43 protein-coding genes, 1 tRNA gene and 11 pseudogenes (2 of these 55 running past the window's edge) are annotated in these 57,671 nt (G+C 61.3%); 24 read left to right on the forward strand and 31 right to left on the reverse strand.

The window, feature by feature from the left end; translation table 11 throughout:
• Positions 1–244, reverse strand: the start of a protein-coding gene (locus tag ACFQH2_RS10710; RefSeq protein WP_377053463.1) for an NOP5/NOP56 family protein. 599 nt of this gene lie to the left of the window's left edge; only the first 244 of its 843 coding nucleotides appear in the window; it begins with the start codon at positions 242–244; its stop codon lies off the left edge, out of view.
• Between the two features lie 134 nt (positions 245–378).
• On the opposite strand from ACFQH2_RS10710, the pseudogene ACFQH2_RS10715 reads away from it, so the two are divergent.
• The 3 genes and pseudogenes from ACFQH2_RS10715 to gdhB all read left to right on the forward strand — a co-directional run bounded on the left by ACFQH2_RS10715 (position 379) and on the right by gdhB (position 4,937).
• Positions 379–3,214 (forward strand): annotated as a pseudogene (locus tag ACFQH2_RS10715) (bacterio-opsin activator domain-containing protein).
• A 276-nt stretch (positions 3,215–3,490) separates the two neighbouring features.
• Positions 3,491–3,634 carry a rubrerythrin-like domain-containing protein gene (locus ACFQH2_RS10720; protein ID WP_377053467.1) on the forward strand — a complete coding sequence of 48 codons (144 nt, stop codon included), beginning with the start codon at positions 3,491–3,493 and terminating at the stop codon, positions 3,632–3,634.
• Between the two features lie 2 nt (positions 3,635–3,636).
• Positions 3,637–4,937 (forward strand): annotated as a pseudogene (gene gdhB, locus ACFQH2_RS10725) (glutamate dehydrogenase GdhB).
• A gap of 11 nt (positions 4,938–4,948) precedes the next feature.
• On the opposite strand, the pseudogene ACFQH2_RS10730 reads toward gdhB, so the two are convergent.
• Positions 4,949–6,106, reverse strand: a pseudogene (locus ACFQH2_RS10730) (MFS transporter); the annotation flags it as partial.
• Positions 6,107–6,163: 57 nt separating this feature from the next.
• Here ACFQH2_RS10730 and ACFQH2_RS10735 point away from each other — a divergent pair.
• The 5 genes from ACFQH2_RS10735 (at position 6,164) to ACFQH2_RS10755 (ending at position 10,167) form a co-directional block, all read left to right on the forward strand.
• Positions 6,164–6,901: an ABC transporter ATP-binding protein gene (locus ACFQH2_RS10735; RefSeq protein ID WP_377053471.1), complete on the forward strand. Its 738-nt coding sequence runs from the start codon at positions 6,164–6,166 to the stop codon at positions 6,899–6,901.
• A gap of 43 nt (positions 6,902–6,944) precedes the next feature.
• Entirely contained in the window at positions 6,945–8,336 is a 1,392-nt protein-coding gene (locus ACFQH2_RS10740; protein WP_377076728.1) for a hypothetical protein, read from the forward strand.
• Positions 8,337–8,520: 184 nt separating this feature from the next.
• Positions 8,521–9,168: a GNAT family N-acetyltransferase gene (locus ACFQH2_RS10745; RefSeq protein ID WP_377053475.1), complete on the forward strand. Its 648-nt coding sequence runs from the start codon at positions 8,521–8,523 to the stop codon at positions 9,166–9,168.
• A 54-nt stretch (positions 9,169–9,222) separates the two neighbouring features.
• Complete coding sequence (locus ACFQH2_RS10750; protein ID WP_377053477.1) at positions 9,223–9,783, forward strand: DUF420 domain-containing protein; 561 nt, start codon at positions 9,223–9,225, stop codon at positions 9,781–9,783.
• Positions 9,784–9,825: 42 nt separating this feature from the next.
• On the forward strand, positions 9,826–10,167 hold the full coding sequence (locus ACFQH2_RS10755) for a DUF3006 domain-containing protein (protein ID WP_377053479.1): 342 nt from the start codon (positions 9,826–9,828) through the stop codon (positions 10,165–10,167).
• Here the strand turns inward: ACFQH2_RS10755 and purF are convergent.
• From purF to ACFQH2_RS10775, 4 genes are all read right to left on the reverse strand, one after another.
• The gene (gene purF / locus ACFQH2_RS10760) at positions 10,164–11,606 is read right to left on the reverse strand and encodes an amidophosphoribosyltransferase (protein WP_377057066.1); all 1,443 of its coding nucleotides are present in this window, start codon (positions 11,604–11,606) and stop codon (positions 10,164–10,166) included. The two genes, ACFQH2_RS10755 and purF, sit on opposite strands and share 4 nt — an antisense overlap.
• A gap of 195 nt (positions 11,607–11,801) precedes the next feature.
• Positions 11,802–11,978, reverse strand: coding sequence for a 50S ribosomal protein L37e (locus ACFQH2_RS10765; protein ID WP_377053481.1), 177 nt, complete (start codon positions 11,976–11,978; stop codon positions 11,802–11,804).
• Positions 11,975–12,211, reverse strand: coding sequence for an LSM domain-containing protein (locus ACFQH2_RS10770; RefSeq protein ID WP_377053483.1), 237 nt, complete (start codon positions 12,209–12,211; stop codon positions 11,975–11,977). Before ACFQH2_RS10770 ends, ACFQH2_RS10765 begins: the two co-directional genes overlap by 4 nt.
• A 103-nt stretch (positions 12,212–12,314) precedes the next feature.
• Positions 12,315–13,370, reverse strand: a complete 1,056-nt coding sequence (locus tag ACFQH2_RS10775; RefSeq protein ID WP_377053485.1) for a M20/M25/M40 family metallo-hydrolase — start codon at positions 13,368–13,370, stop codon at positions 12,315–12,317.
• 117 nt (positions 13,371–13,487) lie between these two features.
• Between ACFQH2_RS10775 and ACFQH2_RS10780 the strand changes: the two genes are divergently transcribed.
• Positions 13,488–13,790: a hypothetical protein gene (locus tag ACFQH2_RS10780; RefSeq protein WP_377053487.1), complete on the forward strand. Its 303-nt coding sequence runs from the start codon at positions 13,488–13,490 to the stop codon at positions 13,788–13,790.
• Here ACFQH2_RS10780 and ACFQH2_RS10785 read toward each other — a convergent pair.
• Together ACFQH2_RS10785 and ACFQH2_RS10790 are read right to left on the reverse strand one after the other, a co-directional pair.
• A pseudogene (locus ACFQH2_RS10785) lies at positions 13,791–16,147 on the reverse strand (heavy metal translocating P-type ATPase).
• A gap of 72 nt (positions 16,148–16,219) precedes the next feature.
• Positions 16,220–16,960, reverse strand: coding sequence for a helix-turn-helix domain-containing protein (locus ACFQH2_RS10790; protein WP_377053491.1), 741 nt, complete (start codon positions 16,958–16,960; stop codon positions 16,220–16,222).
• A gap of 92 nt (positions 16,961–17,052) precedes the next feature.
• On the opposite strand from ACFQH2_RS10790, the pseudogene ACFQH2_RS10795 reads away from it, so the two are divergent.
• Positions 17,053–18,002: pseudogene (locus ACFQH2_RS10795) on the forward strand (zinc-dependent metalloprotease).
• Between the two features lie 194 nt (positions 18,003–18,196).
• Here ACFQH2_RS10795 and ACFQH2_RS10800 read toward each other — a convergent pair.
• Positions 18,197–18,571, reverse strand: coding sequence for a nuclear transport factor 2 family protein (locus tag ACFQH2_RS10800; RefSeq protein ID WP_377053497.1), 375 nt, complete (start codon positions 18,569–18,571; stop codon positions 18,197–18,199).
• Between the two features lie 50 nt (positions 18,572–18,621).
• A complete protein-coding gene (locus tag ACFQH2_RS10805) occupies positions 18,622–19,173 on the reverse strand; it encodes a hypothetical protein (protein WP_377053499.1) in 552 nt (183 codons plus the stop codon).
• Between the two features lie 253 nt (positions 19,174–19,426).
• On the opposite strand from ACFQH2_RS10805, the gene ACFQH2_RS10810 reads away from it, so the two are divergent.
• Complete coding sequence (locus tag ACFQH2_RS10810) at positions 19,427–20,860, forward strand: molybdopterin-dependent oxidoreductase (RefSeq protein WP_377076729.1); 1,434 nt, start codon at positions 19,427–19,429, stop codon at positions 20,858–20,860.
• 60 nt (positions 20,861–20,920) lie between these two features.
• On the opposite strand, the gene purM is transcribed toward ACFQH2_RS10810, so the two are convergent.
• Complete coding sequence (purM, locus tag ACFQH2_RS10815; RefSeq protein WP_377053503.1) at positions 20,921–21,892, reverse strand: phosphoribosylformylglycinamidine cyclo-ligase; 972 nt, start codon at positions 21,890–21,892, stop codon at positions 20,921–20,923.
• 142 nt (positions 21,893–22,034) lie between these two features.
• On the opposite strand from purM, the gene ACFQH2_RS10820 reads away from it, so the two are divergent.
• The 5 genes and pseudogenes from ACFQH2_RS10820 to ACFQH2_RS10840 all read left to right on the forward strand — a co-directional run bounded on the left by ACFQH2_RS10820 (position 22,035) and on the right by ACFQH2_RS10840 (position 26,166).
• Positions 22,035–23,189 (forward strand): thiolase C-terminal domain-containing protein, encoded by a 1,155-nt coding sequence (locus ACFQH2_RS10820; protein WP_377053505.1) that lies wholly within the window; start codon positions 22,035–22,037, stop codon positions 23,187–23,189.
• A pseudogene (locus tag ACFQH2_RS10825) lies at positions 23,186–23,559 on the forward strand (Zn-ribbon domain-containing OB-fold protein). Before ACFQH2_RS10820 ends, ACFQH2_RS10825 begins: the two are co-directional and overlap by 4 nt.
• A gap of 108 nt (positions 23,560–23,667) precedes the next feature.
• A tRNA-Glu gene (locus ACFQH2_RS10830) sits at positions 23,668–23,743 on the forward strand.
• Positions 23,744–24,196: 453 nt separating this feature from the next.
• Positions 24,197–24,673, forward strand: coding sequence for a universal stress protein (locus ACFQH2_RS10835; protein WP_377053509.1), 477 nt, complete (start codon positions 24,197–24,199; stop codon positions 24,671–24,673).
• Between the two features lie 114 nt (positions 24,674–24,787).
• Positions 24,788–26,166, forward strand: a pseudogene (locus ACFQH2_RS10840) (sugar porter family MFS transporter).
• A 200-nt stretch (positions 26,167–26,366) separates the two neighbouring features.
• Here ACFQH2_RS10840 and ACFQH2_RS10845 read toward each other — a convergent pair.
• The 9 genes and pseudogenes from ACFQH2_RS10845 to ACFQH2_RS10885 form a co-directional block, all read right to left on the reverse strand.
• Positions 26,367–27,389 carry a 3-oxoacyl-ACP synthase gene (locus ACFQH2_RS10845; RefSeq protein ID WP_377053513.1) on the reverse strand — a complete coding sequence of 341 codons (1,023 nt, stop codon included), beginning with the start codon at positions 27,387–27,389 and terminating at the stop codon, positions 26,367–26,369.
• A gap of 123 nt (positions 27,390–27,512) precedes the next feature.
• Positions 27,513–28,781 carry a branched-chain amino acid ABC transporter permease gene (locus tag ACFQH2_RS10850; protein WP_377057068.1) on the reverse strand — a complete coding sequence of 423 codons (1,269 nt, stop codon included), beginning with the start codon at positions 28,779–28,781 and terminating at the stop codon, positions 27,513–27,515.
• A 115-nt stretch (positions 28,782–28,896) separates the two neighbouring features.
• The gene (locus tag ACFQH2_RS10855; RefSeq protein ID WP_377053515.1) at positions 28,897–29,913 is read right to left on the reverse strand and encodes a branched-chain amino acid ABC transporter permease; all 1,017 of its coding nucleotides are present in this window, start codon (positions 29,911–29,913) and stop codon (positions 28,897–28,899) included.
• Positions 29,910–30,607, reverse strand: a pseudogene (locus ACFQH2_RS10860) (ABC transporter ATP-binding protein). The gene ACFQH2_RS10855 and the pseudogene ACFQH2_RS10860 overlap by 4 nt, the downstream one beginning before the upstream one ends.
• A 109-nt stretch (positions 30,608–30,716) precedes the next feature.
• Positions 30,717–31,556, reverse strand: a complete 840-nt coding sequence (locus tag ACFQH2_RS10865) for an ABC transporter ATP-binding protein (protein ID WP_377053519.1) — start codon at positions 31,554–31,556, stop codon at positions 30,717–30,719.
• A gap of 2 nt (positions 31,557–31,558) precedes the next feature.
• A complete protein-coding gene (locus ACFQH2_RS10870; protein WP_377053521.1) occupies positions 31,559–32,995 on the reverse strand; it encodes an ABC transporter substrate-binding protein in 1,437 nt (478 codons plus the stop codon).
• Positions 32,996–33,154: 159 nt separating this feature from the next.
• Complete coding sequence (locus tag ACFQH2_RS10875) at positions 33,155–33,859, reverse strand: helix-turn-helix domain-containing protein (RefSeq protein WP_377053523.1); 705 nt, start codon at positions 33,857–33,859, stop codon at positions 33,155–33,157.
• 47 nt (positions 33,860–33,906) lie between these two features.
• Positions 33,907–35,547 carry an AMP-binding protein gene (locus ACFQH2_RS10880; RefSeq protein ID WP_377053525.1) on the reverse strand — a complete coding sequence of 547 codons (1,641 nt, stop codon included), beginning with the start codon at positions 35,545–35,547 and terminating at the stop codon, positions 33,907–33,909.
• Positions 35,544–36,374 carry an alpha/beta fold hydrolase gene (locus tag ACFQH2_RS10885; protein WP_377053527.1) on the reverse strand — a complete coding sequence of 277 codons (831 nt, stop codon included), beginning with the start codon at positions 36,372–36,374 and terminating at the stop codon, positions 35,544–35,546. Before ACFQH2_RS10885 ends, ACFQH2_RS10880 begins: the two co-directional genes overlap by 4 nt.
• Before the next feature lie 148 nt (positions 36,375–36,522).
• Between ACFQH2_RS10885 and ACFQH2_RS10890 the strand changes: the two genes are divergently transcribed.
• Entirely contained in the window at positions 36,523–36,648 is a 126-nt protein-coding gene (locus ACFQH2_RS10890; protein WP_377053529.1) for a hypothetical protein, read from the forward strand.
• On the opposite strand, the gene ACFQH2_RS10895 is transcribed toward ACFQH2_RS10890, so the two are convergent.
• The 4 genes from ACFQH2_RS10895 to ACFQH2_RS10910 all read right to left on the reverse strand — a co-directional run bounded on the left by ACFQH2_RS10895 (position 36,649) and on the right by ACFQH2_RS10910 (position 40,208).
• Positions 36,649–37,554, reverse strand: a complete 906-nt coding sequence (locus tag ACFQH2_RS10895) for an NAD-dependent epimerase/dehydratase family protein (protein ID WP_377076730.1) — start codon at positions 37,552–37,554, stop codon at positions 36,649–36,651. It lies immediately after the preceding gene.
• Between the two features lie 89 nt (positions 37,555–37,643).
• Positions 37,644–38,396, reverse strand: a complete 753-nt coding sequence (locus ACFQH2_RS10900) for a pirin family protein (protein WP_377053533.1) — start codon at positions 38,394–38,396, stop codon at positions 37,644–37,646.
• 547 nt (positions 38,397–38,943) lie between these two features.
• The gene (locus ACFQH2_RS10905) at positions 38,944–39,606 is read right to left on the reverse strand and encodes a queuosine precursor transporter (RefSeq protein ID WP_377053535.1); all 663 of its coding nucleotides are present in this window, start codon (positions 39,604–39,606) and stop codon (positions 38,944–38,946) included.
• 263 nt (positions 39,607–39,869) lie between these two features.
• Positions 39,870–40,208 carry a hypothetical protein gene (locus ACFQH2_RS10910; RefSeq protein ID WP_377076731.1) on the reverse strand — a complete coding sequence of 113 codons (339 nt, stop codon included), beginning with the start codon at positions 40,206–40,208 and terminating at the stop codon, positions 39,870–39,872.
• A 606-nt stretch (positions 40,209–40,814) separates the two neighbouring features.
• Between ACFQH2_RS10910 and ACFQH2_RS10915 the strand changes: the two are divergent.
• A pseudogene (locus ACFQH2_RS10915) lies at positions 40,815–41,593 on the forward strand (sulfite exporter TauE/SafE family protein).
• 452 nt (positions 41,594–42,045) lie between these two features.
• Complete coding sequence (locus ACFQH2_RS10920) at positions 42,046–43,305, forward strand: digeranylgeranylglycerophospholipid reductase (protein ID WP_377053541.1); 1,260 nt, start codon at positions 42,046–42,048, stop codon at positions 43,303–43,305.
• 572 nt (positions 43,306–43,877) lie between these two features.
• On the opposite strand, the pseudogene ACFQH2_RS10925 reads toward ACFQH2_RS10920, so the two are convergent.
• From ACFQH2_RS10925 to ACFQH2_RS10940, 4 genes and pseudogenes are all read right to left on the reverse strand, one after another.
• Positions 43,878–44,747 (reverse strand): annotated as a pseudogene (locus tag ACFQH2_RS10925) (MFS transporter); the annotation flags it as partial.
• Positions 44,748–44,903: 156 nt separating this feature from the next.
• A pseudogene (locus ACFQH2_RS10930) lies at positions 44,904–46,854 on the reverse strand (archaea-specific SMC-related protein).
• A gap of 142 nt (positions 46,855–46,996) precedes the next feature.
• The gene (gene rdfA, locus ACFQH2_RS10935) at positions 46,997–47,647 is read right to left on the reverse strand and encodes a rod-determining factor RdfA (protein WP_377053546.1); all 651 of its coding nucleotides are present in this window, start codon (positions 47,645–47,647) and stop codon (positions 46,997–46,999) included.
• A gap of 1,129 nt (positions 47,648–48,776) precedes the next feature.
• Positions 48,777–49,055, reverse strand: a complete 279-nt coding sequence (locus tag ACFQH2_RS10940; RefSeq protein WP_377053548.1) for an ArsR family transcriptional regulator — start codon at positions 49,053–49,055, stop codon at positions 48,777–48,779.
• A gap of 724 nt (positions 49,056–49,779) precedes the next feature.
• Here ACFQH2_RS10940 and ACFQH2_RS10945 point away from each other — a divergent pair.
• Positions 49,780–50,739, forward strand: coding sequence for a DUF1616 domain-containing protein (locus ACFQH2_RS10945; RefSeq protein ID WP_377076732.1), 960 nt, complete (start codon positions 49,780–49,782; stop codon positions 50,737–50,739).
• Positions 50,740–50,884: 145 nt separating this feature from the next.
• Here the strand turns inward: ACFQH2_RS10945 and ACFQH2_RS10950 are convergent, their stop codons facing one another.
• Positions 50,885–51,394: a DUF7344 domain-containing protein gene (locus ACFQH2_RS10950; protein WP_377076733.1), complete on the reverse strand. Its 510-nt coding sequence runs from the start codon at positions 51,392–51,394 to the stop codon at positions 50,885–50,887.
• A 461-nt stretch (positions 51,395–51,855) separates the two neighbouring features.
• Here ACFQH2_RS10950 and ACFQH2_RS10955 point away from each other — a divergent pair, with 461 nt between their 5' ends.
• Genes ACFQH2_RS10955 through ACFQH2_RS10965 form a run of 3 tightly spaced genes read left to right on the forward strand, consistent with a single transcriptional unit; the run spans position 51,856 to position 55,335 of the window.
• Entirely contained in the window at positions 51,856–52,944 is a 1,089-nt protein-coding gene (locus ACFQH2_RS10955) for a DegT/DnrJ/EryC1/StrS family aminotransferase (RefSeq protein WP_377053554.1), read from the forward strand.
• 28 nt (positions 52,945–52,972) lie between these two features.
• On the forward strand, positions 52,973–53,938 hold the full coding sequence (locus ACFQH2_RS10960) for a Gfo/Idh/MocA family oxidoreductase (RefSeq protein WP_377053556.1): 966 nt from the start codon (positions 52,973–52,975) through the stop codon (positions 53,936–53,938).
• Positions 53,939–53,940: 2 nt separating this feature from the next.
• A complete protein-coding gene (locus ACFQH2_RS10965) occupies positions 53,941–55,335 on the forward strand; it encodes a nucleotide sugar dehydrogenase (RefSeq protein WP_377053558.1) in 1,395 nt (464 codons plus the stop codon).
• A 52-nt stretch (positions 55,336–55,387) separates the two neighbouring features.
• On the opposite strand, the gene ACFQH2_RS10970 is transcribed toward ACFQH2_RS10965, so the two are convergent.
• Positions 55,388–55,894: a CARDB domain-containing protein gene (locus ACFQH2_RS10970; protein WP_377076734.1), complete on the reverse strand. Its 507-nt coding sequence runs from the start codon at positions 55,892–55,894 to the stop codon at positions 55,388–55,390.
• Positions 55,831–56,631, reverse strand: coding sequence for a hypothetical protein (locus ACFQH2_RS10975; RefSeq protein ID WP_377076735.1), 801 nt, complete (start codon positions 56,629–56,631; stop codon positions 55,831–55,833). The genes ACFQH2_RS10970 and ACFQH2_RS10975 overlap by 64 nt, the downstream gene beginning before the upstream one ends.
• 271 nt (positions 56,632–56,902) lie before the next feature.
• Here ACFQH2_RS10975 and ACFQH2_RS10980 point away from each other — a divergent pair, with 271 nt between their 5' ends.
• Positions 56,903–57,671, forward strand: the 5' portion of a protein-coding gene (locus ACFQH2_RS10980; protein ID WP_377053562.1) for a glycosyltransferase family 2 protein. It continues 227 nt past the right edge of the window; 769 of the gene's 996 nt are visible here — the first part of the coding sequence; the start codon lies at positions 56,903–56,905; the stop codon falls past the right edge of the window.

The raw sequence follows: 57,671 nt of genomic DNA on the forward strand, positions 1-57,671 counted from the left end.
GGATCAACTGTCGGTCGTCGGCGCGCTCTCTCTCGTTGACGACGTCTCGAGCGGCGGTCAGTGTTGCTTCCCTGAGCGCGTCGTAGTAGGCGTCCTCGTCCGGGACGACACCCTCGTCGACTGCGAGAGTCGGCCATGCCTCCGGTGTCTCCGCCCGTCCCTCACGGATCTGCATCGCGGCGGCGTCCGGATCCGCCGGATCGACCCCGGCAAACCAGCCCGCATGAGCGTCTTCGTCGTTCATACCTACTCCTCTCGGCCCGTGCCCCATATCCCTCCCGATCCGGTACTGGGTCGGCATCGCAGGTGTGACAACCGTTCACAGGAGCATCGATCACGTCGATATCTTGAACAGGCCGTGTGGGCTACGATGAGGAAATGGCGCCCAAATCGAAGACACTGGATTCGACTCGCGTACTCCTCGCCGGGACGGCGGCGTGGGTCGACGAGTTCGAGGCGGTACTGAAGGCGCGGGCCGGCGACGTTCACAGGGTCTCGACGGCTGGAGCGGCGCTCGAAGCCGTCCGTGACGGGTCGGTAGAGTGCCTCGTGACGGCGTACGCGCTCGAGGACTCGACGGGCACGGAGCTACTGCGGGCGGTTCGGCAGGAGTCGGGAACGCTCCCGACCGTGCTCTGTACGACGATCGGCGACGAGTCGGTCGCGAGTAAAGCGGTCTCGGCCGACGTCTCCGAGTACGTACCGCTCGACGAATCCCATGGGGGTTCGACACCCTACTCGACCGGATCGACGAGAGCGTCCGGACGGCCCGACGGACGGCGACACAGCGCGACCGCGCGAGACAGTTCGACGCGATCTTTCAGGACCCGCGAACTGCGACGTGGGTACTGGACCCGGAAGGCGCGCTCCGGCGGGCGAACGAAACCGGCCGCGAACTGATCGAGGGCGATGTGGGGAGCGTGCTTGGCGAGCGGTTCTGGGCGCTCCCGTCGTGGTCAGGCGAGAGCGGCGTCCAGTCGGATGTTCGCCGGATCGTCGAGACGGCAATCGACGGGGAGTTCGGTAATGCGGTCGTGACGCGATCCGTCGCGCCGGACGCACAGGTCGTCGATCTCTCCGCCCGGCCGGTTCAGGACGAGCGCGGTCGGCTTCGATCCATCGTCGTCGAGGCGGTCGACATCTCCGATCGGGTGGCGCTCGAACGTGATCTCCGCCGCTCGGAGGAACTGCATCGCGTGACGCTGAACAACATGACGGACACGGTCCTGATGACCGACGAGGACGGCGAGTACACCTACGTCTGTCCGAACGTCAACTTCATCTTCGGCTACACGGCCGACGAGATCCAGGAACTTGGGACCATCGAAGACCTGCTCGGCGAGGATCTGTTCGACCGCGAGGAACTGGCAGAAAAAGGCGTGTTGAAAAACATCGAGGTCAGCGCGACCGACAAGGCGGGTCGTAAACACACCCTCCTGGTCAACGTCCGCGAGGTGTCGATACAGGACGGCACACTGCTGTACAGCTGTCGGGACGTGACAAAACGGAAACAGCGTGAAGAGGCGCTTGCGACACTGCAGGAGACCGCCCGGGAGTTTCTCTACGCCGAGACTCGCCAGGAGATCGGTGCGCAGGTCGTCGACGATACGGCGGGCGTCCTCGACCTCGACGCGAGCGCTGTCTACCTGTTCGACGCGGAGAACAACGAACTTCGACCGACTGCGAGTTCTCCAGCGATGGATCGGCTACACGGGCCGCTTCCGGACGTCCCTGCCAATGCCGAGAGCCTGCCCAGTCACAGTTTCGTCGACAACGAGGCACTGTTCGTCGACGACATCCACGACTCGCCGCGACTCGACGATCAGGCGACGGAACTTCGAAGTACGGCGTACATTCCGCTTGGCAACCACGGGGTGTTCGTGGCTGGCTCGTCGGCTATCGGGGAGTTCGACGAGGTGACCAGAGAGCTGCCGATCTGCTGGCAGCGACTGCAGAAGCGGCGCTGGACCGGGTGACAAGAGAGACACAACTTCGCAGACAGGACAGGGAGCTACAGCAGCAGAACGAACAACTCACGCGATTGAACCGCATCAACGAGACGATCCGGGAGATCGATCAGGCCGTCGTCCAGGCCGAAACTCGCGAGGAGATAGACCACACGGTCTGTGAACTACTGACAGCCGACGACAGATTCACGTTCGCGTGGATCGGTGACGCCGATCCGGCGACCGAAACAGTCGTGCCGCGGGCCTGGGCCGGCGCGGAAGGCGGATATCTGGATAGCATCGAGTTTTCCGTGGGGGAGGCTGAAGTCGAGCCAGCAGGGCGAACGGCCGCGACGCGAGAGGTGACGAAGATCTCGAACGTAGCGGGTCGCCTGCGCGAAGAGGAGTGGCGAACGAACGCGCTCTCGCGGGATTTCCTGTCAGTCATCAGCATTCCGCTGGAGTACAACGACCTCTCGTACGGCGTGTTGAACGTCTATGCCGAAACCCAGGACGCGTTCGACGAGACGGTGCAGGCGGTGTTATGCGAACTCGGGGAGACTATCGCCTCGGCGACGAGCGCCATCGAACGGAAGAACGCGTTGTTGACGCGATCGGTAACTCGCATCGAGTTCGACATCGACGATCCGAGCTTCGTTCTCTCCAAAGTCGCACGAGAGGCCGACTGTGAGCTGTCGTATCAGGGCGGCGTCCAGCAGACAGCAGAGGGAAGCTACGTGTTCGTCACCGTCGACGGAGCCCCAATCGAGCGCGTCGAACAGATCACCGCCGACCTCGTCGCAGTCGAGGAGGTTCGACAGATCAGTGGTGACGAGGACGGTGGCGTGCTGGGCATCCGGCTTGGACAGTCGTTCCTCGCGAACGAACTCGCCGATCACGGGGCCGTCTTCCGGAGCGCGTCGGCCGATCCCGAATCGACGACGCTCGTCGTCGAGGTGCCCGAAAGCGTCGCGTCCCGCCACATCAGCCAACTCGTCCGCGAACTGTTTACTGGGGTCGAACTGCGGTCGAAACAGCAGCTAGATCGCTCCGTCGCGGAGACGGTCCAGTCGCAGGCGCTGGATCGGCTCACCGACAGGCAACTGGAGGTGAGTCAGACTGCGTACTACAGTGGCTTCTTCGAGTCGCCGCGGGATCACACCGGTACGGAGGTAGCGGAGATGCTCGACATCTCACCGCCCGCGTTCTCGAACCACATCCGGGCGGCCGAGCGGAAGTTGTTCGATTCGGTGTTCGATGAAGCGTGAGCCTCATTGGTCCCGGAAATCGAAGATTTCCGATATTCGACGGGGCATAGGACTCGTCGAGCCAGCAGACACGAAGTGTTTGCGCTGTTCAACTGTGCGGTAGCGCGGAGTCCCCGTCCTCAACTGCCTGGGCTCTGAAACGCTTGCCGGGAGGCGTGGTTAACATATGAACCAAGTAATCGATAGTTAGGTTCATCAGTTAACAACCAGCCTTTCTTCTATACATCCGATAGCTCTCTATACGCCACTCAAGCGATCGATGTGGCCAAAATGCTCATGAAAGACGTAATCCAGGATTCGTCAGAAGACGTGACCTACGAGTGCTTCGAGTGTGGAACTATCGTCGTCGATCCGGATAGCCCGGGTCTCTGTCCGGAGTGTGGCGGCGAGTTACGAAACAGGGGAACACCAATCGAGTAACGATGGCATCCGAGCCGACGCACAGCGACGGTGAGGAGAGTGCGACCATCGAGCCGTCGGACGAGGAGTCCGCCCTCCAGACGGCGCGACGGGAACTACACCACGCGGCCGAGCGGCTGGATATCGATCCTGCAATCGTCGAACAACTGAACCATCCGGCATCTGTCCACGAGGTCACGGTGCCGATAGAACGTGACGATGGCACCGTCGAGGTGTACACCGGGTATCGGGCCCACCACGACAGCGTCAAAGGGCCGTTTAAAGGTGGGCTCCGGTATCATCCCGAGGTGACGCGGGACGAGTGCGTCGGCCTCAGCATGTGGATGACCTGGAAGTGTGCAGTCATGGATCTCCCCTTCGGCGGCGCGAAAGGCGGTGTCGCAGTCGACCCGAAATCGTTGAGCAGGGCTGAGAAGGAACGGCTGACGCGTCGGTTCACCCAGGAGATCCGCTCCGTGATCGGACCAACGAAGGACATTCCGGCCCCCGACATGGGGACCGATCCCCAGACAATGGCGTGGGTGATGGATGCCTACTCGATGCAGGAAGACGAGACGATTCCTGGCGTCGTGACCGGAAAGCCGCCGGTCGTCGGCGGCAGCGAGGGCGCGAACAAGCGCCCGGACGAAGCGTCGCCATCGTCACGCGCGAAGCGATCGAGTACTACGGGCGCGACATCGAAGAGACGGATGTCGCCGTACAGGGCTACGGTAGCGTGGGTGCGAACGCGGCCCGCCTCCTCGATCGGTGGGGCGCAAACATCGTCGCGGTCAGCGATGTCACGGGTGGGATCTACGATCCCGACGGGATCGACACAGGCTCGGTTCCATCTCACGACGAGGAGCCGGAAGCGGTACTCGAACAGGACGCCCCGCTGGCCGTCACGAACGATGAACTGCTCGAACTCGATGTCGACGTCCTGATTCCCGCAGCTATCGGGAACGTCCTGACGGAGGTGAACGCGGGCGATGTCCAGGCCGACCTGATCGTCGAGGGAGCGAACGGCCCGACGACGAGCACGGCACAGGAGCTTCTCGCGGAGCGTGGCGTAACCGTAATCCCCGATATCCTCGCGAACGCCGGCGGTGTCACGGTCAGTTACTTCGAGTGGTTGCAGGACATCAACAGACAGTCGTGGTCGCCAGAGCGCGTCCACGAGGAGCTAGAAACCGAGATGCTCTCGGCGTGGGATGCGGTCCGTGCCGAGAAGGAAAACGGCGCGTCGACGTGGCGCGATGCGGCCTACGCGGTAGCCCTCTCCCGGATCGCTGAAGCCCATGACGCGCGTGGACTCTGGCCCTGAACCGGATCCGATCAGTCTCCGACCTGCAGTGCCAGTGACGGATTCAGGCTGCCAGTCTCCGCACGGATTCCGACCAGCAAGACGACGCCCGCGACCAGGGGGATCACCGCGCAGGCGATGTAGATGGGTGCAAACCCGACTCGTTCGACGAGCGGGAGCGTGACGAGTGGTCCGAGACCGCCGCCGATGTCCCCGAGGACGTTGTTGGTCCCCATTGCGCGTCCCATCCGTTCGTCGGGAGTGAGGTCGGCCAACAGCGCCATCATCGGACCGCCGGTGCCGCCCTGTCCGCCGCCGATCAACAGACAGGCGACGATTAACCGGCCGATCGAACTGGCAGTCGCGAGCAACAGGAACCCAGCCCCCGAGACGACCAGTGAGACGAGGACGATGGGAACGCGATAGCCGTACAGGTCGCTCAGTTTCCCGCCGCCGAGCATGCACGCCGACCCAGCGAGTACGGTGACAGCCATGAGGAGGCCGGAGGTCCCCTGTGCATCGAAGCCGAGGACACCGATCTCTAGCTCGACGAGGAAGACGACGAGCGTCGCAAAGAGCGCGCCGATATACGCGAAGAAGACGCCGAAGTTGACGAGGCCGACGGTCAATGCGGGCAGCGAGGTGTCTATCTCCCAGGGCTTGACGCCGCCTTTTCGGCGCTCTATCGCGCCGGTGTGGGTCTCGGGGATGATGAAGTACGCGAGCACGCCAGCAAAGAGCGCGAACGACGCCGCGAGGACGAACGCGGCCTCAACGCCGTAGAGATCACTGACCAGGCCACCGAGCACCAGACCGGCGGGGAAGCCAAAGGTGATCCCCGCACGGACGATGCCCATGCTCGTCCCCCGCGAACTGGATTCGCTGACGTCTGCTGTAATCGTATAGGCCGTGGCAAACACGAGGGCGCTCCCGACGCCCCAGAGGATCCGGGCGAGCAGAGACCACACCTCTGGTGCGGGGGCGACGACGGCGACGACGTAGCCCAGCGTCGCGATGCCCTCGACGAACAGTCCGACGACGAAGGGCCTCCGGGTGCCAATGCGGTCGACGAGCGCGCCGGCGGGCGCGCCGGCGGGCGCGTTCGCGATCAGGCGGGCGAATCGGTTCGCGCTCAGGATAAGTCCGACGAGGAACGAGGAGATACCTAACACTGCGCCCGTGGAGGGAACGCTCTGCCGCGTCCGGGAGTTTATTGTCGGTTCGCCGGAACCTACCAGTAGTTGACTATGAGTGCAATCGAACTAACAGACGTGGGCAAGCGATACGGCGATTTTCAGGCGCTGGACGGCCTCTCTCTGTCCGTCGACCGCGGCGAACTGTTCGGATTACTCGGCCCCAACGGCGCGGGGAAGACGACGGCGATTCAGCTACTGACCGGGCAGTTAGCACCCGACGATGGGACGCTCTCCGTCCTGGACACAGATCCGGCGACGGAGCCGATAGAAACTCGCCGTCTCGTCGGTATCGTGCCCGAAAAGGAGTCCCCGCCTAGCTTTCTCACGCCCCGAGAGTACTTCGAGTTCGTCGGGCAGGTACGCGAGATGCCGGCAGATCTACTCGATGACCGGATAGAGGAGTGGGCAGATCGGCTCTCTTTCACCGAAAAACTCGACGCGATATCGACCGACCTCTCGCGGGGCCAACAACAGAAGGTGATGATCACGCAGGCGTTTCTCCACGACCCCGACGTGGTCTTCATCGACGAACCGCTCGCGAACCTCGATCCGATCATGCAAGAGCGGGTCAAAGAGTACTTCGAGCAGTACCGGAGCGAGGACAACGCGCTGTTCCTCTCGACACATCAGATCGAGGTCGCCGAGGAGATCTGTAGCCGCGTCGGCGTCGTCGGTGACGGCCGACTCGTCGCCGAGCAGCGGCCCGCAGAGATGAGCGAGGAGGAATCGCTACTAGACGCCTTCAAGCAGGGCGCAACAGCCGAACGCCCGGCAGCGGCACCGAGGTAACGATGCTGGTATCGACCGCATCGACCGCGTCGTCTTCACTCGGATGCTGGGAGAGGAGTGGCGACTCCACGCCTCCCTGTTCGGCGGCCGGCGGTTCGCACTGTTCCCGCTACTCGTTGCGGCGTTGACCGCCGCTGGCGTTGTCGCACTCGTCGAGACCGGGACCAGCCTCTCGTCCGTGATCGCCGGACTGCACGCACTCGTGTTCGCCTTTGGACTTCACACTGGCTCGATCGGTCTGGTCGGCCGGGACGCCATCGAGGACCTGCTTGGCGACGTAACGCTGCTGGTGTTTTCTGCACACACGTTGCCGATCTCTCGCCGGCGACTGCTCGGTCACTTCCTCGTGAAAGACGCCCTCTACTACTCCGGGCTCTTTCTGGTGCCGATCACGGCGGCGTTCGTCGTGGCCGTCGGACAGGGCGGGTTCGGCTTCCTCGACCTTGGTCGACTCTGGCTCTCGACGACTGCGACGTTCCTGCTCGGTCTCGTGGTGACGCTTGCGCTCGTCGGCATCGCCACTCGGGGCGTCTCTGGCTGGTTTTCGATCGGTGGACTCTCGCTCGTCGGCGGCGGCCTGTGGTACGCGAACGTAGACGTCCTCGCCGCGACGCCGTACGCGCTGTACGCCGAGCCGTCAGTGCTGGCGTTCTCCGGAACGCTCGCCCTGCTCGTCGGGACGGCCGTGCTCGGCATCTATGCCTACGAACCGGTCGACGCCGCCCCGACCCGTACCCGGGTTCCGGTGTTCACGAAATGGCGGCGACGCCTCGGCGACGACACCGGTCTGACGACAAAGACGCTCCTCGACGTCGCCAGAAGCAACGGTGGCCTCTGGAAACTCCTTTTCTCCGGAGGAATCCTCTTTGCCGTCTGCGTCGGACTGGTCGAACTCGCAGAGCGGATTACCGGTGTTGCGCCGTCCGTGGGAATCACGTTCGGCGCGTTGCTGGGACTCTCGGCGTTCACGTCGTACAACTGGATCACTCAGTACGACGACCCGACCTCGTACCTGCGCTATCCGCTCGGCGTCCCGGACCTATTCGCCGCCAAGCGGCGGGCCATGGTGTTGGTCGGGCTCCCCACTGCAGTCGGCTACTTTGCCCTCGCGGCACTCCTGTTCGGTGCGAGTGCCGTCGACGCCGTCGCGGGACTCCTCTTGCTCGTCGGCTACCATCAGTACCTGTTCGGCCTCACGGCCGCCCTCGCAGGTTTCGAGCCGAACGAGTTCCTCTTCGACTCGCTCAAATTTCTGCTCTTTACCGCGGCTGTCGCCGCCGTCCTCGTTCCGGTACTGGTCGTCGGCCTCGCGCTCGCACCGCTCGGAGGGACGACGCTCGCGCTCCTTGGCGGCGTTGGCCTCGGACTGCTCGTTCTCGGCGAACTCTGCTACCGATACGCAGTAGCCCGGTGGACGACACGTCTTGGCGACTGAGTCCTTACTTTTCGACAAACACCCAAGGGACGCCTCAGAGAGATACCGAAGTTCCAGAACGTCGCCAGTATGATTTAAGTATTGTGAATTGCTACCAAGGATCATGGCAGTTCGTCATGCTACGCTCGAAGATCGAGGAGGGATCAGGAAGATAGCCCGGCGGTCGATGCACTGTTCATACACGATGAGTCCAGATACGATCGACCGGGCCATCGAGGAGTGGTACGGCGACGAAACCCTCGAAGACGCTTTCGCGGACGACAGTCGATACCTCCTGGTCGCCGAGGAAGACGACATACTTACTGGATTTACCGACGCCGTCCTCCACGGGCAGGACCAGCCAGCCGATCTGCTCTGGTTACACGTTCACCCCGACCACCGCGGACAGGGTATCTCGCGGGAACTCCTCGAAGAGACCAGAACGCGACTTATAGAGGCTGGAGCGTCGCATCTCCGGGGCCTCGTGCTCGCGGACAACAGCGAGGGCAACTCCTTTTACAAACATTTCGGGTTCAGGAAGATCGGCGAACGTCACATCGATATCGACGGTAAGAGACACGTCGAGAACGTCTATCAGGACGTCGAACCGGCCGGACTGACCACGCTCACCGTCAACGACGAGATCGTGTACGTCGCCGACGACGACACCGAGCGGGGAACGATCGCACCGTTCAACACGGTCTACGCCGATCCGAACCGCGACGAGCGGTGGGCCTACTACTGTACGAACTGCGACAGCGTGGCCGCGGCGATGGACGCGATGGCCCGCATCGAGTGTTCGACCTGTGGCAACACGCGCAAGCCGACCCGCTGGGACGCCGCGTACCTGTGATGTAGAGCCATCGCGAAAGACGAATATAAGACGGCGCTGTTCTAACCGCAGAGTATGCAAGCGCAGGTCAGAGAGCACGTCCCCGCGGTCACGGCCGTGTTGACTGTCGTATCGCTGATACTCGTGTTCAGCGCGGCACTGCAGGCCATCCCACAGGACGCGATCCCGACTGCTCCCGAGTGGATACTCGACGCTATTCCGCACCTGAACGCTGCCCTGAGTGCGCTCGCTATCGTCACCATCCTCTCCGGTGTCCGAGCGATCCGCCGCGGCGAGATTACGCGCCATCGACGCCTGATGGTCACGTCGTTCGTCCTCTTTGCCGGCTTTCTCGTGATGTATCTCTACCGCGTCTCGCTGCTCGGCCCGTCGTCGTTCCCCGGTCCGGAGACCATCGAACTCTACGTCTACCTGCCGATCCTCGCTATCCACATCCTGCTCGCGATCAGTTCACTGCCGTTCGTCTACTACGCGCTCTTGCTCGCGCTGACGAGACCGATCCACGAACTTCCCCAGACGAACCACGCACGCGTCGGCCGGATCGCCGCGAGTCTCTGGACGATTTCCTTCGCCGGCGGGATCATCATCTACCTCATGCTCTACGTTCTGTTCTGAGCCTCCACAGGTTCATATACGAATCCGCGGCCAGAGCGGGGTATGTCGTTGTACCCACGACGCGACGTCCTGGAGACCCTGGCTGCACTGTTCGGAGCGACGCCCTTCGCCGGCATCCCGTTCGGCGAAGATACGGAAACCCTGACCGGCGTCGTCGACCGGGTCGTCGACGGCCTCGCAGTCGTCCTGCTCGAAGACCACGGCGACCTCGTCGATCAGACGACGATTCCGGTCGAGGAACTACCAGCGCCAGCCAGCGAGGAGGGCGCGGTACTGGATCTGGTGATGGACGGCGATGGCGTCGAGCGAATCCACTACGACAGGGAAGAGACGGAGCGGCGGCAAAAAGAGGCTAAAGATCGGATCGACGAACTGTCCGATTAATCGTCCGCGACTGTCGATTCCGTCGAAATCTCGGGACGGGTGACGTCCCGATCAGTCGCCTCGCCCTCGATATCGTAGGGATACTCGCCGGTGACACAGCCGAGACAGAGATCGGCACGGGAGGACTCCAGCGCGCTCGCGACGGCGTCGATAGAGAGATAGGAGAGACTGTCGGCGTCGATCTCCTCTCGGATCTCGTCGGTCGACTTGCCGGCGGCGATCAGTTCGTCGCGTGAGGCCATGTCGATGCCCATGTAACAGGGGGCGAGGATCGGCGGCGCGCCGATCCGGACGTGGACTTCCTCCGCACCGACGTCCTTGAGCAACTGGACCAGCTGGTTCGAGGTCGTCCCGCGGACGATGCTGTCGTCGATGATCGTCACGGACTTGCCCTCGACCGTGCTCTTGATCGGATTGAGTTTCAGGCGGACCGCGCGCTCGCGCTCGTCCTGTGTCGGCATGATGAACGTCCGGCCGACGTACCGGTTCTTCATCAGCCCCTCGGCGAACTCGACGTCCGCGCCGTCGTCGTTGGCCGCTTCGGCGTAGCCGCTTGCAAAGGAGCGTCCCGAGTCGGGCACCGGCATCACGACGTCACTGTCGACGCCGTTTTCCTCCCATAGCTGTCGGCCGAGTTCACGGCGCACCTCGTAGACGAGTTTCTCGTCGATGACGCTGTCGGGCCGGGCGAAGTAGACGTGCTCGAAGAAACAGTGGGCCGAATTTTCCCGATCGAACAGTTGGTACGAGTCATAGCCTTTCCCGTCGTCCTGGAGGACGACGAGTTCGCCGGGTTTGACGTCCCGGACGAGTTCGCCGTCGAGCGTGTCTATGGCCGCACTCTCGCTGGCGAGAATGTAGCCATCGTCGAGTTCGCCGATACAGAGCGGCCGGTTCCCCTCCGGATCCCGGACCCCGAGCACGGTGTCGTCGTGCATGATCGTCAGCGAGTAGGAGCCATGGATCCGCTCCATGGTGGTCTTGACCGCGCGAACGAGATCCTCTTCGAGCAGGTTTCGTGCGAGGTCGTGGGCGATGACTTCGGTGTCTCCGTCGGAGGTGAAGGCGTGGCCGAGGCCGGCCAGTTCGCCGCGAATCTCGTCGGCGTTGACGAGGTTGCCGTTGTGCGAGAGGCCCAGCGAACCGCTCTTGAACGAGACGGAAAACGGCTGAGCACAACAGGAGTTGACGCTTCCTGCCGTCGGATATCGGACGTGACCGATTCCGACGGGCCCGTTCAGACTCTCGACGTCGCCCTGACTGAACGCGTCGCCAACCAGTCCCATCTCGACGTGGCTGTACTGCTGGAAGCCGTCGTGGGTGACGATTCCGGCAGACTCCTGGCCGCGGTGCTGGAGCGCGTACAGGGAGTAGTAGAGTGGACGCGCGGCGGCGCGGTCCTCAAGAGACACGCCGACCACGCCGCACTTTTCGGTCATCCCGTTCCGGGAACGCCTTTCGACCCGCCCGTCTGACATGGACGTATCTAACGAGTCATCGGGGATAAATCCTCCCAATCGTGTTCTACTTGGCGTGTTCAAGAACTTATCTATGCACGATTATGCACATCATCGTGTGATAGATAGACACAGCAGTCGCTCGTCAGGAAAGGAGAGAAAGAACTGTCGTGAGCCTCAGTTGTCGCCAGTCTTCGACTGCCAGGCGTAGCTACGCTTGCTCTTGGATTTACCGAAGCCGCACGACGAGCACTTCTTTTTTCTGATGTGATAGGACTTCTCACCACAGCGCCGACATTTGACGTGTGTGGTCTTGTTCTTTTTGCCCTGGCTTGGGGTTCCTGCACCAGTCATGGGATGATCGAAACGACGTTATCGCCGCGTATAATGGTTGTGTCTTCGACTGGCGGCTCCGTATCGCCGGCAGGCTCTTCGGCCGCGGGCACTCTCATAGCGTCTTCGAGCACGAGGTTCATATGCTGATCGTAGCCTGTCAGGGTTCCTTCGTAGATCTCGCCGCCTTTTAGCTGGACCTCCACGTCTTCGCCGAGTGACGCTTCGAGCACGTCGAGGGGTCGTCCACTCATACGCTCATTCGCTCGCGTTACAGGCATAAACGTACCGGGTTCCACTCGGAGTTTACTGAACGATGTCGATCAAACAGGAGTTACTGTCGACGAAACCGCCGAATTAGACGTCGACCGAGAACTCCTCGTACTCGCTCGCGCGGTCGGCAAAGGCGGCGAGCAGTTCGACGCTCGCGGTCAGATCGTCGGTATCGATGACCTCGACGGGCGTGTGCATGTACCGGTTCGGCAGGCCGAGGTTCAGCGAGGGAATACCGCCCTGCTGGACGTAAAAGGCGTCGGCGTCGGTTCCGGTCCGGATCCCGGCAGCGTCCAGTTGGACGTCGACCTCCGACTCGTCGGCTGCCTGACGCACGGCGTCGACGACAACCGGGTGGTTCGTAGTTCCCCGAGAGATGACCGGCCCGTCGCCGAGTTCGATGTCCGCGGTTCGGTCCGACGGTGCGCCGGGGTAGTCCGTGGCGTGGGTGACGTCGACCGCGACCGCCGCGTCGGGGTCGAGGTCGAAGCCGACCATCTGTGCGCCTTTGAGGCCGACCTCTTCCTGGACCGTGCTCACGGCGTAGACGGTGGCGTCGACGTCCGCCTCGGCGGCCGCACGGAGCGTCTCCGCGGCAACCCACGTCCCGACGCGGTTGTCCATCCCACGGGCCGAAACCAGGGTACCCTGCAGGTCCTCGACTGTCGAAGAGAACGTGATCGGGTCGCCGACTTCGACGAGTTCCTGGGCCGATTCGTCGTCTTCGGCACCGATGTCGATGCGCTGTTCGCGGATCTCGTCGTACTCGTCGTCGCCCGCATCTCGCAGGTGGATCGCGTTCTGTCCGACGACCCCGCTAACCGGTTCCTCGCCGTGGATAGTGACGTGCTGGCCGCGCGTGACCGTTCGGTCCGAGCCACCGAGTCGGCCCATGTGGATAAAACCGTCCTCGTCGATCCGGCGGACGATGAAGCCGATCTCGTCGGCGTGGCCCGTGATGGCGATTTCGGGATCACCGCCGTCCAGCACGGCCACGGCGTTACCATACTCGTCGGTTCGGACCTCGTCGGCGAACTCGGCGACGTGGTCGATCCAGACGCGCTGGCCCGCCGTCTCGTAGCCGGTCGGACTCGGTGTCGTCAGCAGTTCGTCGAGAAAACTCCGCTGAGTCTCGTCCATACAGGCAATTAGAGCGCCGGTGTTTCAAGGCTGGCGTCACGGCAAAGTCGTCGGTAGGCAGGGATGCTACGGGTACTCACCCACATTCATAAGTTACCGCTGGTCGAACAGATACGTATGGCAAAGATCACATTGTTCGAGTTCAACCCGCGTGGACGGATCCAGGTCGGCCCGAGTGGCCCTGACGGCGAGGGACTGTTTTCGGCGGAGATCGATGAGACGGGCGAAGAGGAGGCGGTCGAAGAAGCCGAAGACAGCGGACTCAGCATCACAACCGTCCTGCTCCCGCTGGTCATCCTCGCAGCCATCGGCGTCGCGGTGCGGATGCTCACCGGGGAAGACGAGGAAGAAGAGGAAGAAGCCGAGATCGAAGCGGAGGAAAGCGGCCCGATCGATCGGTTCACCTCGACGACAGAATAACTACTCCTTCAAAAAGCGCTCGGGCGTCATCCGCGAAAGCCGCATCGCGTTGCCGGTGACCCCGAGGCTCATTCCCATATCGCCAACTACGACGGCGACGGCGACGCTGACGTAGCCGAAGGGGACGCCGAGGGCGAGCAGGGCCTTGACGCCGAGGCTGGCCCAGATGTTCTGGCGGATCACGGCGTTACCCTTGTGCGAGAGCGCGTACAGGTAGGGGAGTTTCTCGACGTTATCGCCCATCAGCGCAATGTCTGCCGTCTCGATAGCGGTGTCGGTGCCCGCGGCCCCCATCGCGATGCCGACGTCGGCGGTGGCCAGCGCCGGCGCATCGTTGATACCGTCGCCGACCATCGCGACCGTGCCGTGCTCGGCCTGCAGTGACTCGACGGCATCGACTTTCTGCTCGGGCAGGAGTTCGGCCCGGTACTCGTCGATGCCAGCTCCGCGGCGACCGCCCGAGCGGTGCCTTCGTTGTCGCCTGTAAGCATCACCAGCGGGGCGACACCGAGGCGTTGCAGGTTCTGAATCGCCGTTTTCGCTTCTGGACGAATCTCGTCTGCGATACCGATACCCCCGAGCAGTCGGTCCGCGGTACCTACGAGGATCACGGTCTTGCCGTCGGCCTGCAGGTCGGCGATCCGGTCGGCGAGCGGCGCGACGTCCGTCTCGATGGCCGCGACGCCGCCATCAGTTCGACCGGAGCCAGGGGTGGGAGACGTGAGGTCGAAGCCCAGTTCCTCGAACAGGCCGGGCTTCCCGGCGTAGTAGGCCGTCCCGTCGATGTCCCCGCGGACACCTCGGCCGGTGAGGCTCTCGAAGCCAGCGACGTCGTCGGGATCGATCCCTTCGGACTCTGCACGGTCGAGCACGGCGTCGGCAATCGGGTGCTCGCTCCGCCCTTCGAGCGCGCCGGCCCGGGCCAGGACGTCTCGCTCGTCGGAGCCATCGAGCGGAATCACGTCAGTCACTGCGAGTTCGCCAGCCGTCAGCGTCCCCGTCTTGTCAAAGGCGATGGCATCGGCGTCGCCCATCGTTTCGAGGTGGTTGCCGCCCTTGATCAGGACGCCGTTCCGGGCGGCGCTGGTCACGCCGGAGGCGACGCTGACCGGCGTCGAGATGACGAACGCGCAGGGACAGGCGATCACCAGCAGCGTTAGCCCGCGAACGAACCAGGTCATCGAGGCGCCGGTGAACGTGTGGCTGATACCGGCGACCCCGACCGTCGCAGTGCCGTCGATCAGCAGTGGCGGGAGAAACGCAGTGAGTAGCGCCAGCACGACGACTGCGGGCGTGTAGTAGCTTGCAAAGCGGTCGACGAACTGCTCTCTCTCGGTCTGTTTTGCCTGTGCGTCGCCAACGAGGTCGATGATCCGCGCGAGCGTCGTCTCGCCGGCCTCCTGTTCCGTTTCGAGTTCGAGGTAGCCCTCCTCGTTGAGGGAGCCCGCGAAGACTTCGTCGCCGTCCGTTTTGTCGACCGGGACGCTCTCGCCGGTGATCGGCGACTGGTCGACCGAACTGCTCCCCTCCAGGACGGTGCCATCCACCGGAATCTTCTCGCCGGGCCGGACCACGACCCGCTCGCCGATCCGGACGTCATCCGCAGGCACGACGACTTCGCGCGTCTCGCCGCTCCCGTCGGGATCTCTGAGGACCGTCGCCTCCTCTGGCGATAACTCCATCAGTTCGCGCAGGGAATCGCGCGTCTGGTCCATCGCGTACCGTTCGAGCAGTTCGGCGACGCTGAACAGGACCGCAAGCGTCGCCGCCTCGATGTAGAGTCCGATCCCCGTCGCGGCGATGATGGCAGTACCCATCAGCAGGTCGATATCGAGACTCACGTTCCGGGCCGAGTAGTAGCCCGAGCGGACGACCGGAAGCCCGCTGACGGCCGTCGCGACGAGCAGGGCGGCGTCTGCGATTGTGAGCGGACCGAGTGGGGTCGAGACGAGGCTGACATTCGGGCCCGTCACGACGAAGGTAAGTACCAGACCGACCAGCAGAAACGCCCCACCGATCCAGGTCTTGATAGCGCGAGGACTCGTCCAGATAGCCGAGGACTCGGAGACCGTCGTCTCCTCGCCAACCTGATCGTCGCTCGACGACCGGGAGGCGACTTCGTAGCCAGCACCCTCGACCGCCGTGACGATATCGTCGTCGCTCGCGCGTTCCCCGTCGTAGGCCACGGTCGCCGTTCCGGCGGTCGGCCGCAGGTCGAGAGATTCGACGCCGTCGACCCGGCCGAGCGCGTTCTCTACTTTGCCCGCACAGGAGGGACAGTCCATCTCGGGGACCGAAAGCTGAACCGACGACTCTCCGTCCTCGAATTCCTCGTCGTCGATACGACTCTCTGTCATTACTTCTCCGTACGGAGTAGAGCGGGATAGGAGTTTCTTGGAATATTCCAAAACAGAGGTGCTGGTCAGGCGTCAGATCCGCGGGGAGCCGCTGTCGGGCGACCAGCGCTGGGAGACGTGCTGTTTGGCCAGATACGTCTCCGCTCTCCGAAGCCGATAGGTCAGGGTCGACCGCGGGACATCCAGACGTTCCGCGAGTTCTCCGACGTCGACCTCACGCGGCGTCTCGTAGTAGCCGTGCTCGACGGCGGCCTGTAGTGCGGCCTCCTGTTCGGGCGAGAGCCCGTCGTCTTCCGAATCCGTCGGCGAGGGGGCGTCAGTAAGCCGTCGGACGTCGAGCGTCGCACAGTCACCGACGATGCGTTCGAGTTCGTCGACGAAGGAATGCACGTCGGCCGGCCCCGAGTGGATGATCCGCCAGGTGTACTGGCGCTCGCTGTGTCGCGTCTCGAACAGTGCGCCCTCGCCCAGATTATCCAGTGCAGTGTGTGGCACGGAGGCACAGGCCGGCGTGCGCTCCCAGTAGGAGTAGAGCACGAGCGTGTCGTCGGTGTGTTCAAGCACGTGCGTCGTCTGAGTCGCGCCACAGTGGTCAGTCGCGAGACAGTCGGCGTAGTAATCCGACGTGAGGAACGCGTCCTCGATAGCCGCGAGCGCCTCGGGCGACCCCGTCGCATGATCGACCCGCCAGAGACTTGACTCGGTGACGTGCAGGGAGAGCGAGCGGATTTCGGCGTCGGGATAGTTGGCGAGGGTATCGGCCACCTCGTTACAGCCAGGCCGATAGTCGAGGGTGAAGACGAGTTCTCGCATATGAGATGGTAGCGCCCGGAGAGTAAAACAGGTTTGGCGTGCGGCCCGAAGTCGGGCGAACTGTTTTGCTTGCGTAGCCAGTAACTGCTCGTGTGAATCTGTATCGTAGTGTTCGTGCGGTAACCGGTGCGTCCGGCAACGGTGCCATCGACTGGGACGCCGTCGCGGAGGCGGCCCGTGCCAGTACCGATCCCGGTTCGCTCGACGTCTCAGACGCCGAGCGAGAGGCCTACGCCAGCGACGTCCGCGACGCCCGCACCAGAATCCGCTCGGTCGGTGATCTGGCGTTCGACGTGCCAAACCGGATCGAGGTGCAGAACCGACACCACTGGATCGACGCGAACGTCGACACGTTCAGTCGCGTCATGCAACCCGTCGAGGAGCACACGAACGTCGCCATTCCCGGCGTCTCGCGTGTCGTCAACACCGGGACCATGAGTTTCATGCTTGCCTTCCTGGGTCGTAACGTTCTCGGCCAGTACGATCCCCTCCTGTTGGCGGACTCGAACGATCACGCGCTCTATTTCGTCCGCCCGAACATCATCGACGTGGCCGACACACTCGACGTCGAGTACGACCGGTTCCGGCGCTGGATCGCCTTCCACGAAGTGACACACGCCGCGGAGTTCGGTGCCGCGCCGTGGCTCTCCGACCACCTCGAAGCGAACATGGACGAAGGGATCGAAGCGCTCTCGCAGGGCAGTCTCGACCGCGAGGCGTTCGAGGAGCTGACGCCACGATGACCGTCGTCGAGGGGTATGCAGAGCTACTGATGGATCACGCTTTCGACGGGGAGTACGAGGACTTGCGCGAGAAACTCGACGCCCGACGACAGGGTCGCGGTCCGCTCGCCGGATTCGTTCGGCGGGCGCTCGGACTCGGCATGAAACGGCGCCAGTACGAGCGCGGAAAGGCATTCTTCGAGCATGTGGCCGAGCGCCGGAGCGTCGACGCCGCGAGTGCCGTCTGGGAGCGTCCCGAGAACCTGCCGAGCAGCGACGAAATCGACGACCCCGATGCGTGGCTCCAGCGAGTCAAGTGAGCATCCAGAAGACGTACTGTATCAGGACGGCCCCGAGGACCGCAGCGGCGACGAGCGCCATCGCGATTGCGCCGAGGGATCCGCCCCCGTAGATCGCGGTCAGACCCCCGAAAAGGCGATCAGGGCGATAAAGCCCAGTTTGAGACGGGTGTAGTCCGTGGGCTCGTCGATCTCCTGGCGCGTCGGCCCGACCATTATAGCTCCCGTGGCGCGCTGACGTGCATGCTCACGAACTGCCAGTCCTCACCGCGTTCCTCGAGCGTTCCCGACCATCGGGAGTCGAATGTGAACCGCTCACCAGTTCCGGTGTCAGTCCACGCCATTCCGACGACGTCGGCGAACCAGGCGTAGCCCTCTCGCTCGGTCACCGAGAGGTCGGTCGAGTCGACGCGCCACTCGTCGGTCGTCTCTGTCTGGCGTTCGAGCGCGGCGGCGATGTCGTCGTAGCCCCGAAGCCGTTCCTCGATACCGAACTTGACGGTAGACGCCTCCCTGGCGAAGAACGGGGCAAGGGGATCGCCACGCCGTAGCGCCTCGTAATACTCGCGCACTGTCGTCTCAGCAGTCATGTCACACCGAACGGTCGCTGTCGACTTGAACCCGCCGGAGAGAGACGGAGTCAGTAGAAGCCGCGATCAACGTCGCCCTCGTCGACGAGTTCGTCAAGTTCGGCGTCGAGTATCTCCTCGGCTTCCTCGAACGTCGTCGCGAGTTCGTCCAGTTCGTCAGGACGGTCGTACTGGTCGTACTCCATCGGGCCGAACGCGGGACTCTCCAGCACCTCCATCACGTCGTCGAACAGGTCGCCCGGCGTGGTTGGTGCGTCGGAGTGGGCTCTCAGGACCGCTCCGAGGTTCTTCGCTTTCTCTTCGGCGTCGCTCTCGTCCTCGGGCGGTCGCTGGACGGCGAACCGACCGGCCTCGTTCTGTGTGGGGAGGTATGATCCGATCTCGTCGTCGATCTTCCGGGCGATCCGGGTGCCGACGCCCCGGACCTCGAAGGGGTTCTTCGCGAACGTTTTGAGCTGGTAGACACCACCAGTCGGGTGACCGATGTACATGTCCTCGCCGACGCCGCCGCTGCGGTCGCCCGCGACGGCGCGCCATCCCTCCGGATCGACGTCCTCGTCGACGACGTCTTCGACGATGTCCTGCCAGTCGCGTACGCGCATGATTGGTCGCAGGTAGGGACGCGACGAGAATCAACGTATCGGTTTTTCGGATCGCTGTGGCAAGTTCGGCATCTGAGCGGTCGGAACCGAGCGACCCCGGCCGGTCGGGCATTTAAGTAAGTATGTTCCCAGCGTTCGCAAGAGAATGTCTGCCAGATCCGTGCTGGAAACTACTGCGGTCGGCGGTCGAGGAAATGAGCGCTGAATCGACCCCCAGACAACGTCTGGTAGTGGGCGCAACCGCCGGTGCGGCGTGGATCACAGGCCTGTTCGTCGCCGCGCCGCTGGTGGGTGGGTTCGGAGTCAACGCGCTTGCCGAGGCGGTCATCGTCAGATCACCCGGCTGGCTATCGACACTCGCGATCAGCACGCTGGGTTTCTCCGCCAAACCGGTGCTCGTCGGGGGGTCATCCTCGGGATCATCTGTGCGACCAGCGGAGCGGCGCTCGTCTGGCCCACAGGGTTCGAGTACGGTCGGCCAGTCGGAGTCGGCATCGGTATCCTCGCAACGGTGGCCGTGTTTGTTGCCTCCGGAACGGGGGTCTCGTTCGGCTTCCTCGTCGGAACAGTGGTCGCGGTCGCCCCGCCGTATCTCGTTGCCCGGGGCATCGACCAACTGCGACCGGTGACTGACCGGCGGAAGTTCCTCCGCCAGACCGGCAGTGCGGCAGTCGGCGCGGTTGCCTCACTGGCCGTTCTCCGGCTACTGTTCGCCCGGTTCGGGACCGGAGCGGAAAGCGAGCGCGTGGAGGAGCCACTGGAACGCTCGACATCACCGCCGGAGGGCGACCCAGCCTTCGACTTCGAGGGCATGCCCTCGGCTGTCACGAGCACGAGCGATCACTACGTCATCGACATCAACGTCACTGCACCCCGGATCGATCCGGAGTCGTGGACTCTCACCATCGATGGCGAGGTGGAGCAGCCCTACGAACTGGGCTACGACGAGTTACTCGAACACGATGCGGCCGTCGACCAGACCACGACGATGCTCTGTATCTCGAATCAGGTGGGCGGGGATCTGATCGGCACCGGCCACTGGACGGGCGTCCAGCTATCGGATCTCGTCGGTGATGCCGTCCCGAACGAGGGTGCCGTCGACGTCGTCACCTATGCCGAAGACGGCTACAACGAGGCAATTCCGATCGACCTGATCGAGCGAGAGGACATCATGATCGCTTTCGGGATGAACGGGCAGACCCTTGCCAGCGAACACGGCTTTCCGGCGCGCCTGCTCATCCCTGGCCGGTACGGAATGAAGATGACGAAGTGGATCAACCGGATCGAAGTCGTCGCGGAGGACCACGAGGCCTACTGGGAAGCCCGGAACTGGACCGAAGAGGCCGTGGTTAACACGATGTCGTACATTCGCGGTGCGACGCGGGACGGCGAGACGGTACAGATCGGTGGCGTAGCCTTTGCCGGCCTCGAAACCGGCGTCGAGGAGGTTGCTGGCGTCGAAGTGAGCATCGACGGCGGGGAGACCTGGACCGATGCGGAACTGGAACCCCAGATAGCGCCACACGCCTGGCGGCGCTGGCGCCACGAGTTCGAGGCACCGGACCGCGTTGAACTGGACGTCGTCGTGCGGGCGATCCATCAGGACGGAACCGTCCAGACCGAAGAAAAGAGCAGTCCCCGCCCGAACGGCTCGACGGGCTGGCACCGGCGGACGATCGAAATCTGATCGTAGCGCTCCTCGGCGGGACAGGCGTTGTGTGACGTGGAGAAGACCTGTGGCGTCCGATCAGAGCGACAGTCCGCGGATCTCGACGCGATCACCGTCTTCGACTGTACCGATGACCTGTCCGTCCGTGGCATCGGCCAGCGCCCCGGCCTGCTCCTCGGGGACGGCGGCGACGAAGCCGGTTCCCATGTTGAACGTCCGGTGCATCTCCTCGTCGGAGACGTTGCCCAGATCCTGCACGAACTCGAAGACGTCGTGGGCCTGACACGGATCGGTGATTTCGTAGCGGTGCTCGCCCATCCGGCTCAGGTTCGTCCATCCGCCGCCGGTGACGTGGGCGGCCGCGCGGGCGTCGTGCTCGCGAAGGGGTTCGAGCAGGTAGGTGTAGAGCCGGGTCGGTTCGAGCAGTTCCTCGCCGACCGAGCGGTCCGGGTTCGGCGGGAACGGGTCCGTGTACTCGTACTCCCGCGTGACCGCTGTGCGGGCGAGCGTCAGCCCGTTCGAGTGAATGCCGCTGGAGGGGAAGCCGACGACCGCGTCGCCCGGACTGGCTTCGCCGTCGAACGTTTTCTCCTTGTCGACGAGTCCGGCACAGGTGCCCGCGAGATCCAGCCCTCGGATCACGTCGGGCATCACGGCAGTCTCACCGCCGAGCAGGGAGAGGCCGGCCGCTTCGGCACCGGCGGCTAATCCATCGCCGACCTGCTCGGAGAACTTCTCGCTCGGCTCCTCGACGGCGAGGTAGTCGACGAACGCGACCGGATCGACGCCCGCCGCGACCAGGTCGTTGGCGTTCATCGCGATGCAGTCGATACCGACCGTGGAGTAGTCTTCGAGCGCCTCGGCAACCAGTAGCTTCGTCCCGACACCGTCGGTGGCGAGGCCGAGATACTGATCGCCGATATCGAGCAGGCCGGCGTACTCGCTGTCGACGACGTTGCCGACAGCGTCGAGTAGTGCCGCTGTCGCCGCCTCGCTCTCCTCGATGTCTACCCCCGCGTCCGAATAGGTGAGTCGCTCCTCGTCAGTCATACGAGTGAACCCGCTCGCGGCGAGCAAAAGACCACCGGTCTGGTGTGAGGGCTCTACCACGCACCGTCGGATCGGTGCTCGATGGGGGACGGGACGGATGAAACCCGCGGATTATATTATCCTCACCTGTGAGAAGCCATACATGGATCGCGTTGCAGTCATTGGCGCGTCGATGACACAGTTCGGGCAACGCGACGCCTGGATCCGCGAACTGCTCTCCGAGGCCGGGGAGGACTGTCTCGCGGACGCCGGTGTCGCGCCCGACGACGTCGAGCATCTGTACGTATCGAACATGGCAAGTGGCGAGTTCGAGGGCCAGACGGGCGTGCCGAACGCCCTCGCTCACGACCTCGGTGCTGTCCCGGCCTACACCCAGCGGATCGACCAGACCAGCTCAAGCGGCGGAGCCGGAATCTACGCCGCCTGGCAATCGGTTGCGAGCGGTGCAAGCGACATGACACTGCTCGTGGGTGGCGAGAAGATGACCCATCGGACGACCGCAGAGGCGACCGACGTCATCGCCTCGCTAACCCATCCCGCGGAGTACAAACACGGCGTCACGCTGCCGAGTTTCGCCGGTCTGACCGCCCGGCGCTATCTCCACGAGTACGACGCCCCGCGAGAGAGCCTGGCCAAGGTGGCAGTGAAAAATCACAAGAACGGCGTTGATAACCCCCACGCCCAGTTCCAGAAAGAGGTCGATCTGGAGACTGTCATGGAGTCGCCGATCATCGCCGATCCGCTGCGACTCTACGACTTCTGTCCGATCACCGACGGCAGCGCCGCGCTGATGCTCTGTCCCGAGTCCGTCGCCGAAGAGTACGCGGACGACTACGCAGTCATCACTGGCATCGGCGGTGCGACCGACACGCACGTCGTCCACGAGCGCGAGGACCCAACGGTGATGGGGGGCGTCGTCGAGAGCGGTGAGGAAGCCTACGAGATGGCCGGGATCGGGCCGGACGATTTAGACGTCGCCGAACTTCACGACATGTTCACCATCCTCGAGTTCCTCCAGATGGAGGGACTGGGCATCGCCGACCAGGGTGACGCCTGGAAAGCGATCGAAGAGGGACGGACCAAAAAGGACGGCGACCTGCCCGTCAACACCTCGGGCGGTCTCAAGTCGAAAGGCCACCCCCTCGGCGCGAGCGGCGTCGCACAGGGCTACGAAATCTACAAACAGGTCATCGGCGATGCGGGAGCACGGCAGGTCGACGCGGATGTTGCCCTCGCCTGTAACGTCGGTGGCTTCGGCAACTGCGTCATCACCACGATCATGGAGGAAGCACAATGAGCGACGAGCCACGACTCGAAGCACAGCGCTACGCGGATGGCACTGTCTCCTGTCCCCGCATCCGCGAGGACTGAGTGGGGCCGAGTCGACGGGGACGGTCGATCTCACCGATCGCACCGCCGAAGTCATCACGTGGACGACCAGCACGGCGACGCCGCCCGGCGTCCGCGAACCGAACACGCTCGCTATCGTCGAGTTCGATGTCGACGGGGAGTCGGTACGGATGCTCGGACAGATCGCAGCGGACGCCGACGTCGAGATCGGTGATACCGTCGAACCAGTCTACGCCGACGAACTCCGCGAACCCGGTGCGGGGATCCGCGAACCGGAGAGTCAGGACTGGGACGGGTTCCGGTTCGACCCGGTCTAGGAGGGAGATGAGATCCCGTCAAACCGCACCACGAGTCGCGGCAGACACCCACACGGCGCGGTGAAAACGGAACTATTAAACACATCTCCCCACTACCGGATAGTACACGCTCCGATGGTGTAGTCCGGCCAATCATATTGCCCTCTCACGGCAATGACTTGGGTTCTGAATCCCAATCGGAGCATTCTGCTGCGAACAATTCGCGAGCAGCGGCGGGTTTCTGTGATCGAAGTAGAGAACCGCGAGCGGAGCGAGCGTTTCCCGTAGGTCGAATCCCGTTCGGAGTATGCTACTGCAGCTCGCTCGTGAACGACGAGCGGATTCTGAGACCGGAGTCGAAAAACACAGACAGAAATAGCATATATTTGATTAGAATAGCTAGCTGCTAATGATTCTACTGATAGTGGTATCTGTGCTATACAGGCGATTACAGCACTAATTGAGGACTTGGTACACCGCCAATACGACTCTATTATAGTGTGGTATTGACGTTAAGTACGGCATATTTTTTAATTGCTGGTATTGGCCAACTTTGATTGAATAACCATGACTCTCGCACCAGAGTACGTAAGAAATTACTATGTTAGTAGTAAAAATTGGACAAATTTTTATTCTTCAGGTGAAATACGCAACTGCGATGAGAAAAGAGCTGACGGTGAGCGAGCGTCCAGAGCTCGAGACCATTGTACTCGGCGTCGGTAACCGTGATGAGACCCGTGTGGATGTGCTCGCAGAACACATCAAGGAGGTTGCAATCCCGAGCGATGCCAGGGTCGTCGTTGCTCACGTATTCGATTCGGACTCGTACCGAGAGGCAGTCGAGGAGATGCTCGATGCCTCGGCTGACGACATCGAGTCGGACCAACTGGCCGCGCGAATGGCTATCACTGCGGAGATAGCTGACAGACTCGATGCGGACGGAATCGAGTACGAGACTCGGGCAACGACCGATACCAGCGGGGAGGGCGTCGTCGAAATCGCAAACGAAGTCGACGCCGACCGCGTCATTATCGGTGGCCGTCGCCGTTCGCCGACCAGAAAAGCAATTTTCGGCAGCACAGCTCAAGAAGTAATGCTCAACGCACCCTGTCCGGTGACGTTCGTTCGTAACTGATCGGACAACTCCCAATAATACTACTATGTTATCGCTTTGGTGGACTGTGGAACAGGGCGGACAGTTCTTCGAGGTCTGATTAGTCAGACATCATTTCACACACTACTCAAATCAATGTCAACGGAAAACATACGTGACGTGATGCGTGGGGGCGGCGATCGGTTCATCTACGTCGTCTCCGCAATGGCCGCACTGAACGGACTCCTGTTCGGGTTCGATACTGGGATCATCTCCGGCGCGTTCCTGTTCATACAGGACTCGTTTGTCATGTCGCCCTTCGTCGAGGGCGTTATTGTGAGCGGTGCGATGGCAGGTGCCGCGGCTGGCGCAGCCATCGGTGGGCAACTCGCTGATCGGCTTGGGCGGCGGCGGCTCATTTTCCTCGCTGCCATCGTCTTCTTCGTCGGTTCGTTTACGATGGCAGTCGCACCGAACGTCCCCATCCTCGTGGCTGGCCGGCTAATAGATGGTGTTGCGATCGGCTTCGCGTCGATCGTCGGTCCGCTGTACATCTCCGAGATCGCACCCCCAGAGATCCGCGGGGGACTCACCTCGCTGAACCAGTTGATGGTGACGCTCGGTATCCTGATCTCGTATTTCGTAAACTTCGCGTTCGCCGACGCAGGCGCCTGGCGCTGGATGCTCGGCGCTGGGATGGTTCCGGCGGTGATTCTCGCTGTCGGTATTCTCAAGATGCCCGAGAGCCCGCGCTGGCTTCTGGAAAAGGGTCGAACGGAGGAGGCGCGAGCCGTTCTCAATCGGACGCGTAGCGAAGGTGTCGAAGAAGAGATCGCCGAGATCGAGGAGACGGTCGACAAGCAGTCCGACAGCGGCCTCCGAGACCTGCTTCAGCCGTGGCTCCGCCCGGCGCTAGTCGTTGGACTGGGACTGGCCGTCTTCCAGCAGATCACCGGAATCAACGCGGTGATCTACTACGCCCCGACGATCCTCGAATCGACCGGCTTCGGCGGTGTGACCTCGATCCTCGCGACGGTCGGGATCGGAGCGATCAACGTAATAATGACGGTCGTTGCCATCGCCCTGGTCGACCGCGTGGGTCGCCGGAAACTGCTCCTCGTCGGCGTCGGCGGGATGGTCGCGACGCTCGCGGTGCTGGGGACCGTCTTTTACCTCCCTGGATTCGGCGGTTTCCTCGGGATCATCGCGACGGCCAGCCTGATGCTGTTCGTCTCGTTTTTCGCGATCGGTCTCGGGCCGGTCTTCTGGCTGCTCATCTCGGAGATCTACCCGCTATCGGTTCGGGGCTCCGCGATGGGCGTCGTGACCGTTGCCAACTGGGGGCGAACCTCCTGGTGTCGTTGCTGTTCCCAGTGTTGACTGCCGGGATCGGGACCCCCTCGACGTTCTGGCTGTTCGGTCTCTGTAGCCTCGTCGGACTCGTGTTCGTCTATCGGTTCGTCCCCGAGACGAAAGGGCGGACGCTGGAGGCTATCGAGGACGACCTCCGTCAGAACATCTCGATGATGGACTAAGAGATGTAGTGTCGTAAGCGACTGTGTTCGGTTCGACCGGCACGGAAACTGCGACATTTGTTCCGGTCATTTTTCAGTACGCTGCGTTCACCAACCCCGCCTCGAACCGGTCAGAGTGGCAAAGTAGCCCTTCAGTAGACTCTATCGGCATCAGTCGAGAGAACGAGTCAGTCCACGTCTACGGCTACCGTGAATCCTGGTTAGCCCCGCCAGGTCAGAACGCTTGCGGACCAGGTGTAGCCGGTTCCCGCTGCGAGAAAGAGGACCAGATCTCCCGGATCGAGCAAGCCCGCCTGAAAGCCTTCGTCGAGGGCGAGTATCTGGTCGGCGCTCTGGATATGACCGTACTCGGAGAGGTAGTAGCCGCCAGTCTCCGGGTCTACACCGAGTTCCTCGAAGACCAGATCGTGGAACGACCGTTTCATGTGGGTGATCGCGACGAAATCGACGTCCGATCTGTCGAAGCCCGAGTCTTCCAGGGCCGTGTCAGCTACGTCGAGGTAGTTCGGGAGCGAGACGCCGCCGATGCGCTCTTTCATCTCTTCCTTGTGCGGGACGTCGAGCGTATGGCGTCCCTCCTCGACGCTCTCGACGCTCGGCGGTTCGACCGATCCACCGGCATGCATGATCACGTCCCGCGAGAAGGAGCCGTCAGTGAGAGTCGCGCTCTCGTGGACGGTCGCCCGTGTCCGGTCCTCAGGCTCCGCTTCGAGCACCATCGCGCTCGCACCGCTACCGAAATTGAACATGAACGACGATCGTTCGTTCTCGTAGTCGACCAGATCCTCCTCGCGACTCGCGGTGACCAGCAGTGCCCTGTCGATATCGCCCACTCGCAGTTGCGAGGCTGTCTGTCGGATCGCCACCGGCGCGCCGGCACAGAGTGTGTAACTCTCGGTCGCGTACGCGTTGTCCGCACCCATCCGCTCGCAAACGTCGGCGGCCGCCGACCAGACGATGTAGTCTTTGTACTCGCTGCCGTGGTAGAGTACCAGATCGAGGTCGTCGGGGTCGACGCCGGCGTCTGCCAGCGCCTCCTCGCCCGCCGCGACACACATATCCGTGACGTGATCATCGTCGGGCGGACAGACGCGTTTCTCTTCGAGACCCATCTTCTCGACGACGACTTCCTCCGGGATCCCGCTGATCTCGGCAATCTCCGCTCCAGTGAGCACCTCGTCGGGGACGTAGCGGCCGAAACCTGTCAACCCGACTGTATTCACTCGGCCTCACCTCCTGGTCCGTCGGCCGCACGTTCGACGATGTCGATACGATCCGGAAAACGATCCGCTCCTCGTGTCATTAATACTGTCATTGTGTAGGTCATGAAAGATGGTGACGCTGGTTCAGTCCCGTAGCGATCGGACGTAGCGCTGCATCCTATCGGGGAGTTGGTCGGCGACGGTCCCGCCGAGACGATCTCGTATCGTCCCCAGGATACCTCGCGGCACGTAGAGGACGAACAGGATGAACACGATTCCGAGATAGAGTTCGGCGCGCCCGTCGAGGAGCACGTTGATGCCCCGGACGATGGTGAAGTCACCGACGCCGAGCTCCAGGACGCCATCCGAAAGCGTACTGCGGAGATATCGTGCGAGACCGTGGTCCTCCGTCGAGAGGATGCCGCCGAGCAACTCCTGGAAGAGATAGCCGTACAGCGGCCCGGCGAGAGTTCCAAGACCGCCGATGATCGCAGCCAGCAGGGCGTCTGCGGTGACGAACAGGTCATAGGTCGTCTCCGGGGAGACGGCCCGTCGGTAGCCGGCGAAGAGCGCACCGGCGACGCCGGCGAAGAAACCGCTGATCGCGAAGGCTCCCATCTTGTACCAGAACGTGTTGTAGCCGATTGCACGGGCACGTTCCTCGTTCTCCCGGATGGCGATCATCACTCGTCCGAACGGTGAGTGGATGATCCGCTGCATCGCGAAGTACGAGATGATGACGATCAGCCCGATCATGTAGTACGAGACGTCGGTTGCCGATAGATCGATACCGAGTCCGAACAGGTTCTCGACGGTGGAGCCCTGGAGTCGGCCGATCTGCCACTGCAAGGAGTCGACGAACGGGAGGCCGATCGAGTAGCCACCTTCCAGAGCACCGCCGATAGCCGCCCCATCACGGGGGTTAGAGCTCACGTACCCCCAGTTCTGGATGAAGACGTGTGCGACCTCGGCAAACCCGAGCGTAATCATCGCGAAGTAGACTCCGGTAAGCCGGAAGGAGACGGTGCCGATGATGAGCGCGATCACGACGGAAAGCAAGCCCGCGACTATGAGCAACACCATGAGCGGCGTGTCGTTGGGCAAGAACGGAATCCGCCCAGTTGCAGTCATGATGACGAAGTATGCGCCCGTTCCGTAGAACAACGCGTGTCCAAAGGAGAGATAGCCCGTGTACCCGCTCATGAAGTCGAAACTCATCGCGAACAGGCCGATATAGAGGACGACGGCCATCGTCCGGACGCGGGGAAGGATGATATCGAACTCCGTTCCCAGGGGCGTCGAGAGTAACGCGCTATAGAGCACCGGGTAGGCGGCAAGCAGAGCGATCACGACGATGTGAACGACGTGATCGGAGAGGTATGTGCGGAGATCCGAACTGAACCGTTCGCCCATTCGAACCTCGCTCTCGCCGGGATCCGTCTCGACGGTCGATTCCACGTCAGTCACGTCCTCGGTACGTGACGTCTCGCCCCCGTCCGCCTTGCGGTCGGGGGTGTCAGTCGGATCGCTAATGGCCGCCCACCTCCTCGACGCCGAGCAACCCTTGCGGCCTGACGATCAGGACGAGCACCATCACCAGGAACAGCGACATCTCGGGAAGCCCAGGGTAGGCGACGTGATTTGCGAACACCCACTGCATGAGAGCGAACAGAACGCCGGTGAGTACCGAGGCGACAACGGTGCCACGGAACGTCCCGAGACCGCCGATGATGACGACGACGAAGGCGATCAACAGCGTCTCTGTGGAGAGCGGCACCTGGATGGCGAATCGCGGGTCCCACATCAGCATCACGCCGGCGACGCCTGCCAGTCCCGAACCGACGCCGAAGACGACAGTAAACGCCTGGCGGATGTTGATGCCGAGGGCCTCGACCATCTCGCTTTCCTCGCTACCGGCGCGAATGTACAGGCCGTATCTGGTCTCGTTCAGGAACCACCACGTCCCGATAACGACTGCGGCACCGACCAGGACCTCGAACACTTGCAGTCGGTCGACGTAGGGGATGAGCGACCCCGACAGCAGGTCGGGCATCGTACCCCGTGGCTCGCGCCAGTCCGCGCCCGGTGATCGACCGTACAGTCCGACGACGATCCGTGCGAGTTCGTCGAGTACCAGCACGATACCGAACGTCAACAGAATCTGGAACAGTGGTTGCCGATCGTATATCGGACGTATCATACTGATCTCGACAGCACTTCCCAGTGCGGTCAGGAGGGCGAAGACGAACGCCATCGCGAGGAAAAACAGTATGAGCGAGACCAGTTCGCCGGAAACGAGCGTCAGTGAAGCGAGCATGAACGCTCCCCCAATGTAGGCCCCGAGCATCACGAACGTTCCGTGAGCGAAGTTCAAAACCCCCATCAGGCCGAAAATCATCGACAACCCGACACCGATCATGACGAACAGTGCTGCGAACGAGAACCCCCGAGAGAGCACCCGTGTCAGCTCCGAGACCTGAAACAGGTCCCGCACGATATCGAGCAGCAGGTTCGCGAGTATCGGATCGATAGCGATCCCACTCATGCGGAAAGATACCTCCGGATGAGTTCGTCGTCCGCCGAGACCTCGTCGGAGTTACCTGACCCGACGACCTGGCCGTGATCGACCAGATAGAACCGGTCGGTCAGATCCATCGCCATCGGGAAGTTCTGTTCGACGAGGACCAGCGTCGTGTCGGCGGCGATGTTCTCCAGCGCGTCGACGACCTTTTGAACGATCTGGGGGCGAGTCCTTCGCTCGGTTCGTCGACGAGCAACAGGTCGTTGTCGCCGACGAGTCCTCGCGCAATGGCGACCATCTGTTGTTGGCCGCCGCTCAGGTCTCCCGCCTCTTTCTCGTGGAAGCGTTCGAGGTCGGGGAACGTACTGTAGGCGAGTTCTAACGCGTCGGGCACGTTCTCCGGATCGGGCGTCGCGATCTTGATGTTCTCCTCGACGGTCAGGTGCGAGAAGATCCGGCGGTCCTCGGGAACCCAGCCGATCCCCCGCTGGGCTACCTCGTGGGTCGTTAATCCGGTGACGTCTTCTCCCTGAAACCGAACCGTTCCCTGTTGAGGCGGGGTCAACTGCAAAATCGTCCGCAACGTCGTCGTTTTGCCGACGCCGTTTCTGCCGATGATGGCGACGTTTTCGCCCTCCTCGACCTCGATGTTCAGTCCCTCCAGGATATGGCTCTCTCCGTAGTACGTGTGGACGTCTTCGACGGAAAGCATGGTCATAGTCGCTCTCCTCCGTAGATACTGTCTGGGGGACGTTCGCGCGAACACTGATATTCCGAGTTCTGGTCGCCGATCCGATTTCGGCGACGAGTCGCCAGTCCGACGTTAGTCACGCCAGGCCACCTCCGCTGCTGTCCTCCGACCCGTGTGGCTCCTCGTCGCCGTCTACTGGAGCACCAGCCGTCGTTTCGGGGTCGTAGCCACCGAGATAGGCCTCCTGCACCGCAGGATCCTCGCGAACTGCCGCGGGTTCGTCGTTCGCGATGAGTTCGCCCTGATTGAGAACGAGGATCCGATCGCTCACCTCCATCACGACATCCATGTTGTGTTCGACGAGCAGGATGGCGTGGTCGTCGGCCACGTTTCGGATCAACTCGATGATGTCGTCGATACCATCGCTCGACACGCCAGCGGTCGGTTCGTCCAACAGCAACAGATCTGGATCGCCTGCCAGCGCGATCCCCACCTCGAGATTGCGTTTTTGCCCGTGGCTGAGGTTCGCGGCGACAGTGTTGGACTCTTCAGCAAGACCGACGCGGTCGAGAATCCGCTGGGCCTCCCGTTCGTAGTTCGAGAGGGAGCCGACGTTCCGCCACAGTCTCCAGGAATCCGATCCGCCGTGGGCCTGAGCGGCCACCCGGACGTTCTCGAGCACCGTCGACGTCGGGAAAATATTTGTTATCTGGTACGAGCGGTGAATCCCTCGACGCGCGGTTTCGTGAGGTTCGTCCTCAGTGATGTCTTGCCATCCGTCGTCGTTATACTCGACTGATCCGGTCGTCGACTGTAGCACGCCCGTCAGCAGGTTGAAAAAGGTCGTCTTTCCGGCTCCGTTGGGACCGATCAGCGAGCAGAGTTCACCCTTGGCTATCTCGAAGTCGACGTTATCGACGGCGGTCAGTCCGCCAAACTGCTTGGTCAACGCGTTCGTTCGGAGCAGTCCCGACATACCTATCGGAAGTCACACTCCATCTCGTCGGCGTCTACCGGGATCGTGGTTTCGTCCATCGACACGGTGTCGATCGGCTCGGATGGCTGCACCGACGACGGCCAGAAGTCGGCCCACTCGTCCTGCGTCGGCGAGGGGTACGCAATAGTCATGTCCGAGCGCGCCTGATTGTTGTACTCCTGGTAGGTGTACCCGCCCTCACCCTTCGGCGTATCCTGGACGGTCATACCAGTCATCGCGTCGGCGATGTCTGCGCCGTCGGTAGAGCCGCTCTCCTCGACTGCCTGCACGATAGAGGAGGCCGCTGTGAACGTCCCAGAGGTGAACAGGTCCGGGACGGTGCCGTAGGTGTTAGAGTAGTTTTCGACGAACCAGTCGTTGATCTCGTTATCGTACTGGTTCCAGTGATAGCGGGTCGTGAACGGCCCCAGTTGTGCATCGCGGAGGTCCTGTTCGGTGAAGTCCTCGCCGATGGTGCTCTCGACCACTGATCCGATAGCCTGGTTGGTGATCAGTGTCGCGAACCCACCGAACATGCGCAGGCCGTAGTCGCCGGACAGACCTTCGGTGAGGAACGCCGGGAGCGTCACGACCGTGAACCCGCCGATGATGGCGTCGGCGTCCGCCTCGACGGCGTTGAGGTAGAAGTCCTCGAACTCGGTGGTTCCCCGCGGGACGAAATCTTCGCCGACGACTTCGACGCCTTCCGCTTCGAGTACACTGCGGTAGTTGCTCGCAACGGCGCGCCCGAAGCTGTAGTCCGCAGCGATGATGTACACTTTTTCGGTGTCGGTCTCGGTAGCGACGTATCGGCCACCGCTCCGGGCATCCATCGCCGTGTTCTCGCTCGCCCGAAACACGAGGTCGCTACAGAGTTCGCCATCGGACGTGACGTCGGCCGCGGCGGCAGGCCCCGCGATGAACGGGGTATCGGTCTGTTCGACGACCGAACTGATTACGCGGCGCGCCGAACCCGAGTTGGCGGTCCCGAAGAGGAGGTCGACCTCCTGATCGAGCACCAGGTCTTCTGCCAGCGACTGAGCCTCTCCCGGATCGAAGACCGTGTTCTCGATATACAGTTCGTAGGTCACGTCGCCCGCTTCGATAGTCTGTTGACCGGCCGTGTCAACATCTAGTGGATCCTCGTCCAGTTTATAACCGAGTCCCGACAGGAAGCCCCAGAGGCTCTGCTGTCCGTAGTATTCGAGGTCACCTGTCAGCGGCTGTAGGACTCCGATATCGACGGTTCCCTCGGCTTGACCGCCGTTCTCGCCGCCGTTCTCGTCGCCGTTTTCGGCTCCGTTTTCGTCCCCGTTCTCGCCGCCGTTTTCACCGCCGTTTTCCTCATTGCCCAAACAGCCTGCGAGGGCAAATGCGCCGATCCCACTCGCGGTTCCGGTTCGTCGTAGTACGTCACGTCGCGTGGTACGCTGTGACATATAATTATAAACAATGGGTATCTGTTAAAGATGGATGGTTGATATGCAAACCCGTGACTCAGTTCCCCGACGAGAGTAGCTTCCGAAATCGGTGGCGTATTGACGACGAGTAGCTAGAGACGACATCTGCGAGACGACTACAGATCGATTCCTCGCCCGCTACACATCCAACTCGTCCATCGCGTTGACGACCCGACGAAGCACTTTCCGCTCTGCTCGGCGGACGTTCTTGGAGACGGCGGTGTCCGAGATGTCGAACTCGTTTGCGAGCATCTGGAGCGTCGCGCCCCGTGGCTGGTCGAAATAGCCCTTCTCGTCCGCAACGGTCAGGGTCTCCCGTTCGGTCTCGGAGAGAACGCGACAGCCCTCGAGCAACTCGCCCGCCGCGTCGGCGTTTTCGAGCAGGTCGAACAGGTCGTCGATGTCGAACTTCGATTTGGACTCCACCGTAAACTCGTTGTTGCGCTCGAGTTCGGCCAGCGCATCGTCGGCGACGGCGGCCTCGTCGAACCCGATCTCCCACTCCTCGCTACCGGACTCGATATGGAACGGGCCGGTGATGTAGCCGTCGTTGTCGGTAATGACCCGCATCGCGTCCGTCTCGTCGATCACTGTCCGGATCATCGCCGTCCCGCTGTGTTTCTTGAACAGATCGTACTCCTGCATATTCGGATGTGATCTGACCGCCGAGAGTCCGGACTCCAGTACGTCCCGATTTTTCGCACTCACGCCCATCCGCGTCTCGAAACTCCGGGTAGCGGAGTTGAACTGCCACTGGACCGCTCTAAACGTGACATCGTGATCGTCCGTGGTGTCGATGAACGGACAATCGTACTGCTCCATGTCCAGCGTGTAGTCGATCATTATTGTTCATCATTTTCATGCGGACGGATAACGGTTCGGGGTGAAAACTAACTTTCGTCTGGAGAGTTCCCGTACTCCTCCTTGATTGCGGCGCGGTCCAACTTGGACGGCCCACTCATCGGCATCTCGTCGACGAACGCGAGATGTTTCGGAATCTTGAATCTGGCCATCCGTTCGTTCAGGAACGCTGTGAGTTCTCCGAGTGTGAGCGGAGACTCCTCTTCGTCCGCCGATTCGAGCGCATTCTCCGCAGGTTCGACGACCGCCTTTCCGACCGTCCCCCACTGCTCGTCCGGCACGCCGATGACGACTACCTCTGCGACTGCGGGATGGTCTGCGATTACGTCCTCGACTTCGGGCGGGTAGACGTTCTCGCCACCGCTGACGAACATATTCTTTTTCCGACCTTCGATATGATAGTAGCCGTCTTCGTCACGGCGGGCGAGGTCGCCGGTCGATACCCACCGGCCAGCGCGCCGACCGTCCGCTTCCGGATCATCGGCCACGGGGATCTGGTTCTCGCCGAACGTCTCTGCGGTCGCTTCCGGGTTCCGCCAGTATCCCGCCGCGGCGTGAGGCCCCGACAGTTCCAGTTCACCGATATCGCCACTTGGGAGCGCCGTTCCCTCCTCGTCGACGACCCGGACGTCCGTATGCATGACTGGCTTGCCCACGGTCTCTACTTTCTCTGGCGCCGGATCGTCGGGCATCGCGAAGTTGTTCGGACCGCACTCGGTGAGTCCGTAGCCCTGTGAGATATCCACGTTACGGTTGCGCCACATCTGGACGATGGCGTCACGACAGGGGCCGCCACCGCTCTTGACGAAGCGAAGCGAAGAGAGATCGGTCTCTTCCCATTCGTCGTGACGGGCCATCGCCCGGAGTACGGCGGGAACCGCGACGAGAACCGTCGCATCGCGCCGATCGACCTGTCGGAGAACGCGCCCGGGTTCGACCTCGCGGTCGATAGTGATCGTCGCCCCGATATTGAAGAAGGGTAGCGAAAGGACGTTCCAGCCCCCGGTGTGGAAGATGGGGAACACCATTGGGGCGACGTCGTCGGGACGTAACCCCCAGGCAGTGATCGTGTTAAACGAGTTCCAGTAGAGCGATCCGTGCGTGATCGTGGTCTCTTTCGGGACCCCTGTCGAACCGCCAGTGTGCAACAACAGGTGCGGGTCGTCGAGCGCTCGCTCGGCGATCGGAACCGGCGAAGCGTCGGCCGGTAGCCCCTCGCTGTAGACCTCCCAGCCGCCGGCAGGATCGTCGGTTTCGATCTCCCGTACTTCGGGCTCGGCATCCGACCGAGCAAGTGCGTGCTCGACGCGCTCAACGAACGGCGACTCGATGATGAGTAGTTCCGGTTGGACGAGGTCGAACAGTTCCGCGAGTTCCGGCGGTGCCAGGCGGTACGACATCGGAGCGAGCAGGGCCCCGATCTTGCCCGTCGCGAAGAAGAGGTCGAACGCCTCGACACGGTTTCGCGAAACGAGAGCGACTCGGTCGTCGACGTCGACCCCGAGATCCAACAGGAACCGGGCGGTGCGGTTCGCTCGCTCGTCGAGGTCGCCGTACGTGTAGGCGGTGTCGTCCGTCTCGTCGATGATCGCCGTCCGATCCGGAGAGAGTGACGCCCGACGGCCGCTCCAGTCACCGGTCCACTCGTACGGATCCTGCCCCCAGTTCATGATTCCTCTGCCGGGGTCGCTATGGGGTTCGAACGGAGAAACTCGTGCAGTCGCTCGGTGACCCACTCGGCATCCTCGAAAAAGAAGAGATGGTGGCCGTCGTCGAGGATTTCGAGTCGGCTCTCGGGCAGTTTCTCGTGCAGCAAGTGTGCGTTCTCTACGGGGACGACGCGGTCTTTTTGACCGTGACAGATCAACGTCGGAACGGTTAGCTCGTCGAGTTCGTCGCTCGTATCGAAGTTCAGCACGCCTGCGGCCTGGGCCTCGCGTGCGGCCTCGTCCGCGTTCTGTTCCAGACGCCAGTCGACGATCTGCTCGACGAGTTCCGGCTTCTCCTCGTACAACGAATCCGATACGGCCGGTCGCATGCGGTGTTTGATACGCTCTCGCTCGTCCGCACCCTCCGGGGCGGCGAACATTTGAGCCTGCGTCTCCTCCGGTATCGGAAGCGCGTCTGGCCCGCCGTGGGTCGTACACAACAGGCCGAGCGTGGCCGTGCGGTCGTAGTCGAGGGCGTAGCGCTGGGCGATCATTCCGCCCATACTCGCGCCGACGACGTGAGCGTGGTCGACGTCGGCATCGGCGAGAATCGCCTCGAGATCCGCGGTCATCTCCTGAATCGTGTACGGTCCCTCGGGGGCATCGGAGCGGCCCGTTCCGCGGTTATCCGGGACGATAACGCGATACTCGTCTTCGAGGGCATCGCGCTGTCGCCGCCACATCCAGCGGCCAGTAGCGAGCCCCTCGACGAGGACGACAGGCTCAGCGTCCGATGGTCCGCTATCCTCGTAATAGAGCGATATTCCATCGTTGGTCGTTGTTGGCATACCTCTAGAAACGTCTACTACGAACAAAGTATCTCACGTTCGAGTATCAACCCGTAGTCGCAACGTTTGCGGTCGGAATTCGATGTCGCAGCGCTCATAGCCCGGACGTGGCGAAGGTTTTCTGCGGTTTGGACGCGTAGTACTGGATATGACACACGATACCCCCCACGACACCAGCGAGCAACTCCGGTGGTGTGAGAACTGTCGACTCAACGTCGTGCCGTCGACGAGCGAGTCCGGCCCCGAGTGCCCGTCCTGTGGCACCGACCTCTAATCACGACGTCGGACAGTACTCAGACGAACTCGGGGTCCGGAATCTCTTCGTCCTCTGCTCTTTTCCAGGAATGCTGTGGCTCCCAGTCAGCATCGACTCGGCTTTCGCCGTCGAAAACGCCGACTCCTCGCCGGTGAGTTCGCACTGCTCCGGGAGTTCACCGTACCCGGCCTCGATAGCATCCTCTGTGTCGATGCCGAGGAAGTTGTCCGGACCGAACGCGTTGAGAATTTCGTGTCCCTCGATATCAGCCGCCAGCGCCGCCTCGACCATGGAGACGACGTCCCGAACGTCGATGTACGACCAGAAGTTCCCGTTCCGATCCGCGTCGTCGACGTCGAACGCCTCCCGGATCTCGGTGATCTGATAGCGGCCGGGATACTGGATCCAGGTCGGACGGATCGAGACGACGGAGACGTCGAACGCGTTCGTGACCCGCTCGGCCGCGGCCTCTCCGGCTATCTTCGACGTTTCGTAGCCGTTCCACGGCGCGACGGGATGGGCCTCGTCGATGGGGAAGTACTCCGGTAACTCCGGGTCGGGCCAGTGTGTGCCGTAGACCGTTTCGCTGGACGCCCAGACGACGTCCGCGCCAGCACGGCCGGCCGCTTCCAGCACGTGGAAGGTACTGACGATGTTGTTCTCGAAGACGTTTCCACCCGCGTGGTCTTCCTCGTGAGGGATGTTACCGAAGTGGACGACAGCAGTGGGATCCGCATCCAGTATCGTCTCCCAGACCGCTCCCTGATCGGTGAGGTCGACGTTCTGGAAGTTGACCCCCTCCACGGCTGTCGACTCGGGGAGCGTCTGATCGAGTGCGACGATCTCGTACTCCTCGCGAAGCGATTCGACGATCCAACTGCCGGATTTGCCGAGCGCCCCGGTGACGACGACTGTCTCAGTCATAGTCTTCAATGGCGGGTCGCCCACTTAATGACTGGTCCCAGTGGCAGGGGTGGCAACCGCGGCGTAACGGAACCGGTTCGCGGACCGTCTCAGCGTCCGATCGTTCCTGCGGTCGTAACCGGTGCATCCGGATCGATCAGGAACGCGACCAGCACCGTCTCGGTCGTGGCGGTAACCCCCAGTTCGTCGCCATCGACGAGCAGTCCGCTCTCAGTCTCGCCGAAATGGGTATCGCCAGCCATGACTGCCCCCTCGAACACGTAGAAGTACGTATCCCATCCCGTCTTGGAGGGGAGGTCCACCGTGGCGTTGTTGCTGAGATGCGCGTCGTAGAAGTGGACCTCGTTCCGAACAGAAAGAGGCGCGACAGAGCCCTCCGGACCGAAGAGATGTCGCCATTCGTCGAGGGTTGGGTCCGGAACAGGTTCGTGCTGAATCGTCGGCGCGAGGTCGAGACTGTGCGGCCGAACGAAGATCTGTAGCATTCTGAGCGGGGGATCCTCTGCAAGCGTGCGTTCCTCGTGCCAGAAGCCGCTTCCAGCGTTCATCACCAGCAGGTGTTCGGGATCGGTGATCAGTTCGTTCCCCTCGCGGTCGTCGTGACGCATCACGCCGTCAGGTACCCAGGAGATGATCTCCTCGTTGTGATGTTGGTGCATCGGGATGAATGTGTCCGGATCCATGAACGACTCGACGACGGTCGCCAGGGGGCCGTAGCCGTGGTCGCCGTGGTCGGGGAGGTTCTGTCCGGGGAAATTGAAATGGATACGGAACTGTCCCTGGTTCTGAGAGATATCCGTTCGGGGAGCCTTGTGGAGGTTGGCCGTCGGTTCGGAGTTCATCTACCACTACTCGGGCAGAGAGCTACATATGTTTGCGGTCACTGAGCAACCGAACCCATTCGATTTCAACCGACCAATCGTCGTCCGTGTCGGCGGCGCGGTCGCGGACCGATCCGAGAGTCTACAGGCAGTTCGAGGCGAGTGCCTCGGGTCGTACGGAAATCTACGATTTCCGTGATGAGGAGACGCTCCGCGTCTCGAACCACTTGACCCCGAGGGTGAAGCCGACACGAACTTTTAACAGACCACGTTTCGTCGTAGAAGGACAGTCAGAGAACCCAGAAAGACGGATTAACGACCTTAATCTAATGCTGACTGAGCAAACGGTTTGGAAACGTGGCCCCTCTCAAAATCCACCACTGGTGGTGCGACGGGGGTTTCAACGGGGGCTGGTGGAGGCCCCGACCTTCACGGACGCTGTGGTGCGTTCGGGTGTTAATTCCAGCCGATCCTGAAACAGCAGGGGAGGTCGAGGGGAATTAAATTCGCCTGCGGGCGTGGTGCAGACCCAAAACGGTGAAGCCTCGGGCCTTGCCCCCGAGGTACTTCACGAGGCAGTTCGGTCTACGGCTTCCGTCACGGCGTAGAAGGGGACGGTATCGAGGAGCGCGACGATCAGTTTGACGGCGTACTGTCCGATCACGATGGAGGCCAGCGCCCAGCCCCAGGTCGGGGTGCCGCCGAGGCCGAGGGCGGGGAAGACGGCGAAGCCGAGCGTGATGAACACGACCGTATCGACGCCCTGACTGATCGCAGTCGAACCGCAGTTGCGGACCCACCGGTAGCGACCGCCGGTCCGCGCTTTGAGGTCCGAGAACAGTCGGACGTCGAGATGCTGGGCGATAGCGAGGGCGACTACCGATGCGAGGATAATCGACGCCGAACCGCCGAGGGTCTGTGCGAACGCCTCCTGTCCCTCGAAGAAGGGAGCCGTCGGCATCCAGATAGCCATGAACACCAGCGCGTACGAGAGCACCAGCGTCAGCACGGTGCCGTTGATTACCGTTGCGGCGTACTTTCGCCCGTGATACTCGACAAGCAGGTCGGAGGCCAGATAGGCGAGGCCGAACGCGACGAACCCTGCCGGAATGGCGACACCGCCGATAATGGGGAGTTCGAGCCACGTCAACTTCGCCGCGAGCACGTTTGCGAGTACGACTGAGCCTGCAAAGACCGCAGTGAAAATCGCTTTCGTATCGTCGACGTTCACCGGTCACCACCTCGGGCGAGGTGGGTGGTGCTGCTCTGAGGTGGTGCTGTCCTGCCGCAGTCGGACGGTAACTCGTCCGATGCGAGCAGTCTGGAACCAGTTCGGATTGCGAGTACTACCATAGCAACTGGTAAGCCGGTGCTATCGAAAGAGTGCTTCGATAATACACAGAGCATATCCACAGACGGTCGGCGTCGACAATGCTTCAACAAGAGGGATCGTATGAGTTCGTCTCGCGCGGGAGGCCGAGCAGTCCGAGTCCCCTATCCGTCGCAACAGACGGTGTACTGCACGTCTGCATCGAGTACGGTCTTGACTTGGTCGGCGACGTCGTCGACCGAAGCGAACGGGCCGAATTTGCTCACCGTTGCGCCGTCCGCTCGCAACGATATTACCCACCTGACGGACTCTTTTGGACCGGCACGACGGGTGATCAGCAGTGTCCTGTCCGGGGCGACGAGTCGGTAGCCGTCGTCCACGTCGTCGAGTGTCCAGTCGACAGCATCATCGAGGACTCGCTCTACAGTTCTCGCGAGTCGATGATCGAGGTCCGGCAGTACGTCCTCGGTGCCCATGCAGGAGAGGACGGGGGCCACGGACATATGGGTTCTGTGACCGACGAGATGGGGCTACTGGGGCGCCACACGCCCGACCGCAGTGCTCACCGATTCCCCCTTTCCTCGACGAACCACGTCAGTGTTGGCCGACGCAGTTGTGAGCGTCCGATCTCCCGAAAAATATAATTTTTATATATTATATGTGAACACGATAGGACACGTCAATGAGTAATCGGATAAAAAGATATGAGTGCCGAAATACAATCAATATATAGACGCAATAGGCCTGTTGATCCCAGATTTTTGATCTAAGACATTGAGATCTCTCTGTGGGGAGTCATTTTAGGTAGTTATTGTAAATAGAGATATAGAAGACAGTATACTCCAGTAATTAGAAATCTAGCTCCAACTTCTGGATTTCCATGCCGATTTTAATGGATTTGTTTTTCAGAAGTCGACTGAATTCTGCGACAGAAGAAATAACAAATAAGATGGATAAATATAATGATTTCAGTTCCTGTATAGTTGTACCGATCCCACACCGATGCTGTGGTAGAGCCGATCCCACCCAACACACAATGCATCGACTGATGAGCAACCGACGCGCACAGCCGGAGCAGGAATAAACCCTCAGGGTGAGATATTCAAGCAATGATAGATTCGCTGGCGTTCGCAGGACTACTGGTCGTTGTGATGACGGTTGCCGGGGCGGTAAACGGCGTCGCGGGCTTTGGCTTCGCGGTGGTGGCGACGATGGCGCTCGCGACGGTGGTCGATCCGGCCACCGCAGTCGTGTTCATGATCGTTCCGATACTGGGGGTGAACCTCTCGCTGATCGGCGAGCTATCCGGCGATCAGCTCCGGACCTGTGGGCGTCGGTTCGCACCGTTGTTGATCGCCGCACTGGTCGGGATGCTGGCCGGGTTAGTCGTTCTCGACGTGATTCCCGATGCGCCGTTGCGGGTCGGCCTCGGCCTCATTTCCCTGGCGTTCGTCGCCAGCGTACAGGAAACGGTCCGGCTTCCGACGCTCGAACGCGCCAAGGAAGCGTGTTTCGTCGAGTCTTCGGCGGGAATGGTTGCGGTCGGTGCCGTTTCAGGCGTCGTCTTCGGCGCGACGAACGTCGGCGTCCAACTCGTCGCCTATCTCAAGAGCTGTAACCTCTCACACGGACTGTTTATCGGCGTCACGGCGATGGTGTTTCTGGGCCTCAACGGCGTCAGAGTCATCGCGGCCGGAGCGCTCGGCCTCTACCCCGATAGTATCGTCTTCATCGCCTCGATCGGTGCGACCGTGCCGGCTGTAGCCGGCGTCGGAATCGGAAAGCGCCTCCGTGACCGGATCAGCCAGCGACTTCGGCGGACACTGGTTCTCTCCTCCTGACCGTGATCGGTGTCCGATTGATTCTGGGTGGGCTGGGTATCGCGTGAACACGCCATTCCCGCCCGGAACAGCAGTACACCGGACTCCCGCGTACCGTCGACGGCGGTCGGCCCGGGAGGTCACACCGCTGGTACCGAGCCCATCTGACAGCCGTGAGTCCGAGTCGTAGAACATGCTGGGGTGCAGTCCTCCCGAGGTGACGGCGCGCGCACTCCCGGTCGAACGGGAAGACTGAGTTGTCTTTCTTCGGACACTCGCCACCCCGTCCGCAATTATAATTGGTTCTGATTTTTGCATAGTACAGGCTATATACTTACAGTATCGTACTATATCGACAACTATCTATAAAATAAAAAACATTAAAATATTTGAAAGTGTAGATATTCCAACCGTGAAACTGAGCCTGAGATCATTTCACTACATAACGGCAGTATCACCCGACTAAAGCCGGGTGTCGTCACCTCGAAGTATTTATAACCGGGACACCCGATGTCAAAATATGGAAGCAGAGTACGACGTTGTGGTCGCTGGTGCAGGTCCAGCAGGTGGGCAATGTGCCCGGGACCTCGCCGCACGGGGCTACGACGTTCTCGTGCTTGAGACGGAACCAGAAGCGGAGTTCCCCCGCCAGAGTAACAAGTCAACCGCCGGGACGTTCCCGTCGATGATGTCAGCGTTCGGCGTCCCCGACGATGTGGTCCAACAGTACACCGACACTGTCGTGCTGGAGTCCCCCAACGAACACTTCACGCGGAATATCTCCGGTGCGGTGATGGACTTTGCCGCGTTCAAGCGCTGGCTGGTCGAGAAGGCACGCGAGAACGGGGCGGAGTTCCGTTTCGACTCTCGCGTCGCCGGACCGATCATGCAGGACGGGGAGATTGCCGGCGTCAAGTACGATGGTGGCGAAGAGGTATACGGGAAGATCATCGTCGACGCCACGGGTCCGAGCGCGCCGCTGGCCTCAGAACTCGGCGTGAGCAATCTGGAACGCGAAAACCAGGCGATCGGGATCGACTACCACATGGAGGGTATCGACTTCGAACAGGACGGATACGCCGACCTACACGACTCCATGATGCTCCGTTTGGATCACGACATCGCACCTGGTGGCTACTCGTGGATATTCCACACCGGCGAGGACACCGCAAAGGTCGGCGTCTGCTACCTCCAGAACGAGCGCCACCGCGAGAAGTCGAAAAGCGGGATGACGATCGACGACTATATGCAGCACTGGTTCGATACCGATCCGCGGTTCGAGAACGCGAGCATGATCGAGGGCGGCGACATCCTCCGCGGTTCGGCACATATCCAGATGCCGGGCGAGATGAGTACGGACAGTTTCATGGCAATCGGCGATACCATGCCCACCATCGATCCCCTGTGGGGCGAAGGGATCAACAAGTGTATGCAGTCGGGGCGGAAGGCGGCAATCGCCGCCGATCACTGTCTCACGCCTAAAGATCCAGACACCTCCGCGAAGCAACTCTCAGTGTACGACAAACTATGGCACGAAAAAGTTGCACCGAAAATGAAGTCGCGGCTGCTGATGACCGAAGTCCTGTATCTCGCAGCGAACGACAGATACGACACGTTGATGCGTGATCTGAACCGTCTCGACGACGAGACACTGGCCAAAGCGAACGACGGAGACAAGGGAGCGATCATGAAGCTACTACATCTCGGGGATATCCCGGAACTGGGCAAGTGGGCACAGCGTCGGCTTCTAGACCCGTCAAATAGGTGGAATCCGTCCTGAGCAGACGGGCTTTCTTTTCCTCAGATCGAACGGGGCCGAACTCTCAGTCGACAGTATAAACCACGTAACAGCCCGGTATACGCCGAGTAACTATACCACATTGGTGAAATACAACAGACGACCCATGCCACGATGTGACAACTGTGGAGGCTTCGTAACGCGTAATTTCGCTCGAGTCTTCGGAGACAACCAGGATAACGTCCAGGGCTGTATGGAGTGCTGTGACCGCACGGCAGTCAGAGAGGGCGGCGTTGTGGCGAATCCGTCGACCTGAGCGCCGCTTCCGTTTGCTCTGTCACGGCTAGTGAGTTCTCGGAGCCGTGGTACGCTCACCACGCTCTCTGCGTTCCAGCCCCACCAGCCCACCAGAACGGTATCACGGACGGGCGCTTCTCGGCCGGCAGTCGGATCGTCTCGCGACCGGTTGTTACTACTTTAGTAGGACCTGTTTACTTCCGGACAACTGGTGTTGTCGGGACCAGGAGCGGCGTCCCAATCTACCCTGACCGGCGGGTGTGACTGCCTGGATAGCTTGCGGGATGGCGTGTGAGCAGAGCTGCTGGGGACTATGCGCCATAGCCGACCACGCCGACGAGCACGCAGAACACGAGAACTCGGTCCCGGCTGAGTCGGTCGGCCAGCCGCCCGACAACCGGCTGTGTAACGCCGTTGACGACGAAAAACGCCGAGAACAGGCCACCGGCCGTAGTCTGCGAGACGCCGTGGTGGGCCACGAGAAACGAGGGGAGAAACGAGGCCGTCCCCTGCCAGACGAACGCACAGAGCACGGAAACGCCAACGGTGAACGCGATTGGTCGGCGGCTCAGCAACTCGACGAGTGGACCCAGTTCGAACCGCTCGGCCATCGGCTGGTCCGGTCGTTCCGGTTCGGTCGGCCGGACGCGCCAGGCGAACGTCACGAAGACGGGGAGAGCAACCACAACGCCGAGCGCAATCGCGTAGCGCCAGCCCAGACGGACGCCGACGGACGCTGCACCGATCGGAGCGAGCAACCCAGCTAACGGCGCGCCGACGTTGTGCAGGCCCAGCGCAGTACCGGTGTTCTCGAAGTTCTTTGTCAACAGGGTCGCGGCAACGCTAAAGTGTAGTCCGGCCCCGGCACCCAGAAAGACCGCGAACAGGACGAACGCGGGCAGCGACGGCGAGAGCGCGAGCGATGCGCTCCCGAGACCTGTCAGTCCGATCGCCGCGAGAATGATCCGGCGCTCCCCGAAGCGGTCACCGAGAACGCCGCTCGGGAACTGGGAGAGCGCGTACGCCAGCCACATCCCCGAGAGGGCGAGGCCGACCGTCGCGTTCGACGTGTCGAACGCCTCGACGATGTTCAGGACGACTGGGCTGATAGCGAGGCGAGCGGTCATTGTGACAAAGAAGGCCAGCGTACACAGCGCCAGTAGGGTGTGGCGATACGACCAGCGCATCGGCTCAGCGCTCCACGTGGAGCGTCCAGATCTCCAGTTGCGGGCTCATCCTCGGTTGACGTCTTGTCATCATCTACACCAGTGGCGGGAAACGGAAATGAATCACTATCCGACTGCGACATTGCGCGGTTCGAGCGAACGCTGCGAGGGGCGTTCCTAGATCTCGGTGACGCGCTCGTGTTCGACGTCGAGCGCGGCGGCGTCCTCGTACAGCAGCGCAACGACGAGATACGGGGCGTACTCCCGGAAGTACGCGACCAGATCGGCGATGCGGTCGGAGTCGATAGCCTCAGTGAGTCCAGTAGCATGAACGGGACCGTCTCGTACACCTCGTGGACGAGATAGCCCGCCAGTGCGAATACGAGCCCGGTCACCTCCCGCTCGCTCTCGCTGAGGTGATCGATGTCGTCCTCGTAGGCAGTCCCACTGTCCGTCGTTCTGACGATCTTGAGATCGAACGTGCTCTTCGAGACCTTCCGACGGCCCTCGCGGACCTCACGCTCACTACGCTGGATCCAGATCCGATCGAGGTTATCGTACTCCAGGACGTCGAGGAGGCTCTCCATGTGGCCGTTGAACGCCTCGACGGCTTCCTCTTCGATCCGGTCGATGCGGGTTCGGAGTTCGGTGAGTTCCTCGGCGATTTCGTCACGTCTCGTTTCCAGGCGCTCACGCTCGTCGAGACGGGATTCGATCGACTCGATCTCCTCTTCGATCTCCCGGCGTTCGCGCTCCTTTTGCTCGATCTGGAACTCGATAGAGTTGGCTTCTTTGTGGTAGTCGAGCACCTCCTCGTAGGTTTCGGACTCCAGCTCTTCGACCTCGGATTCGAGCTGTTCGACGGCGTCGGTCAGTTCCTCACGCTGGACCTCGTAATCCTCCAGTCGCTCGGACCGATCAGCTATCTCGTCGCCGACCTCCTCGATACGACGTTCCAGGTTGGCGGATTCCGAGCGCGTCGATTCCAGTTCGTCGACCTCTTTCCGTCGTTCTCTGAGCTGATTCGACAGCTCAGACCGTTTCTGAAGCTTCTCCTGACGGCTCGACTGCAACTGCTCGATAGTTCGTTCGATCTCCTTGCGCTCGACCTCCGAGCCGCAGGTCCAGCAGACGACCGAATCCGAGTCCGAAAGTAGCTGATCGGTCACGTCGCCGCCGGAAGCGTCCCCAACACCCAGTTCGGTGGCCTCTTCCAGCCGTTCCTCGTTGAACTGGATCGTGCTCTGCAGCTGGCTGATCTCGGCCGTTAACGACTCCTTTTGGCCCTCCAGTGTCTCGATCTCGGCGCGTAGCCGCTCTACCTCGGCAGCGCGGTCGGCCGGAAGCGATTCGAGCTCCGCTTCGAGTTCCTCGCGCTCCGATTTCAGCGCCTCGATACTTTCTCGCTCGGTATCGATCCGGCGTCGCGTCCGTTCGAGCTCCGACCGGACCGACTGAAGCTCGTCGAGTTTCGTTTCGAGCTCCTCTTTCTCCGTGCGCGAGGTTTCGACATCCGCGTCGACCTCGTCGATCTTCGCCTCGATGTCGGTGAGTTCCGTCTCAGCTCCTCGATCTCGCTGGACAGTCGCGTGCGTTGCTCTTCGAGGCCCGGGAGCTTCACCGCAAGGTCGTCGAGTTCGTCCAACTGCTCGTCGAGTCTGCGTTTCTCAGCCGTCCGATCTTCTATCTCCGAGCGGATCGCCGTCGTGTCGACGGGTCGCATGATGAGTTCGCGCAGGTCGTCGCCGCGCGCCACAGCGCGGCGCGCCTCGTTCGACTCCAGCAGGAAAGCGAACAGATCGGCAATCTCGCTGTCCTCCAGATACGGATTGCCATCTGTGACGATGGTGCCTCCGCTCCGTTCGAGCGACCGCTCGTAGACCTCATCATCGAACTCCAGGCTGGCCCGCCCGGCGTCGGCGTCGGCCTTCAGCGAGATGTCGTCGCTTCCCAGTGCCGCCATGATGGCCTGCAAGAGCGAGGTTCGGTTCGTAGCATTCCGGCCGGTGAGTGCCGTTACTCCCCGGTAAAGCGTCACAGAGGTCTCGTCGATACCGCCGATATTCTCGGCTCGGACGGTAACCTGATCGGGGAGGGCCTCGGTGTTCATACTAGTACCTGAGTCCATTGTCAGAGCGTTTGTAGCTCTCCATATTTATTTGTTCGTTATTCTACGGTCCGGATCGCGGAACGGCGGTACTGATTACACATGTACAGATGTAAACGGTCGGGCTGAACAGTCGTCCGGACCGGAGCCGGTCTCTCGCAGTTTAACTCTCTGCGCCTGACTCGGAGTCGTTCTCACACTCACAGCCCCCGCGCTCGAGCAGGTCACCGGCCGTATACTGGTTGCCACAGTCACTGCAGATGATGGAGACGTCGACAAGCACGTCGTACTCGCCGAGATTGATCGCGTCTGACCGATCGAGGCGCTCGATAGTGTCGTCGGTCACCGCTACGGTCCGGTTCTGTAACGCGCGGATCTTGTCGCGAGCGTTCTCGATTCGTTCTTCGTCGTCCGGCGTGACCATCGACGTATCGAGACAGTCGGTCAGATGGTTGTGAACGGTCTGGTGGGACACGAAATCCTGTTCGACCTGCTCGATTGGGACGGAGCCGTGTTCGAGTTCTCGCCGCGTTTCCGTACGCATCCCGCTGCTCACGTCGTCATCAGTCAGGAGCCGATAGGTGTTCTCGATCTCGCCGTCCTTGTACGCGACACCGGCCTCGTCCATCGCCGCGCGGAGGATCGATCGGTTGACGTACTGTGCAAGCTCTCGCAAACTATACCGCTCCTCACCGCGCCCCGTCCAGTACGCTACCAGTTCGTCGTTCAGCGCTGTGAGGTCGTACTCCTCCAGCACGCGACCGACTTTGCAGCCGCAGTCGATGTCGTGGAGTCGCTCGTCGGATGTTGTCACGATATTTTGTATAGGTCAGCGGCAATGTAAATACTTTCTTCTCAGCGGTCTGCGGCGGTTTCTCTGTGTAGTAGATAACTGTTACCTACTAGAAGATTCTGCTTACTTCAGGATCATCAAACCGGCCAGCGGGTTGAACAACCCCATAAAACCGGTAGGACCCGAGTACTATGATGTCTCATCCTGTCAGAGCTGGACGAGGAGAGATTTGACCAGTTTCGCCGCGAATTGCACCCAAATCGAACCACTATAATATCCGTCAAAGTCGGAAAACCGACAGACAGTGTCACTGTCACGACACCACTGACACCGTACTATGTCGGCCAGAAATATAGTGTATATTACATTTGCCGTCAGATGTATATACGCCTAACCTGAACTTATTTCTCATGCCGAAGTGGCTATCCGACAGTGAACGAAAGCGTATTGCAGAGTTCGCGGAAACGCCGAAATACGAACGGGACCCCGAGATGCTGGCTCCGGACGACGACGACAAGGACGACGATTAGACGCCCTCCGAGTGTGTGCTCGCTGCCCACCAGTAGCTGCCATGGCTCTACAGCGTAGCACATACCGGCACCGATCCGCTACAGCAGGCCCGAAAATCGTCGAGCCGCAGGTGTAGAACAGCGGTTCGACGTCGCGCAAGTGTCACCGACGTGCCCGGAGTGCCGTGCTTGTGGAACTAATCCTCATTGAAGCGCCACAGCAGACCATCATCAGCGGTCTCAGCCGATTGAATCGATATCTACTCCGACCGCGCCGGAAAGCGAGACGACGGCTGTCGTGAGCAGGATTGCCGATGACCTCCACCAAGAGGACGAGACTATACTGTCAGTCGCCGGCGGTGAACGTCTCGACGGACTCCTCTCGCCGTTCGTCGCCGATCGGTCTGTATATTCGATGTGTTCCTTCCCAAGCAGGTACGGCCCTCTGCCCTGGGTCGCTGGCCAATGACAGAGCGCAGAGGACGAACGGGACGAGAGTAGACGGAAAATCACTGCTGACTGTCCCGGGGACCGTGATGGCGCTCACACGGAGTGTTTGCTGGAGTGGCGACCGATGGACGACGTGGCGCTGGAGGTCGCCGCTGCTAAGACAGTCGCGGACACGTTCCAGAGCCGGTCAGTTACTCGACCATGTTTTCCGCCTGGATCTGTTCCCAGATTTCCTCGCCCGCATCCGTGATGCCGTAGACGCGCCCCTTTTTTCGGTCCTCCGACACGAGTAGGTCCACGAGTTCCCGCTCGCGCAGACTGCTTAATGCTCGTGAAATGTGTGCGATCCCGGCCCCAGAATCGCTAGCTATCTGTGTCGGCGTCGCTGGGCCTTCTGACAGTCTCCGGAGTACTTCGACACGATACCGCGAACTGATAACGAATCCGATCTCGTCCCATTCGTCGTTCATAATTGAATCTATCTAGCTATCTCTTGCTATGCGGCAAGCGGCTTAATACATGTCCATCGTCAAAACTGAATTCCCCAATATATCATACTTTAAGCTACGTAAAACTACACCGACTATCTGTATCGTAGTAGTATGCTAATAATACTCAACTTTAGCTATCTTTATACAGATATTATAATTCCTAGTTGATGTTCACTCAACGGTATTAGACGATTACCATCAGCATCTATTTGGTGATTTCAATTCGTTTCGACGTTTGCCATTGTATACTATCCGGCCGAACGGATCGAACGATGGGGCTACAGACGGTGGGATCGTATGCAAACACAGTGATTAGACTGACTCTCGAGCGAGGACGGTAACTCGTCGAGATGAAACATCTCCGAGTGCAGTCCGATTTGGGGAGGTCGAAACTGTATATCGACACACGTGTACTCGTATCGTGATCCACACCGGATCTCTGAAATCAGAAAAGTTCGTAACAATAGAGGTACGGACGATGGAGCCAGAAGGACGATTCAGAGCCTCATAGGAGCAGTATAACAAAACACCGGCGTCGCTACCACCGTAGACGAACGAAGAATGTGGCTAGCACAGTCCGGTTCGGCAGAGTGGCGATATCGGAGTGCAAACCAACACAGCCGTCGACCTTCTGATCAGCGATGAGCGAGGATTTCGAGGGGAGTCCCTCCAACAGTTCCAGCGGCTAATCGGACCAGGAGCTGTGGACGCGGCGGCAGCGATCGGTTACGTGGCAATCGTCGGAGCGCTGTTCTACTTCGTCGGACTATCCGGCTTCCTTCGGACGCTGCTCGCACTGCCGGTTCTACTCCTGTTGCCAGGGTACGCTCTCGTCTCGGTCGTGTTTCCAGCGCGGCCCGACCGGTCGGAGACACCCACACCCGACGAAAGATCAGGAATCGGATTGCTGGATACCGGTTCGCCGGGATGGTACGAGCGCCTCGCACTGTCTGTAGCGATGAGTATCGTGCTCCTCCCGCTGTTTGCACTGGTGCTTGCTACGACTCGGTGGGACTTTTCAACCCCCGCAGTGCTCGTCTCGGTCGGGGGGTTCACAATCATCATGATGCTCGGAGCGCTTGCGAGACGAGCCACCATCCCGGCTGACGACCGGTTCCGATACCCCGGCATTGCAGGTGCAGAGAGCCTTTCGGAGCTGATTCCTGAAGACAGCCCGATCGACGGCGTTCTCAACGTCGTACTCCTGGTAACCATCGTACTCGCACTGGGGACGGTTGCGTACGGACTCGCCGCACCACAGCCCGATCAATCGACGACCGAGGTCCAGTTGCTCACCCAAACCGACGACGGAGAGCTGGTCCAGGCAGGCTACCCGGAGACGATTCCAGCCGATGACAGCGTCGAAATGACAGTGGCCATCACTAACGACGATGCCGAACCGTCGACCTACACGGTGGTCATCGAGGCCCAGCAAGTCGAAGAAACCGGTGACGGACTCGGGGTCATCGACGAGGCAGAGATCGCACAACTACAGTTGTCCGCCGATCCCGGAGAACGGGCCACGCAGGAACATTCGATCTCTCCGCCGATGACTGGCGAGAATATCCGCCTGAACTACTACCTCTACGAGGGTGATCCACCCGAAGACCCTGGCCCTGAGACGGCCGATGACCACCTCTGGATCACTGTCGAAAGCGTCTAACTTCCTGCGTTCCGTTTTCTTCGTCCATCAGAAGATACGGCTAGCGTGTCCAGTGTGCAGGACCCTCTCGTAGAAGGGTGGGACATGAAAACAGTTGCAGTGTGTCGGGGAGAGACGAGCGGGGCCAGACCGTCGATCAGTCTGATCAGGGTTCTCGTTTGTCGATCAGTTCGGAGGAGAATTCGTCGCTACGCCGCTGTGTCGTGATCAGATGACCGATGGCGGTGACAGCAAACGCGACGATAATAAGGAGACCGGCGACGAACTGCGAGACCACCCCAATAAGTCCGAGCGCAACAGCACCGTAAAAAAGACCGCCGACGATCGCGATAGCAAGATAGTACTGTTGCCACGGCCGTCGCTCCTCCTCCCGTGACAGATAGGCACTGATATCGACTGCCTGATCTGATAGCGAAACGACACCGGAATCGGAGTCGTATTCGACGATCCCCGCGTCGTCCATCTTCGGGACGTGGGTCTGGTACAACGACACGTAGACACGTTTTCGCTGCTGGCTCGACAGATCCTCGACATCGACTTCGTTCTCCCAGGCGGCGACCTCGTCGGCGAGCTCCCCGATCGTTACCTCTTCGTCGATCTGGTTGAGATAGTACAGCACGAACCGACGTCGTGGACTGCTCAGCAGATCAAACACTACGTCTTGTGATAGTTGATCTTGGTCGGATGTGGACATTAGTTTCGTCTCATACTGGTCACTTCCCCCGCATGCGCTTTTGCCCCTCTACAATAGCAGGTCACCTAATCGTTACTTTGTTACAGACTGACTAAATGAAGAGAGCGAGAATATGGACTCTTTGATCCGTCTGGCGTCAGATTCTGACCGATGCCGTGCTGACGGGTGCCGCCTCCGATACCCCTCTGGCGACAAGCATCAGAGAATACGGGTACTACTCGGCGTACAACCCGTCTATAACAAAGATAGCAGATCAGCAAGGAGGTTGTAGTTCCCGACATCGGACTAATCATGTTGCAGAGCACCATACAATTCTCCGGACGGTCTGTATCGAATCCGCCCAGTCGTCCCAATACGGATACGGCGGGCAGAAAACCGCCGATCAGAGCCCTCCAACCGACCGAAGCCGACGAGGTAGCGTAATGTCGTCGATTCCGATAGCGAACCCGGACCTCGGCGACGAGGAGATCAGACGGGTCGCCGAGATCATCGACAGCGGAATGATTGCCGACGGACCGACCGTCCGGCAGTTCGAGTCGGAGTTCGCCGACTACTGCGACGCCGGCCATGCCGTCGCAACCTCAAACGGCACGACGGCGTTGCATGCGGCGTTCGAGGCGCTGGGGATCGGACCGGGCGACCGGGTCGTCACAACGCCGTTTTCGTTCGTCGCGAGCGCGAACGCGATCCGCCTGGCCGGGGCCGAGCCGGTGTTTGCGGACATCGATCCCGAGACGTACAACCTCGATCCACACGCGGTCGCAAGACTGCTCGCGGAGGAAGGCGACACCATCGACGCAATCCTCGCTGTCCACCTGTACGGCCTGCCCGCGAACGTCGGACCCCTCGCCAAACTTGCTGATACGTACGACCTTCAGCTAGTCGAGGACGCCGCACAGGCACACGGAGCCACCTACGAAGGAGAGCGTGTCGGCGCGTTCGGCGACGCGGCCTGCTTCTCGTTTTACCCGACCAAGAACATGACGACGGGCGAGGGAGGGATGATTACGACGGACCGACCGGAAGTGGCCAATCGGGCCGAACAGTTCGTCAATCACGGGCGAAGCGGCACCTACGAACACGTGGAACTCGGCCACAACTTCCGAATGACGAGCATCGGGGCCGCAATTGGGCTGGTCCAACTCGAAAAGCTTCCGGAGTATGTCGCCACCCGGCGGCAGAACGCCCAGATGTTGACGGAACGGCTCCGTAGCCAGCCTGCCGTTACGACTCCGAGCGAGCCGACCTACTCTCGGCATGCGTATCACCAGTACACGATCCGCTGCAGAGATCGGGACGGGCTGAAAGCCTATCTCGACGACGCCGGGATCGGTGCTGGCGTCTATTACCCGACGCCGATCCACAGGCAACCGGCGTACGACCACGTCAGCGTCGACGCGCCGGTAGCGGAACGGGCGGCAGAGGAGGTGCTCTCTCTGCCGGTTCACCCCGAACTCTCGACCGACGACGTGCGATCGATCACCACCGTCGTCCAATCGTACTACGACTAACGAACTTCACAACAACTACCACACAGCTATGAACGGGAACACTATCGACGTCGGCGTGATCGGTGTCGGCAACATGGGACGCCATCATGTTCGCGTCTATCAAGAACTTCAGGCCACGACACTGGCAGGCGTCGCGGACGCCGACATGGACGCCGCGACGACAGTCGCATCGGACTACGAAACGACGGCACTCTCGATGGAGAAGCTACTCGACCGCGTCGATGCCGTCTCCATTGCCGTTCCGACCGAGTATCACTACCAGATTGCGCTCGAGGCGCTCCGAAAGGACGTCCACGTTCTCATCGAGAAGCCGCTGGTAGACTCAGCAAGCGAGGGTGAGGCGCTGATCGACTTCGCCGACGAGCGCAACCTCGTCTTACAGGTGGGTCACGTCGAGCGGTTCAATCCGGCGATCAGAGCCCTCACCGATATCGTCCCTGAACTGGAGGTGCTCTCGGTCGACGCCAAACGTCTCGGTCCGCCGCTCGACCGGGAGATAGGGACCAGTCCAGTGCTCGATCTGATGATCCACGACATCGACATTCTCCTCTCTTTGCTGGGAAGTGAGGCAACAGTGCTCGATGCGAACGCCACTGCCGACGACCAGTACGTCACCGCGACGGTCGAGTTCGGCGACGTTCTGGGGACGCTTACGGCCAGTCGGATCACCCAGCGGAAGGTGCGCGAACTGACTATCACGGCCCGGGAGTGTCAGGTCCACATCGATTACATCTCCCGATCGGTTCAGATTCACCGCCATTCGGTTCCGGAGTATATCGAGGAGAACGGCGACCTCCGGTACCGACACGAGAACATCGTCGAACACCCGACCATCGAAAACGGTGAACCGCTGAAAAAGGAACTCGCTGCGTTTGCCGAGAGCATTCGCGAGGGAACCAGGCCCGTCGTCAGCGGCGAGGAGGGACTCGAAGCGCTCGCTGTGGCCAGGGAGATAGAAAACGCTGCGCTGGAAAAAACACGGGTCGTTCAGTAGCAATGTCCAAAACGCTTCGAGAGGCACAGCGGTCTCGGTTGTATCGCAGTGAGGCGACGCCGCAGGAGCAACGCGCCGCACTGCAAAGCGGCGACGTTCCAGTGGCTGTGTACGGCCTGGGGCGGCTTGGCCTCCCGCTCTCGCTGGTCTACGCGGGCACGACCGGCAGCGTCCTCGGCGTCGGCGAGGACGCAGAGCGCGTCGCGCGGATCGAGGACGGCGACTGTCCAATCGAGGACGAACCCAGACTCCCGTCGCTCGTACGGACGGCGACTCAGGCGGGGGCGCTTTCCGCGACGACCGAGACGACTGCGGCCGGGAACGAAGCGACTGTCCACGTCGTCGCGACGGAGACCGGCGTTCGTACCGACGGCGCACCGGACTTTTCCGTACTCAGAACGCTACTCCGGGATATCGCACGCGGGTTGGATCGCAACGATCTGGTACTCGTCGAATCGGTGGTTCCGCCGGGTACCTGCAAAGACGTCGTCAAGCCGATACTGATGGCGGGGAGCGGCCTCGATGCCGGCGAATTCGGCGTCGCGGCCTGTCCGACTCGTGCAAGTCCAGGCCGATCGCTCCGGGACATGCGCGGGGGCTACCCAAAAATCGTCGGCGGGGTCGACCCGGAAAGCACCCGCGCGGCCGAACTGGTGTACGACGAACTCCGTATCTCCGGCGTGGAGACGGTCGAGACCAGCACTGTCGCCGAGTGTGCCCGGATCGTCGGGAGCGTCTATCGGGACGTCACGGTCAGTCTGGCGAACGAACTCGCACGCCTCGCCGACGAACTCGGGACGGACGTCAGGCAGGCCATCGAGGCGGCGAATACGCGGTCGGACTGTCACGTCCCCGAACCGAGGCCCGGTACCGGCGGACACGTACTACCGGACTACCCCTACTACCTCATCAACGAATACGCGTCACCGACGCCGCTGCTCGAATCCGCACGGAGTGTCAACGAGTCGATGCCGGAACATCTCGCAGGAACGCTGGTCCGGGAGTTCGCGTCGGCGAATACCCACATCGAGGATGCAGTAGTGTTACTGCTCGGACTCACCCATCACCCGAACGTGGCCGAAACCCGCAAATCGCCCGCGATCGAACTGGCAAAGACGCTCTCTGGCTTCGGCGCAACTGTGGTCGGCGTCGACCCGCATGTCGATGAGGCTCCGGAGTTCGACGATATTTACCTTGCGGGGCTGGATCACGTCCAGGAGATGGATCTGGACGGCGTCGTCCTGGTGACCGACCACGACGCGTTCGACGAGTTCGACTGGGCGGCGTTCGAGTCACCGCTGGTCGTCCTCGACAGCAGGGATTCGCTGGATCCGTCGACCGACCCTGCCGTCGGGACACATCACGTCGCGACGCTGGGCAGGTCTTCGTCGGATTGACTGCCTCTCGGAGTGCTTCCGGCCGGCGAGAGTCGGGCCCCCGTCTCTCGGATTAGTTTCGGCTGGTGCCGGGGATCGGATCGTAGAAAGGAGGGTACGCCGTCGTCGCGCTGAGGATCACTCGGTTCGCCGCGCCCACCCGATGGCAGCGTCGCCACGAGAGCAAGGAGCGCAGCGAGGACGCCGAACCCGGAGAGACCATCGTCGCAGGTGGCCCCTGCGTGTCCGTTTCGCCGCCGTTTTCACCGGTTTCGTTTCCACTGGTCCCGTTTTCACCGCTCACCTCCGATGGCTCCTCGATCACCACAACTGATGTGGTCGATCCGTTGACGCCGACGTCGTACCTTCCCGGTTCGTCGAACGTCAGTTCCGTGGCCAGATGTTCGCTCTCTCCGCCGTCCAATGTGACCGACTGCGTATCGATCACCTCACCCGCCGATGTGAACTCGATATCGAACGTCCCTGACGCATCTCCGGCGTTTGCGACATCGGCCCTCAGCTCGACCGTTTCCCCGGGTCCAGCCGAGGATGGAGTCGTAGAGAGGCCCGATATCGACATCTCAGGGGTCCCCCCGACGTGATCGTTATCGGCTCGTCTATACTCTGTAGCGACGTGCTCGTGAAGGACTCACCGTCTCCCGAAATCACTTTCCAGTCGTCCACCTGTCCGTCGTAGCCCACTGGATCCTCGTACCGGTAGTCCGCATTCTCGTTAAAGTATGGCTCGATCGTTATCTCCCAGTCCTCGCCGTCGAGACCGCCGTTGAACGCGCCGCCATCGCTTCTGCCCTCCGACCAGATCCAGGTAATCCGACTTGACGTTCCATCGTGATCGAAGCTGTCGAGCGGGCCGCCGTAGTCGGTGTAGGTGTCATCCTCGATGACCCACTCGCCCTCTTCCGGCAGGCCATCGATCTGCATGGTAATCGATCCACCGCGCGTGTCGCCCTCTAGCTTGTCGTGAAGGAGTATGAGGCTTAGTCCGTCGCTCCCCTCGTAGAGCATGAGGACACTGGTGTCGTCCTCCTGATACTCGGTCGTTCCGTACGAACTGTAGAGGTAGTCCGGAGGGTCGTGTGTCTCGGGTGTTCGGTAGTCGTAGAACTCTTCGACCGTCTGGGTCCCGTTGCCGACCGGAACGATTTCTATCTCCTGGTCTCCCTGTGTGATGACGTAGGTCTGCTCACCGTCGTTTGGCGCCCCCACTGTCGACGGAGGCGCGAGTGCGGTGACACAGGCGATGCAGACGAGCAGGACCAGAGCGGTTCTCGAAATGTCTGACGTAGAGTCGTCCATTTGTCGGGCGTTACGACCTGTTCCCCGTTTGCCGACTTTGTTATACCACTGCTTGTGTTTCGTAAGATCGTGCTTCTTTGCAGTGTGAGTGGTCGAACCGGTCGATAGCACCGCTTCTACCGGTGATCACACGGGAACTGAGAGGTGAACAATCTCCGCCATGAGTCGACTGACAGCGGGCAAAACAAGCTCTTTATAACAATGAATCGGTGCCGTGTCAACGATTATACAGTGCAACGAATCGCTCGCGTACGAACTTCTGGTTCCTACTATGTACCGCAATCATAGCATCGGCGTCGTCGTCCCTGCCTACAACGAGGAGGGCTTCGTCGGCGAGGTTCTCGACACGCTACCGGAGTACGTAGACCGCGTGTACGCCGTCGATGATTGCTCGACGGACGGGACCTGGCAGGAGATACAGGCCCATGCGAACAAGCAAAAAGTCGGCTCGGAGCAGATCGCAGACGGCGGGGCCCAGTTCGATAGGCGTATCGTCCCGATCCGTCACGACCGGAACCGCGGCGTCGGCGGTGCGATCAAGACGGGCTATCAGCACGCCCTGTCGGATGGGATCGAGATTACGACAGTCGTCGGCGGCGATGGCCAGATGGATCCCACCGTCCTCGACCGGCTACTCGACCCGATCGTCGAGGGGCGAGCGGAGTACGCCAAAGGGAATCGATTGATCAAGGCCAAGCACCACGAAGAGATGCCGACGTTCCGACTATTCGGTAATTCGATCCTCTCGCTTCTGACGAAGATCGCAAGCGGCTACTGGAAACTCGGCGACCCGCAGAACGGCTACACTGCGATCTCCCTGCACACCCTGGAGACCGTCGATATCGATGACATGTACGAATACTACGGCTACTGCAATGACCTGCTCGTCAAGCTAAACGCCGCCGAGCTACGGGTGGCGGAGGTCGCGATTCCTAGCCGGTACGCCGACGAGGAAAGCCACATCTCGTACCCGCAGTACATCCCGAGAGTCTCCCTCATGTTGCTCTCGAATTTCCTGTGGCGACTCCGCGTGAAGTATC

The organism is Natronoarchaeum sp. GCM10025703 (genome assembly GCF_042661985.1).
GTDB lineage: Archaea > Halobacteriota > Halobacteria > Halobacteriales > Natronoarchaeaceae > Natranaeroarchaeum.

Coding starts and splice junctions, on each gene's coding strand:
- ACFQH2_RS10720 (WP_377053467.1), top strand. CDS start 3,491: ATGAAAGACGTAATCCAGGATTCGTCAGAAGACGTGACCTACGAGTGC.
- ACFQH2_RS10735 (WP_377053471.1), top strand. CDS start 6,164: ATGAGTGCAATCGAACTAACAGACGTGGGCAAGCGATACGGCGATTTT.
- ACFQH2_RS10740 (WP_377076728.1), top strand. CDS start 6,945: ATGCTGGGAGAGGAGTGGCGACTCCACGCCTCCCTGTTCGGCGGCCGG.
- ACFQH2_RS10745 (WP_377053475.1), top strand. CDS start 8,521: ATGAGTCCAGATACGATCGACCGGGCCATCGAGGAGTGGTACGGCGAC.
- ACFQH2_RS10750 (WP_377053477.1), top strand. CDS start 9,223: ATGCAAGCGCAGGTCAGAGAGCACGTCCCCGCGGTCACGGCCGTGTTG.
- ACFQH2_RS10755 (WP_377053479.1), top strand. CDS start 9,826: ATGTCGTTGTACCCACGACGCGACGTCCTGGAGACCCTGGCTGCACTG.
- purF (WP_377057066.1), bottom strand. CDS start 11,606: ATGACCGAAAAGTGCGGCGTGGTCGGCGTGTCTCTTGAGGACCGCGCC.
- ACFQH2_RS10765 (WP_377053481.1), bottom strand. CDS start 11,978: ATGACTGGTGCAGGAACCCCAAGCCAGGGCAAAAAGAACAAGACCACA.
- ACFQH2_RS10770 (WP_377053483.1), bottom strand. CDS start 12,211: ATGAGTGGACGACCCCTCGACGTGCTCGAAGCGTCACTCGGCGAAGAC.
- ACFQH2_RS10775 (WP_377053485.1), bottom strand. CDS start 13,370: ATGGACGAGACTCAGCGGAGTTTTCTCGACGAACTGCTGACGACACCG.
- ACFQH2_RS10780 (WP_377053487.1), top strand. CDS start 13,488: ATGGCAAAGATCACATTGTTCGAGTTCAACCCGCGTGGACGGATCCAG.
- ACFQH2_RS10790 (WP_377053491.1), bottom strand. CDS start 16,960: ATGCGAGAACTCGTCTTCACCCTCGACTATCGGCCTGGCTGTAACGAG.
- ACFQH2_RS10800 (WP_377053497.1), bottom strand. CDS start 18,571: ATGACTGCTGAGACGACAGTGCGCGAGTATTACGAGGCGCTACGGCGT.
- ACFQH2_RS10805 (WP_377053499.1), bottom strand. CDS start 19,173: ATGCGCGTACGCGACTGGCAGGACATCGTCGAAGACGTCGTCGACGAG.
- purM (WP_377053503.1), bottom strand. CDS start 21,892: ATGACTGACGAGGAGCGACTCACCTATTCGGACGCGGGGGTAGACATC.
- ACFQH2_RS10820 (WP_377053505.1), top strand. CDS start 22,035: ATGGATCGCGTTGCAGTCATTGGCGCGTCGATGACACAGTTCGGGCAA.
- ACFQH2_RS10835 (WP_377053509.1), top strand. CDS start 24,197: ATGAGAAAAGAGCTGACGGTGAGCGAGCGTCCAGAGCTCGAGACCATT.
- ACFQH2_RS10850 (WP_377057068.1), bottom strand. CDS start 28,781: ATGGGCGAACGGTTCAGTTCGGATCTCCGCACATACCTCTCCGATCAC.
- ACFQH2_RS10855 (WP_377053515.1), bottom strand. CDS start 29,913: ATGAGTGGGATCGCTATCGATCCGATACTCGCGAACCTGCTGCTCGAT.
- ACFQH2_RS10865 (WP_377053519.1), bottom strand. CDS start 31,556: ATGTCGGGACTGCTCCGAACGAACGCGTTGACCAAGCAGTTTGGCGGA.
- ACFQH2_RS10870 (WP_377053521.1), bottom strand. CDS start 32,995: ATGTCACAGCGTACCACGCGACGTGACGTACTACGACGAACCGGAACC.
- ACFQH2_RS10875 (WP_377053523.1), bottom strand. CDS start 33,859: ATGATCGACTACACGCTGGACATGGAGCAGTACGATTGTCCGTTCATC.
- ACFQH2_RS10880 (WP_377053525.1), bottom strand. CDS start 35,547: ATGAACTGGGGGCAGGATCCGTACGAGTGGACCGGTGACTGGAGCGGC.
- ACFQH2_RS10885 (WP_377053527.1), bottom strand. CDS start 36,374: ATGCCAACAACGACCAACGATGGAATATCGCTCTATTACGAGGATAGC.
- ACFQH2_RS10890 (WP_377053529.1), top strand. CDS start 36,523: ATGACACACGATACCCCCCACGACACCAGCGAGCAACTCCGGTGGTGT.
- ACFQH2_RS10895 (WP_377076730.1), bottom strand. CDS start 37,554: ATGACTGAGACAGTCGTCGTCACCGGGGCGCTCGGCAAATCCGGCAGT.
- ACFQH2_RS10900 (WP_377053533.1), bottom strand. CDS start 38,396: ATGAACTCCGAACCGACGGCCAACCTCCACAAGGCTCCCCGAACGGAT.
- ACFQH2_RS10910 (WP_377076731.1), bottom strand. CDS start 40,208: ATGTCCGTGGCCCCCGTCCTCTCCTGCATGGGCACCGAGGACGTACTG.
- ACFQH2_RS10920 (WP_377053541.1), top strand. CDS start 42,046: ATGGAAGCAGAGTACGACGTTGTGGTCGCTGGTGCAGGTCCAGCAGGT.
- ACFQH2_RS10940 (WP_377053548.1), bottom strand. CDS start 49,055: ATGAACGACGAATGGGACGAGATCGGATTCGTTATCAGTTCGCGGTAT.
- ACFQH2_RS10955 (WP_377053554.1), top strand. CDS start 51,856: ATGTCGTCGATTCCGATAGCGAACCCGGACCTCGGCGACGAGGAGATC.
- ACFQH2_RS10960 (WP_377053556.1), top strand. CDS start 52,973: ATGAACGGGAACACTATCGACGTCGGCGTGATCGGTGTCGGCAACATG.
- ACFQH2_RS10965 (WP_377053558.1), top strand. CDS start 53,941: ATGTCCAAAACGCTTCGAGAGGCACAGCGGTCTCGGTTGTATCGCAGT.
- ACFQH2_RS10970 (WP_377076734.1), bottom strand. CDS start 55,894: ATGTCGATATCGGGCCTCTCTACGACTCCATCCTCGGCTGGACCCGGG.
- ACFQH2_RS10975 (WP_377076735.1), bottom strand. CDS start 56,631: ATGGACGACTCTACGTCAGACATTTCGAGAACCGCTCTGGTCCTGCTC.